General features: G+C 48.2%; 50 protein-coding genes. 9 read left to right on the top strand and 41 right to left on the bottom strand.

Annotated features, from left to right (window positions below; translation table 11 throughout):
• Positions 1 to 129: 129 nt before the first annotated feature.
• The 22 genes from QZT18_RS12620 to QZT18_RS12520 form a co-directional block, all read right to left on the bottom strand.
• Entirely contained in the window at positions 130 to 1,818 is a 1,689-nt protein-coding gene (locus QZT18_RS12620; RefSeq protein ID WP_366925871.1) for a peptide ABC transporter substrate-binding protein, read from the bottom strand.
• A 164-nt stretch (positions 1,819 to 1,982) separates the two neighbouring features.
• Positions 1,983 to 3,044: an oligopeptide/dipeptide ABC transporter ATP-binding protein gene (locus QZT18_RS12615; protein ID WP_366925870.1), complete on the bottom strand. Its 1,062-nt coding sequence runs from the start codon at positions 3,042 to 3,044 to the stop codon at positions 1,983 to 1,985.
• Positions 3,041 to 4,045 carry an ABC transporter ATP-binding protein gene (locus QZT18_RS12610; RefSeq protein WP_125142530.1) on the bottom strand — a complete coding sequence of 335 codons (1,005 nt, stop codon included), beginning with the start codon at positions 4,043 to 4,045 and terminating at the stop codon, positions 3,041 to 3,043. The genes QZT18_RS12615 and QZT18_RS12610 overlap by 4 nt, the downstream gene beginning before the upstream one ends.
• A 13-nt stretch (positions 4,046 to 4,058) precedes the next feature.
• Positions 4,059 to 5,099, bottom strand: a complete 1,041-nt coding sequence (locus QZT18_RS12605) for an ABC transporter permease (protein WP_294148356.1) — start codon at positions 5,097 to 5,099, stop codon at positions 4,059 to 4,061.
• 13 nt (positions 5,100 to 5,112) lie between these two features.
• Complete coding sequence (locus QZT18_RS12600) at positions 5,113 to 6,030, bottom strand: ABC transporter permease (RefSeq protein ID WP_125142528.1); 918 nt, start codon at positions 6,028 to 6,030, stop codon at positions 5,113 to 5,115.
• A gap of 174 nt (positions 6,031 to 6,204) precedes the next feature.
• Positions 6,205 to 7,140 carry a translation elongation factor Ts gene (tsf, locus tag QZT18_RS12595; protein ID WP_294148355.1) on the bottom strand — a complete coding sequence of 312 codons (936 nt, stop codon included), beginning with the start codon at positions 7,138 to 7,140 and terminating at the stop codon, positions 6,205 to 6,207.
• 75 nt (positions 7,141 to 7,215) lie between these two features.
• Positions 7,216 to 7,953, bottom strand: a complete 738-nt coding sequence (rpsB, locus tag QZT18_RS12590) for a 30S ribosomal protein S2 (protein WP_294148360.1) — start codon at positions 7,951 to 7,953, stop codon at positions 7,216 to 7,218.
• A gap of 271 nt (positions 7,954 to 8,224) precedes the next feature.
• A complete protein-coding gene (locus QZT18_RS12585; protein ID WP_294148354.1) occupies positions 8,225 to 9,106 on the bottom strand; it encodes a ComEC/Rec2 family competence protein in 882 nt (293 codons plus the stop codon).
• A 334-nt stretch (positions 9,107 to 9,440) separates the two neighbouring features.
• Entirely contained in the window at positions 9,441 to 10,223 is a 783-nt protein-coding gene (locus tag QZT18_RS12580) for a protein-ADP-ribose hydrolase (protein ID WP_294148353.1), read from the bottom strand.
• A gap of 33 nt (positions 10,224 to 10,256) precedes the next feature.
• Positions 10,257 to 11,120, bottom strand: coding sequence for a Sir2 family NAD-dependent protein deacetylase (locus QZT18_RS12575; RefSeq protein ID WP_294148352.1), 864 nt, complete (start codon positions 11,118 to 11,120; stop codon positions 10,257 to 10,259).
• Between the two features lies 1 nt (position 11,121).
• The gene (locus QZT18_RS23550) at positions 11,122 to 11,313 is read right to left on the bottom strand and encodes a 4Fe-4S binding protein (protein ID WP_366925869.1); all 192 of its coding nucleotides are present in this window, start codon (positions 11,311 to 11,313) and stop codon (positions 11,122 to 11,124) included.
• A complete protein-coding gene (locus QZT18_RS12570; protein WP_366925872.1) occupies positions 11,225 to 11,497 on the bottom strand; it encodes a hypothetical protein in 273 nt (90 codons plus the stop codon). Before QZT18_RS12570 ends, QZT18_RS23550 begins: the two co-directional genes overlap by 89 nt.
• A gap of 16 nt (positions 11,498 to 11,513) precedes the next feature.
• Positions 11,514 to 11,909 carry a pyridoxamine 5'-phosphate oxidase family protein gene (locus QZT18_RS12565; protein WP_294148351.1) on the bottom strand — a complete coding sequence of 132 codons (396 nt, stop codon included), beginning with the start codon at positions 11,907 to 11,909 and terminating at the stop codon, positions 11,514 to 11,516.
• A gap of 257 nt (positions 11,910 to 12,166) precedes the next feature.
• Positions 12,167 to 13,663, bottom strand: coding sequence for an ATP-binding cassette domain-containing protein (locus QZT18_RS12560; protein ID WP_294148350.1), 1,497 nt, complete (start codon positions 13,661 to 13,663; stop codon positions 12,167 to 12,169).
• On the bottom strand, positions 13,663 to 14,712 hold the full coding sequence (locus QZT18_RS12555; RefSeq protein WP_294148349.1) for a sensor histidine kinase: 1,050 nt from the start codon (positions 14,710 to 14,712) through the stop codon (positions 13,663 to 13,665). The genes QZT18_RS12560 and QZT18_RS12555 overlap by 1 nt, the downstream gene beginning before the upstream one ends.
• 64 nt (positions 14,713 to 14,776) lie before the next feature.
• On the bottom strand, positions 14,777 to 16,366 hold the full coding sequence (locus QZT18_RS12550) for a response regulator (protein WP_294148348.1): 1,590 nt from the start codon (positions 16,364 to 16,366) through the stop codon (positions 14,777 to 14,779).
• A 19-nt stretch (positions 16,367 to 16,385) separates the two neighbouring features.
• On the bottom strand, positions 16,386 to 17,336 hold the full coding sequence (locus QZT18_RS12545; protein ID WP_294148347.1) for a carbohydrate kinase: 951 nt from the start codon (positions 17,334 to 17,336) through the stop codon (positions 16,386 to 16,388).
• A 5-nt stretch (positions 17,337 to 17,341) separates the two neighbouring features.
• Positions 17,342 to 18,403: an aldose 1-epimerase family protein gene (locus QZT18_RS12540; protein ID WP_294148345.1), complete on the bottom strand. Its 1,062-nt coding sequence runs from the start codon at positions 18,401 to 18,403 to the stop codon at positions 17,342 to 17,344.
• Positions 18,403 to 19,089: a D-lyxose/D-mannose family sugar isomerase gene (locus tag QZT18_RS12535; RefSeq protein WP_294148344.1), complete on the bottom strand. Its 687-nt coding sequence runs from the start codon at positions 19,087 to 19,089 to the stop codon at positions 18,403 to 18,405. Before QZT18_RS12535 ends, QZT18_RS12540 begins: the two co-directional genes overlap by 1 nt.
• 154 nt (positions 19,090 to 19,243) lie before the next feature.
• Positions 19,244 to 21,070, bottom strand: coding sequence for a substrate-binding domain-containing protein (locus QZT18_RS12530; RefSeq protein WP_294148343.1), 1,827 nt, complete (start codon positions 21,068 to 21,070; stop codon positions 19,244 to 19,246).
• A gap of 126 nt (positions 21,071 to 21,196) precedes the next feature.
• Entirely contained in the window at positions 21,197 to 22,213 is a 1,017-nt protein-coding gene (locus QZT18_RS12525) for an ABC transporter permease (RefSeq protein ID WP_294148342.1), read from the bottom strand.
• 15 nt (positions 22,214 to 22,228) lie between these two features.
• The gene (locus QZT18_RS12520) at positions 22,229 to 23,740 is read right to left on the bottom strand and encodes a sugar ABC transporter ATP-binding protein (RefSeq protein ID WP_294148341.1); all 1,512 of its coding nucleotides are present in this window, start codon (positions 23,738 to 23,740) and stop codon (positions 22,229 to 22,231) included.
• A gap of 358 nt (positions 23,741 to 24,098) precedes the next feature.
• Here QZT18_RS12520 and QZT18_RS12515 point away from each other — a divergent pair, with 358 nt between their 5' ends.
• Together QZT18_RS12515 and QZT18_RS12510 are read left to right on the top strand one after the other, a co-directional pair.
• Complete coding sequence (locus QZT18_RS12515; RefSeq protein ID WP_294148340.1) at positions 24,099 to 24,473, top strand: nuclear transport factor 2 family protein; 375 nt, start codon at positions 24,099 to 24,101, stop codon at positions 24,471 to 24,473.
• 26 nt (positions 24,474 to 24,499) lie between these two features.
• A complete protein-coding gene (locus tag QZT18_RS12510; RefSeq protein WP_227029051.1) occupies positions 24,500 to 24,913 on the top strand; it encodes a hypothetical protein in 414 nt (137 codons plus the stop codon).
• A gap of 160 nt (positions 24,914 to 25,073) precedes the next feature.
• Here QZT18_RS12510 and QZT18_RS12505 read toward each other — a convergent pair whose 3' ends face one another.
• The 10 genes from QZT18_RS12505 to QZT18_RS12460 form a co-directional block, all read right to left on the bottom strand.
• The gene (locus QZT18_RS12505) at positions 25,074 to 26,993 is read right to left on the bottom strand and encodes an EAL domain-containing protein (RefSeq protein WP_294148339.1); all 1,920 of its coding nucleotides are present in this window, start codon (positions 26,991 to 26,993) and stop codon (positions 25,074 to 25,076) included.
• Positions 26,983 to 28,410, bottom strand: a complete 1,428-nt coding sequence (locus QZT18_RS12500) for a glycosyltransferase (RefSeq protein WP_294148338.1) — start codon at positions 28,408 to 28,410, stop codon at positions 26,983 to 26,985. Before QZT18_RS12500 ends, QZT18_RS12505 begins: the two co-directional genes overlap by 11 nt.
• Before the next feature lies 1 nt (position 28,411).
• The gene (locus QZT18_RS12495; protein ID WP_294148337.1) at positions 28,412 to 29,569 is read right to left on the bottom strand and encodes a HEAT repeat domain-containing protein; all 1,158 of its coding nucleotides are present in this window, start codon (positions 29,567 to 29,569) and stop codon (positions 28,412 to 28,414) included.
• Between the two features lie 9 nt (positions 29,570 to 29,578).
• The gene (locus tag QZT18_RS12490; RefSeq protein WP_294148336.1) at positions 29,579 to 31,762 is read right to left on the bottom strand and encodes a hypothetical protein; all 2,184 of its coding nucleotides are present in this window, start codon (positions 31,760 to 31,762) and stop codon (positions 29,579 to 29,581) included.
• 17 nt (positions 31,763 to 31,779) lie between these two features.
• Positions 31,780 to 33,228, bottom strand: a complete 1,449-nt coding sequence (locus QZT18_RS12485; protein WP_294148335.1) for a CotH kinase family protein — start codon at positions 33,226 to 33,228, stop codon at positions 31,780 to 31,782.
• Positions 33,229 to 33,247: 19 nt separating this feature from the next.
• Positions 33,248 to 33,925, bottom strand: a complete 678-nt coding sequence (locus QZT18_RS12480) for a DUF4956 domain-containing protein (RefSeq protein ID WP_294148334.1) — start codon at positions 33,923 to 33,925, stop codon at positions 33,248 to 33,250.
• Between the two features lie 63 nt (positions 33,926 to 33,988).
• Positions 33,989 to 34,684 carry a polyphosphate polymerase domain-containing protein gene (locus QZT18_RS12475; protein ID WP_294148333.1) on the bottom strand — a complete coding sequence of 232 codons (696 nt, stop codon included), beginning with the start codon at positions 34,682 to 34,684 and terminating at the stop codon, positions 33,989 to 33,991.
• A 45-nt stretch (positions 34,685 to 34,729) separates the two neighbouring features.
• Entirely contained in the window at positions 34,730 to 35,629 is a 900-nt protein-coding gene (locus QZT18_RS12470; RefSeq protein WP_294148332.1) for a hypothetical protein, read from the bottom strand.
• A 202-nt stretch (positions 35,630 to 35,831) separates the two neighbouring features.
• Positions 35,832 to 37,172, bottom strand: coding sequence for a DUF4454 domain-containing protein (locus QZT18_RS12465; RefSeq protein WP_294148331.1), 1,341 nt, complete (start codon positions 37,170 to 37,172; stop codon positions 35,832 to 35,834).
• A gap of 133 nt (positions 37,173 to 37,305) precedes the next feature.
• Entirely contained in the window at positions 37,306 to 37,527 is a 222-nt protein-coding gene (locus QZT18_RS12460; RefSeq protein ID WP_294148330.1) for a hypothetical protein, read from the bottom strand.
• A gap of 366 nt (positions 37,528 to 37,893) precedes the next feature.
• Here QZT18_RS12460 and QZT18_RS12455 point away from each other — a divergent pair, with 366 nt between their 5' ends.
• The 3 genes from QZT18_RS12455 to QZT18_RS12445 all read left to right on the top strand — a co-directional run bounded on the left by QZT18_RS12455 (position 37,894) and on the right by QZT18_RS12445 (position 39,980).
• Complete coding sequence (locus tag QZT18_RS12455; RefSeq protein ID WP_294148329.1) at positions 37,894 to 38,709, top strand: enoyl-CoA hydratase/isomerase family protein; 816 nt, start codon at positions 37,894 to 37,896, stop codon at positions 38,707 to 38,709.
• Positions 38,710 to 39,026: 317 nt separating this feature from the next.
• Positions 39,027 to 39,455, top strand: a complete 429-nt coding sequence (locus QZT18_RS12450) for a pyridoxamine 5'-phosphate oxidase family protein (protein ID WP_294148328.1) — start codon at positions 39,027 to 39,029, stop codon at positions 39,453 to 39,455.
• A 3-nt stretch (positions 39,456 to 39,458) separates the two neighbouring features.
• Complete coding sequence (locus QZT18_RS12445) at positions 39,459 to 39,980, top strand: GNAT family N-acetyltransferase (RefSeq protein ID WP_294148327.1); 522 nt, start codon at positions 39,459 to 39,461, stop codon at positions 39,978 to 39,980.
• Between the two features lie 43 nt (positions 39,981 to 40,023).
• Here QZT18_RS12445 and QZT18_RS12440 read toward each other — a convergent pair whose 3' ends face one another.
• From QZT18_RS12440 to QZT18_RS12425, 4 genes are all read right to left on the bottom strand, one after another.
• Positions 40,024 to 40,680: a hypothetical protein gene (locus QZT18_RS12440; RefSeq protein ID WP_294148326.1), complete on the bottom strand. Its 657-nt coding sequence runs from the start codon at positions 40,678 to 40,680 to the stop codon at positions 40,024 to 40,026.
• 303 nt (positions 40,681 to 40,983) lie between these two features.
• Complete coding sequence (locus QZT18_RS12435) at positions 40,984 to 42,444, bottom strand: sodium/proline symporter (RefSeq protein ID WP_294148325.1); 1,461 nt, start codon at positions 42,442 to 42,444, stop codon at positions 40,984 to 40,986.
• 9 nt (positions 42,445 to 42,453) lie between these two features.
• Entirely contained in the window at positions 42,454 to 42,576 is a 123-nt protein-coding gene (locus tag QZT18_RS12430; RefSeq protein WP_294148324.1) for a hypothetical protein, read from the bottom strand.
• Between the two features lie 9 nt (positions 42,577 to 42,585).
• Positions 42,586 to 43,326, bottom strand: a complete 741-nt coding sequence (locus QZT18_RS12425) for an MBL fold metallo-hydrolase (RefSeq protein ID WP_294148323.1) — start codon at positions 43,324 to 43,326, stop codon at positions 42,586 to 42,588.
• A 319-nt stretch (positions 43,327 to 43,645) separates the two neighbouring features.
• On the opposite strand from QZT18_RS12425, the gene QZT18_RS12420 reads away from it, so the two are divergent.
• From QZT18_RS12420 to QZT18_RS12405, 4 genes are all read left to right on the top strand, one after another.
• Entirely contained in the window at positions 43,646 to 45,130 is a 1,485-nt protein-coding gene (locus tag QZT18_RS12420) for an NAD(P)/FAD-dependent oxidoreductase (RefSeq protein ID WP_294148322.1), read from the top strand.
• Positions 45,127 to 46,368 (top strand): FAD-dependent oxidoreductase, encoded by a 1,242-nt coding sequence (locus QZT18_RS12415; RefSeq protein ID WP_366925868.1) that lies wholly within the window; start codon positions 45,127 to 45,129, stop codon positions 46,366 to 46,368. Before QZT18_RS12420 ends, QZT18_RS12415 begins: the two co-directional genes overlap by 4 nt.
• Positions 46,361 to 46,738 carry a DUF1667 domain-containing protein gene (locus tag QZT18_RS12410; RefSeq protein WP_294148321.1) on the top strand — a complete coding sequence of 126 codons (378 nt, stop codon included), beginning with the start codon at positions 46,361 to 46,363 and terminating at the stop codon, positions 46,736 to 46,738. The genes QZT18_RS12415 and QZT18_RS12410 overlap by 8 nt, the downstream gene beginning before the upstream one ends.
• Before the next feature lie 138 nt (positions 46,739 to 46,876).
• Complete coding sequence (locus tag QZT18_RS12405) at positions 46,877 to 47,620, top strand: FadR/GntR family transcriptional regulator (protein ID WP_294148320.1); 744 nt, start codon at positions 46,877 to 46,879, stop codon at positions 47,618 to 47,620.
• Positions 47,621 to 47,815: 195 nt separating this feature from the next.
• Here QZT18_RS12405 and QZT18_RS12400 read toward each other — a convergent pair whose 3' ends face one another.
• The 5 genes from QZT18_RS12400 to QZT18_RS12380 all read right to left on the bottom strand — a co-directional run bounded on the left by QZT18_RS12400 (position 47,816) and on the right by QZT18_RS12380 (position 52,956).
• Positions 47,816 to 48,949: a sugar diacid recognition domain-containing protein gene (locus QZT18_RS12400; protein WP_294148319.1), complete on the bottom strand. Its 1,134-nt coding sequence runs from the start codon at positions 48,947 to 48,949 to the stop codon at positions 47,816 to 47,818.
• On the bottom strand, positions 48,946 to 50,250 hold the full coding sequence (gene larA, locus QZT18_RS12395) for a nickel-dependent lactate racemase (protein ID WP_294148318.1): 1,305 nt from the start codon (positions 50,248 to 50,250) through the stop codon (positions 48,946 to 48,948). The genes QZT18_RS12400 and larA overlap by 4 nt, the downstream gene beginning before the upstream one ends.
• 331 nt (positions 50,251 to 50,581) lie before the next feature.
• Positions 50,582 to 51,157: a hypothetical protein gene (locus QZT18_RS12390; RefSeq protein ID WP_294148317.1), complete on the bottom strand. Its 576-nt coding sequence runs from the start codon at positions 51,155 to 51,157 to the stop codon at positions 50,582 to 50,584.
• A gap of 111 nt (positions 51,158 to 51,268) precedes the next feature.
• Entirely contained in the window at positions 51,269 to 51,649 is a 381-nt protein-coding gene (locus QZT18_RS12385) for a hypothetical protein (RefSeq protein ID WP_294148316.1), read from the bottom strand.
• A gap of 11 nt (positions 51,650 to 51,660) precedes the next feature.
• Positions 51,661 to 52,956 (bottom strand): SPFH domain-containing protein, encoded by a 1,296-nt coding sequence (locus QZT18_RS12380; protein ID WP_294148315.1) that lies wholly within the window; start codon positions 52,954 to 52,956, stop codon positions 51,661 to 51,663.
• Positions 52,957 to 53,332 lie beyond the last annotated feature (376 nt).

Genomic DNA, 53,332 nt, shown 5'->3' with positions numbered 1-53,332 from the left:
CATCCCGAACCCCGACCGTCCCGGCGGCGTTCTCATTCCTCAATTAAATCCCCATGGACTCAACCGGCTAAAGCGCAAAAAAACTCCCCCGGGACTGCACATCATGCAGACCGGGGGAGTCTCATTCATTTATTCTTCAACTGTAGCGTACATAAAGTACCAGTATCCGTAAGGAGAATGCCATGTACCCTTTAATTTCGGGCTCTGTACCCAGAAGTCATTCTCGTATGCAACAGGCGCCATAGCGCTGTCTTTTAACGCCAGGTTCTCTGCTTCGTGAAGCAGTTTGTAATGCTCTTCCTTATCGGCTGTTTCACGTGCTTTCGTAACAAGGGCATCAAACTCAGGATTGCTGTACTTGCCGTCGTTGTTACCGTTGTTTGTCTCTAACAGGTTAATCATGTTGGATGGATCATCGTAGTCATATACCCAGCCGTTACGTGCGATCTCGAAGTCACCGTTACGACGGGTTGGTGTGAAGGTAGACCACTCAACGATCTTGATATCTGTGTTAACTCCAAGCTCTTTCCATGCGCTCTGTAAGTACTCGGCGATTGGTTTGTGGTATTTAGCGTCGTTTGTCATGTACTCGATGGTTGGGAATCCCTGTCCATCCGGGTAACCTGCCTCTGCGAGAAGCTGTTTTGCCTTCTCAAGGTCGGCCTCGTAGTTGTCTACGTTAAAGAAGTCGCCGCCGTTGTTTGCTCTTGTAACTTCCTCGAAGGAGGAACCTGGCGTGGCATCAGAGATACCAGGGCCTACGAAGTTAGTAGCCGGGGAATAAGTTCCCTGTGTTACTGTCTCAGCAATGTATTTACGATCAATTGCAAGGCTTAATGCTTCACGCACTTTTGCATTGTCGAACGGCGCTTTCTGAATATTGAAGGAAACGTAGTAAGTTCCCATGATTGGAGCAATATGGAAATCTTCTGTTCCTACCAGGCTTGGAACTTCCTCGGAAGGAATATCTTTTGCCATAATAATCTCGCCTGTCTTATATGCACTGTAGGATGCGTTGGCATCTTCCATTAAGATGAATTTTACCGTATTAACAGTAACTCTTTCTGCATCCCAGTAGTATGGGTTTTTCTCATAAAGAATATAGGATCCTGGAACCCATTCTTTCATTCTGAGTGCACCGTTTCCAACATATGTCTCAGGATTAATTGCCCACTGATCACCATTAGCCTCAATGATGTCTTTCTTTACAGGGCTAAGTACGGCAAATGCGGAAATCTTGTCATAATATACACATGGGCTTGCAAGCTCAACAACAAATGTCTTCGCATCAGGTGCGGATACACCAAGTCCGTCTACTGCAGCCAATGTCTCTTCTTCTGTTGCGTCTTCGCCTAAAGCCATGACTGCGTCATAACCTTTTACCACATTCAGCATGTCGTAAGCGTATGGCGCTGCTGTCAGCGGGTTTGCAAGACGTTTGTAGGAATAAACAAAGTCTTCTGCCGTCAGATCGGAACCGTCGCTCCATTTTAAACCGTCGCGCAGATGGAATGTGTAGGTTAATCCGTCATCGGATACGTCAAATGATTCTGCCTGACCAGGAACAATGTTGTTGTCCTCGTCAAAGGTAAGCAGAGTCTCGAAGCCATGAATAATCATGTTTGCTCCGTCAATTGCGGAGTTTAACGCCGGATCAAGAGTCTCCGGATCAGGTCCGATCTGGACTGCGATGTCCACCCCGCCTGTTGATTCACCTGTTGCTGCTGTTCCCTGTTCACTTCCCTGCTCGCTTCCCTTCGACGCATCGGTTCCTTTGGAACCGCCGCCGCAGCCCGCAAGAACTGTGGTGGAAAGCATAGCTGCTGCTACCAGTAATGCTACTTTTTTCTTCATATTATCCTCCCTTGGATTTATATTTTAACCGGCTGCCCGCCGAAAGACGACGGGCTGTCGGTTAATTGCATAAAATAGACTCCCTTTAGCGGCATAATTCCTCTCCGCCGTTTCTTGGCAGCCGCTTACTAATTCACCCGATCCAGGTGGTGGCAGGCCGCATAGTGGCCCTTGGACACTTCCTGCCAAACGGGTTCCTGAGCCGCACACTGCTCATCCGCATAAGGGCATCTCGTTCTGAACCGACATCCGGACGGCGGGTTTACCGGGCTTGGAACGTCGCCGCTCAGCACGATACGTTTCGATTCCCTGCTGGTTCTCGGATCCGCGATCGGAATTGCGGAAATCAGGCTCCTTGTATATGGATGGACGCTGTGGAACGTCAGCTCATAGCTGTCGGCCAGCTCCACCAGGTTGCCCAGGTACATAACACCGATTCGGTTGGAAATGTGCTTAACAATCGAAAGATCATGGGCAATGAACAGGTAGGTCAGGCCCATCTCTTCCTGGAGTTCCTCAAACATGTTGACAACCTGGGCCTGGATGGATACATCCAGAGCGGATACAGGCTCATCGCAGACGATGAATTCCGGGTTCACGGCCAGTGCACGGGCAATGCCGACACGCTGTCTCTGTCCGCCGGAGAACTCATGAGGATAACGGTTTGCATGCTCGGAGTTAAGGCCGACGCGGCGCAGCATTTCGATAATGCGCTCCTGTCTGTCCTTCTTTCCGGATGCCAGTTTATGAATATCAATGGCCTCTCCTACAATGTCGGCCACGGTCATACGCGGATCCAGACTTGCATAGGGGTCCTGGAATACAATCTGCATTTTCCGGCGGTAAGGCAGCATGTTGACCGCCGTCTTTTTGCCGTATACCGGTTTTCCGTCCGCCGTCTGAGGCTTTCCGTCTTCCCCGTACACCGGCACGTCGCCGCTGTCGAAAATCGTCTCTCCGTCATAGAGAATACGGCCGCTGGTCGGCTCATGAAGGCGCAGAAGCGTACGTCCTGTCGTCGTCTTACCGCAGCCGGACTCTCCTACCAGTCCCAGAGTCTCTCCTTTATTAAGGTAGAAAGAGACATTATCCACGGCCTTTACCACTTTTTTCTCAAACATCTTACTGCTGGCAACAGGGAAATACTGTTTCAGGTTCTGGACCTCAACTAATCTCTTATCTTCCATCACTTATTACCTCCCTGTGCTTTTTCAAATTCTGCCTTCTGAAGCAGCCAGCAGGCGCTGTAATGAATATCCGAAAGATCGGTATATTCCGGCATCTGGCGCAGGCAGATCTTCATACAGGAATCACACCTCGGTGCGAAAGGACATCCTGCCGGAGGATTCAGCATATCGACCGGGCTTCCCTCGATCGGGACAAGGCGGCTGTGCTCTTTTTCGTTGAGCTTTGGAATGCTCCGTAACAGTCCCTTCGTGTATTCGTGGGACGGACTATAGAAGATATCGTCCGTTGTACCATATTCTACCACTTTTCCGGCATACATGACAGCAATTTTATCACACATGCTGGCCACAACGCCGAGGTCGTGGGTGATCATGATGATAGCCATGCCCAGCTTCTCCTTCAGTCCCATCATCAGCTCCAGAATCTGGGCCTGAATGGTAACGTCCAGAGCCGTCGTCGGCTCATCGGCAATCAGAAGCTTCGGCTCGCAGGCCAGTGCAATGGCAATCATGACACGCTGGCGCATACCGCCCGAGAGTTCGTGGGGATACTGTTTCAGCCTCTTCTCCGGTTCGTTGATTCCAACCAGTGTCAGAAGCTCTTTTGCCCTCTCCCGCGCCTCCTGTTTCGACTTCTTTGTATGTAGAAGAACCATCTCGCAGATCTGATTTCCTATCGTATATACGGGATTTAAGCTGGTCATCGGATCCTGGAAGATGATGGAAATCTCTTCTCCTCGGATTTTTCTCATCTGTTTCTCGCTCATCTCATCGATCCGGTGTCCGTTGAATTCCAGGGTGCCGCCGATCAGTTTTCCCGGATATGCGGTCAGTCCCATCAGGCTGTACGCGGTAACGGATTTACCGGAACCGGACTCGCCTACGATTCCCAGGACCTCGCCCTCCTTCAGATGGATGGAGACGTCGTTTAATGCCTTTACCTCACCGGCCGGGGTGAAGAAAGAAAGGCGTTCGTTCTTTATATCTACTAAATACTCGCTCATTCTTCGTTCCTCCCTAGTTCTTCATCTTCGGGTCAAATGCATCGCGCAGACCGTCACCCAACAGGTTAAAGCTCAGGATAATGACGGAAATCATAAAAGCCGGAGCAAACAGGCGGTGCGGATAGCTCTGAAGACCGTTAATAGCGGCACTTGCAAGGCTGCCCAGGGACGGCATCGGCGCATTCACGCCAAGTCCCAGGAAGCTTAAGAAGCTCTCCGTAAAGATGGAGGACGGAATCTGAAGCGTTGTCGTAACAATCAGAGTACCGATACAGTTGGTTAACAAATGCTTTCTGATAATACGGCCGCTGGAAGCTCCCAGCGCCCTGGCTGCCGTCACATATTCCTGCTCTTTCAGAATCATGATCTGGCTTCGCACGATACGCGCCATGCCGACCCAGTAGAGGAGGGCAAACACGATAAAAATACTGATCAGGTTAACGCCGATGACGCCGATCCATTCAAATCCCGGCTTCTGCGCCAAATCCTTTAAGGGATAATTGAGCACCGCCGCCAGAAGAATAATAATCAGTACATCGGGGACCGTGTAAATAATATCTACAATACGCATCATCACCATGTCGACCCATCCTCCGAAGAATCCGGAAATGGAACCGTACAGGGAACCAATCAGAAGAATGATTGCCGATGCCACAAGTCCTACCAGCAGGGAAACACGGCTTCCCATCATAACGCGGACCGCATAGTCACGTCCCAGGTTATCGGTGCCGAGAATGTGCGGGAATACTTTCTCACCTGCGTCGATCTGCGCCTGCTCCGCCTCGGAATACTGCATTGGGGCCAGGTTGACGCTTGTCTTAATCTGCTGCTCATATTTATAAGGATAAACCGTTGGTACGATAAATGAAAGCACGAAGATAACCAGTACAACAATCAGGCTGACCATGGCGATCTTATTCTTCTTTAAACGGCGCATTCCGTCCTGCCAGAAGCCGACGCTCTCTCTCATCACGACAAGGCTTTGTTTTTCACTTTCATCTGCCGGGAGGAAGTCGCTTACATCCATCTGAAATGATAATTTATTATTGTCCATCACATGTGCCTCCCTATTTCAGTTTTATACGCGGGTCGATAACGGTATATAAGATATCAACGACCACGTTCATTGTAATAATCAATGTAGCAAGGAAAATTGTAGTACCCATAATCAGAGGGTAGTCACGGCCTGTGATGGCGCCGATGAACTCGGAACCAAGACCCGGGATCGTGAAGATCTTCTCTACAATAAAGCTTCCTGTAACCGTATAGGCAAGCAGGGGACCCAGATATGTAACAACCGGCAGTACGGCATTTCTGAGCGCATGCTTAAACACGCTGAAAAACCAGGTGACTCCCTTCGCCCTGGCGGTTCTCATGTAGTCCTGTCCCAGGACATCCAGCATGGAAGAACGCATCAGACGTGAGATATAGGAAGCCGGGTATAAAGCCAGCGCCGTTACGGGCATAATATAATGTTTCCACGATGTCAGTCCATATGTAGGCAGCCATTCCAATTGAAACGACAGTACGTACATGAGCAGGGTGGAGATAACAAAACTCGGCACCGCGATTCCGCAGGTACTGAAAATAATGATAATGTTATCCGTCATCTTGCCTCTCTTAAATGCTGCGATACTCCCGAGCGGAATACCGACCAGTACGGCAATCAGAATGGAGATTCCTCCCAATTTTGCCGAAACCGGAAATTTTGTTTCAATAATCGAATTCACGGTACGGCCTCTCTGCTTTACGCTGGGACCTAAATCTCCGTGAAGTACTTTTCCCATATAAATTGTGTATTGCTCCGGAAGTGGTTTATCCAATCCGTATTTTTCCATCATCGCCTGCTGGGCCTGGGGTGTAAGGGCTTTCTCAGCCATAAATGGGCCGCCTGGTACCAGGTTCATCAGGAAAAATGTAAGAGTGGCGACAAGCCAGCATGTAACAACGGCCAGGCCAATACGCTTTGCAATATATTTTGCCATGATATCTCTCCTTTCCTGTGGTCGGGGTGGCAAAAAATGGACATTAGAAATACATTTGTCACCCGTGTGCGGACATTGTCTGCTAAAAAATAAAATCCCATGGTTATCCGCCATGGGATTTTATTGAATGGCAATGAAAAGTTCGTCGTTCCTACTTTTCGTTGTTATCTAGCATTACATTCCCATCTGTTTAGCTACTTCTTCTGCGAAGTTCTCTTCCTTCTTTTCAAGGCCTTCACCTGTCTCAAAGCGTACAAACTTCTTAACTGCCACTTTCGCGCCGTTAGCCTTAGCAACTTCTGCCACGTACTGGGATACGGTCTGTTTTCCGTCTTCAGCTTTTACATAAACCTGATCAAGTAAGCAGATCTCTTTTAATTCTTTGTTGATACGTCCTCTTACCATTCCCTCAATGATCTTGTCATTGGCGTCCGGTTTCTCATTCTTCGCTGCTGCCGTGAGAATCTCTGTCTCTTTCTCGATATAATCGGCATCAACTTCATCTCTGTTTGTGTATAATGGTTTTAATGCAGCTGCCTGCATTGCAACGTTCTTTGCCATCTCTTTGAGAGCATCGTTTACTACGTCTGTCTCAACATCAACTAAAACGCCGATCTTTCCGCCTGCATGGATGTAGGAAGCAACAAAGCCGTTAGCCTCTTCGATCTGTGCAAATCTTCTGATCTTCATGTTCTCGCCGATAATGGAAATCTGGGAAGAAAGAGCTTCTGCAACTGTTAATGCAGGTTCCTTATCCCACTTCTCATTTAAGAAAGCGTCGATGTCTGCTGCTGTAGTATTGAGAGCCTGTGCCGCAACGTCTGCAACGTAGGTCTGGAACTTCTCGTTCTTTGCTACGAAATCAGTCTCTGCGTTAACCTCTACAACTACTGCCTTCTTCTCATCAGCGGATAATGTAGTAGCTACGATACCCTCTGCTGCGATACGTCCGGCTTTCTTTGCTGCGCCTGCAAGTCCTTTTTCTCTTAAGAACTCAACTGCTTTATCCATATCACCGTCTGTAGCTGCAAGAGCTTTCTTGCAATCCATCATGCCGGCGCCTGTCGTCTCACGTAATTCTTTTACCATTGCTGCTGTTACTGCTGCCATTTTTAATTCCCTCCGTATATTTTTTCATTTCCAATTTCAGTGGTGTTCTGCCTGTCCTGAAACATTCAGCGGTAATTATGCCTCTGCTGCTTCAGCAACATCCTCGCCCTCGAATGCAGGAGCTTCTGCTTCGCCCTGTCTTGCTTCGATAACGGCGTCTGCCATTCTGGAAACGATTAATTTTACGGCTCTGATAGCGTCGTCGTTACCCGGGATTACATAGTCAAGCTCTTCCGGATCACAGTTGGTATCGATAATGCCGATTAACGGAATTCCCAGTGTGTGTGCTTCCTGTACGCAGATTCTTTCTTTCTTAGGATCTACTACGAAGATAGCGTCCGGAACTCTCTTCATCTCTTTGATACCGCCAAGGTTCTTCTCGAGCTTCTCCCACTCTTTCTTAAGAGCGATAACTTCTTTCTTAGGAAGAACATCAAATGTTCCGTCTTCAGACATGGTCTCGATCTGTTTTAATCTTCCGATACGGCTCTGGATGGTCTTAAAGTTTGTAAGCATACCGCCTAACCATCTCTCGTTTACAAAGAACATTCCACATCTCTCAGCTTCTGTCTTGATAGCGTCCTGAGCCTGTTTCTTTGTTCCTACGAACAGGATTGTGCCGCCGTCTGCTGCGATGTCTGCTACTGCCTTGTAAGCTTCATCCACTAAACCTACGGATTTCTGTAAGTCGATGATGTGGATACCGTTTCTCTCTGTGTAGATGTACGGAGCCATCTTAGGGTTCCATCTTCTTGTCTGGTGACCAAAATGTACACCAGCTTCCAGTAACTGCTTCATTGAAATAACGCTCATGTTTCTTTCCTCCATTTGGTTTTCTTCTTCCGCCGTCTTCTTTGCTTCCTCGGGGACTCCTGGCAGAACAAAAAGGCCTGTTACAGCCGTTTTCCATCCTGTTTCATCGGAGCACCGTCCTTAAGAATCCGTCCGGCGTGATTTTTTAGCCTTTATACTATATCACAGGTAAATTTTTTCTGCAAGTGGTTTATACGCGAAAATACCGCTAAATTGTTGATTTCTGCGTTACTATTCTCCCGGATACGTTCCGCGGAGCGTTTTCACGTGATTATCGTGAAAATTCCGGGTTATACGGCGCAGAACGGCGTTTTTCCGTTTCAGGTGAAATCTTTTTTCCGTCACTCACAAAACGGATATCCTGTGTAACCGTGGTGAGGACTTTTGTTCCGATCACCCGAAACGCCTCCCTGATTTCGTCCCCCGGCTCCTGCGCCGTCACCACCGCATATTCCGGTTTCAATTCTTCAATCAGTTTTACGCCTCTTTTAGAATTTCTCCCATGGTGGGCCGTCTTGTATACATTGACCTGGGGTAAATCCAGTTTCAGCAGTTCCCCCAGACGCTCCTTCTCGGCATCTCCTGCAAAAAACAGCGTCACGTCCCCGTGTTTCACCAGCGCCGCCAGGGAATAGTCGTTCGATTTCTCATAATGGAAATCCTCCGGCGGGAAAATGCGGATATCCAGAGCGCCAAAGGTAAAAAGGCGGTCGCGGGACAGCGCCTCCGTGGGGATATGCTCCGTCTCAAGCCGCTCCATCAAATCCTTGTAAAGAGGTTTTTCGCCCTCGTAACAGGGTGTGATGACCTCTTCCACCGGAACATGATCCAAAAGATAAAATGCACCGCCGATATGATCCTTATCCGGATGGGTCAGAATCAGGCAGTCGATTTTATCCACCTGATTTTCCTGAAGGACCTCCAGGATATGGACGGCGTCCTTATCTTCTCCCGTGTCGATTACAACACAGGCCTCCCCGCTCAGAAGGACAGAACAGTCCGCATCCTCCTGCGTCCCCACAAAAATGACCTGCGCCTCCTGCTTTACGCCCCGGTTCTCCAACAAATATACGCAGCCGAGCATGACGGTGCACAGGGCGCATACTCCAAAGATACGAAGGAATACTACTGCAATTTTACGGGCTGCTTCCATTAAAACCTCCTGCAAACACAACCGGAATAAACCTCATTGATCATCCTGTCCGAATTTCGCCTTACCTAAACGCGGAATTATTCTTTACCCGTCAAGATTTTACAAATATGTCTTACCTGTTCTTCAATTTCCTCCATTGCCCTCCGGTTTCCTCCCTCCGGCTGCAGCAGAGCGCATATCAAAATTTATTATGCACATCTATATTGTACTGAAATGCTCTGAAAAAGCAATAAATTATGACAATAAATTATAGAGGCTTCTCTTTTTTTCCGTCCGAAAAAAGTATACTGTTCATATTTTCACTTTTTGTCTACACGCTGCTCCCGAACATACCTTATTCAGAAAGAAGTTCTCTGTATATCTCCAAATCCTTCTCCTTAAACACATTAAATATCACGCTCCCCAGTTTCTTATCGGCCCTCAGGAAATCCTTCACCGTGCCGACGGCAATTTCGGCGGCCCGTCTGTTGGGAAAACGGAATTCTCCGGTGGAAATACAGCAGAATGCAATACATTTGCAGCCGTTTTCCACGGCCAGCTCAAGACAGGAGCGGTAACAGGAAGCCAATTGCCTGCAGTCTTCTTCCGTCACCCGGCCATAAATCACAGGGCCGACGGTATGAAGAATATATCTTGCAGGCAGATTAAAGCCCGGGGTAATTTTAGCTCCCCCGGTTATCTCCTCATGGCCCTGCTTTTTCATTATATCGCTGCAGAACAGCCGAAGCTGAATTCCGCTTTTGGAATGGATGATATTGTCAATGCAGGAATGAAGCGGATGGAAACACCCCAGTAATGCGCTGTTGGCGGCGTTTACGATGGCATCCGCTTTCAGTGTCGTTATGTCGCCCTGCCATAGGATGATTCTCGGTTCCGCGTGAACGGCCGGAAGCAGATTTGCATCGGTCAAATCCTCCATGTCCCGTTCCACAGACAGATATTCATCCTGAACGTTCAAAAACTCCCGGCTGACCGGCCTTGGAGGACGGACATTCATCAGACTGCGCAGAAGATCTTTCTGCCCCTGTACATCCTCCGGTATTTTAATTTCCCGATACCGCAGTTCCTCCGCCAGCAATTCCCTGATCAGATACATTCTTTGTTCTTCGTGCCGCATCCCGTCCGCCTCCATTCCCTCTGTCTCTTCGTCCTATATCCACTTCCCATTCTCCGCTTTCTGCGCGTCCTGTTTTCTCATTTCCGCCAGAACCGCAGCGATATCTCCCCGTATACAGACGGAACGCTCCTCAATCTCACCTGGCGCCCGGTTCTCATCCAGATTGATACAGGCATAGCGCGCATCCGGATTCTGATATGTCATCTGCCAAAACGGATATTTAATGATAACCGGAGTATTCATCCCCACTCCCAGTTCCAGGAACAGAAGATTCCCCCGCAGATTCGACGACAGAAAGCGTTTATATCTTTTGGCCGCCAGATGCCATGCCTCATCCTCCACAAAATAGCCGTCGCAGCGCAGGTTCACTTCCATTTCTCCGCCGCACACCGGACATTTCGGCACCAGATGCGCGGGAATGCGGCAGTTCGTCTGTTCCCTGACCATGGCCCGGACCTGTTCTTCATTGTCATACAGCTTATTGTGGCAGGCCTTCCGGCACTGAAACTTGCCGTAATCTCCCTGGGTGGCAAAAATACGGTCCGGTTCAAACCCGGCCAGCCAGAACTGGTGATCCACGTTGGTGGTCAGCACAAAATAATTTTTCTTCTTCACAAGCTCAAACAAATCCAGATATGCCCCGCCCGCCGGCTGATCGTACCGGTTGCAGAATATATGCCTGCTCCAATAGGCCCATTTCTCCTCCTGGGTGGCAAAAGGATAGAACCCTGCTGAATACATATCTTTCATATGATACCGCTCTATAAAGTCGCTGAAACAACGTATAAACCTCTCCCCCGAATAGGACAGTCCCGCCGCCGTGGACAGCCCGGCGCCCGCGCCTATTACAACTGCATCCGCCTCATCAATCCACCTTAACAGTTCCTTCTCTTTCATCTCACACCCGCCTTTTTACAACCGCCTCAAAGGGACAGATTTCATAACAGTTCCCACAGTGCAGGCAGTGCTCCTGCAAAATTACGCAGGGGGACGCCTCGGTATCAATGCATTTCTGAGGGCATTTGGAATAACAGAGCCGGCAGCCGCGGCACCGTTCCGTGATCAAATAACCTCCCGCTGACCGCAACATATCCCGTATCCATCAGCTGACGGTAAAACTCCTTCCCCTTAGCCGTAATGAAATAAAGACTGTCCCGATCCACAAGCATAATGTCAATCACCCTCGTTACCGGCAATCCTTTCCCGTCGGTCGTGGCAAATACGGCGGAGTGGATTTCCTCCTTTAAGATTCTGAGATAGTCCTCCGTTTTCATTGGCGCTCACCCCCTGTTAGAATTCATACGGCGGGTTTCCCGAAAAATCCGCAATCACGCCATGGGGATTTTCCAGATAAAACACTTCAAAAATCGGGTTCGACGCCGTTTCATACTGTCCCTTCACAATCGGGTTTGCCATGCATGCTTCTTTGATTGCCATATGATTCTCAAACACCGCCCTGCCGTGCAGCCTGAGCCAGGCAAAGCTGGAATCGGAAACACTGATTTCAATTTCAGGGTTTGCCTGCATGTCTTTGTACACGTCCTTCTGATTATTGGTACAGAACCATAATCTTCCCTCTTTTTCAAAACAGAACATAAACGGACGGCACTTGGCCTTTCCATCTCTTCCAACGGTCGCCAGATACTGAACCGGGTTTGCCTGTAAAAATTCTACTGTCTTATTCATAATAGATTACTTCCTTTCCTTCCCTCAAAGCTGTTTTTACATCACAGTTGTTCTAAATCTTTCAAACAACAAAAAGAACGCTTCGCGGACTTTTCATTGCCAATCAATAAAAGCGGCCGCTTCTTATGATTCCATAATAAAGCAGCTGGCTTCGTTTGCAAAGAACGCACTTTAAAGTGGGATAGGTACCCAAAAGTAAGACAGTTACCGCGGGGTTCCATAGTATCCAAAAGATACTATAAAGGAACATCCGGTTCTCATTCCTGTTTTTCCCTGCCCTGATAGAGATACAGCCACGGCGCGTCGACCGGAAGGTTTCCGAAGTCCTCCCTGCCGTACTCCTCCATCATCCGCCCCCGGCCCACACGGATCAGACGGTCGGCGAGAGCCAGTGAATCGGCCAGGTTGACCGCCAGTATTACCACGCCGATTCCCTTATCCAGGAAACGTTCGAGAAGCTCCCAGACATGGATTCGGATGGCGACCTCCGCCCTCTTAAACGGCTGGACGCAGAAAACCACCTTCGGATTCTGGACCAGGATTCTCATATATATCAAATCATATTTCTGCTTATGGGACAATTCCTCCACCCTCAGGTCAAAAACCTCCTCCCCCAGCAGACCGGCATACTCCTGTCTCAGGCTCTTCTTGATTTTATTTCTGAGCCAGACGTCGTGAAACCGGTGATCCAGGGTAAAACAGAGATTATCCAGGTAACTTAAGTTGGGAAACAGCATCGTCTGCACCGGAACCTCCTGTATCACGGCGATCCGGCGATCCGGTTTCTGTTTAAACTCCTCGTTGCAAATCCACATTTTTCCCCGGTCCGCCCTTTTTTCCCCGGACAGCACGGCCAGGAGATCCGGCAGAATCCGGTTGTCGAGATCCTGTAATACCAGGCATTCCCCCGGCGCCACGGCAAAACTTAAGTCCTTTACCTCGCCGTAACAGAGATTCTCCGCCCGAAAGGCCGGCTCCTCCGTATCGGGATGTACCGTTTTCTTTGAAATCTGTTCGCTGACGCGCCTGTCAAACCCTTTCGTCCACCGGTACATATAGGTATCCGGAATATGCTCCGAGAACATGAAATATTTGATAATCTGGCCGTTCTGCATCACGGCCGTGCGGTCGCAGATCTGCTTTACTTCCTCATAATGGGGGGCGACATAGAGAAACGACATCCCCTGATCGGCATAATGGCGGATAATCCGGTGCAGTTTCTGAAGCTCCACGTCACTGATAAAAGAGCTGATATCATCCAGGACCACAAGATAATTCCCTGCCACAACCGCTTTTAAAAGCTCCACGACAAACCGCTTAAAGGGAGACAGTTCCTCGATATAGGCATCCGCGTCGATGTCCATATCGATGTCCTCCAGAAACGGCTGGAGCTGCTGCCTCAATACCTTCGGCTGCATCAGCCGCTTTCTGAACCCGGGACGCAGCACAAAAATATTGTCTGCCACCGTGAGGCCCTCGGCCAGACAACTCTTATTCTGGATTACGCTTAACCGGTTTGTCCCCGAGTCTAAAAAGCGCCAGTGGTTCACCAGTTTCTCATGATAATAAACATATCCGTAGTGAAGCGGAAGGTTCTGCCTGAGAAGCTTGATGAGCGCAGAAATCCCATGGCGGTTCACGGGCATGAGTCCAAGAATCTCCCCCGCCCGGATCGACATGCTGAAATTTTCCAACTGGGTCACGCCGTTTTCCCGGTATGTGACCCGCTCCATTCTCAGTGTTTCTTCCCTCATTATTTCAATGCCTCTTTGTTCTTGATTTCCCTGTCACTCGTGATGGCAGGAAGTGATATCTCCACATCCGTCCCCACCCCGGGCATAGAAAATACGTGGAGTCCGTATTCCTCGCCAAACAGCAGATGGATCCTGTTATTTACATTGACAAGGGCAATTCCTCCCTTGGTCTCCGTATTCTGTGATGCAAATGCCCGGCCGCTCTTCTCAAGGCGCTCGTTCATTCTTGCCAGGGACGCCTCGTCCATCCCGACTCCGTCGTCGGAAATCCGGATCAGCAGACGTTTTCCGCTGCGTTCCAGATGGATGGTCAGATGACCGCTCCCGATTTTGCACTCCGTCCCATGGATAATACTGTTTTCCAGGATCGGCTGCATCGTAAGCTTCGGCAGACGGCAGCAGTAAATCTCTTCCCGATCGTCGGGATCACACTCCACCGACAGGCTCAGGCGCGTGCCGAACCGGTACTGCTGGATCCTGAAATACGTCTCACAGTTCTGAAGCTCCTCCTCCACGGACACCAGGTTTTCCACCTTACTGATGGTATAGCGGAAAAATGTGGCGAGCGCTTCCGTCATCTCCGCCACACTGTCCAGCCCTGCGATGAGCGCCTCACTCCGGATGCTCTCCAGCGTATTGTATAGGAAATGGGGATTAATCTGGTTCTGCAGAGCCAGGTACTGGGCCTGCCTCTTATTCAGCTTCAAAAGCTCCGACGAATCCATCATATCCGTCATCCGCTCCAGCAGGCGGTATCCGGCCGGAGTAGGCGCGACGTCGTACAAATCGCCTATCTCCATTGTCGTATACCCATCCGTAAAAAGCCTCATTGTCTTCTCAAACCTCAGATACGGTTTGACCACATAGTAAAAAGACGCGCCAATCAGGCAGAGGAACACGGCCAGCGCCAGAAAGAACGGCCACAAAGGCGCCTCCTCAAAAATAATCATTTTCAGGCACATGAGCAGCAGAAAGAGGATCAGAAGCGCACCCGATACGGCCAGCGCCGATACTCTGTACGACAGAAATTTTGTCTTCTTTCTATCCATTTAAGTATTCTCCTTCCCTTCCTGTCACCAAAGAATCCGTTTATCATATCTTCATTTCAGTTACTCAGCCGTACAGTTTCCTGTATTCCGCGGGATTCAGCCCCGCAACCTTGTGGAAGGTATGGGTAAAATGTTTCCTGTCGCTGTATCCCACCCTCTCACAAATCTCCGCCACCGGCATATTCGTCTCCCGCAGAAGCCGCTTTGCCTCGTCCATCCTGACCCTGGTCAGGTATTTGGCAAAACCTTCTCCGGTTTCCTTTTTAAACAGGACGCTGAAATAGCTGACGCTGAACCCGGCCGCCTCACAGACATCCTCCAGCGTAATCGGCTCATGAAAATGCTGCATCACGTACTGTTTGGCCATTCTGACGGGCCGGCCCGCCTCACTCTTACGAAGCTCACCTGTTTCCGCAATCAGTACTTCCTGTATCTCTTCCAACTGTTTAAACAGCTCCTCCCCCCTGCAACATTGGCGGCAGCGGTACTCAAAATCCTGTTTCATTCCCTCCACATTGCTGACGGCGCAGCGCGCCACAAAGAGGTGTCCGGCCGAAAGAACCAGTTCGAAGAGCTCACGGCCGCATATTTTATGGGTTTCTATGGCGGACTGCCATAATGTTTTACAGGCGGACGAGGCCTCCTCCACACTGAAGACCTCAATTGCATGCTCCGTTGCCTTGACATACTTATCCAGAAGATTCTGCTTTTCAATTCCCGAGCCGTCCGGAATTCCCTCTAAAAGGCGGCCGGGACCTTCCACAAGACGCTCCATTAATGCGCCTCCCGCATCCTCCAAAGAGTCTGCCAGTCTGCCGCAGTCGTCCACCGCAGTACCCAGGGAAAGGGAAAATTCCACCTCCCCGTAAAGACTCTTCTTCGCATCCAGAAGGTTCAGGCACTCCCTCAGGCTCCGCCTGACTTCCGCCCTTTTTTCCAAATCATAATTCAAAATCCCATATCCCGTATAATCCTGGAAATACAGATGGTATTCCGGGCAGATACCGGAAAGGCCGTTTTCAAATACTTCACGCGCCTTTTCCTGCAGTATCTCATATGGGGAACCTCCCATTTTCCTGATATCACAGTCGATTTTCAGCATGAAAATCTGGTAGGTATTGCCCTGCGTCTGAAAATGGTAGGTATCGCGCAGCGTTTCTTCCGTCAGATGAGGCGGATTCGGCGAGAGCAGATCCTTCACCAGGCTGCTCCGGAGGCGCCTCAAATCCTTCTGGCTGTTCTGATGATGTTTTGCCGCTCCCTCCTCCCTCTGAAAACGCGCCTCACACCGTTCTCCCATCTTCCGCAGGGTTTCCATCAGTTCATCCTTTTTAATCGGTTTCAAAAGATAATTACCGACGCCGTACTGGATTGCACTCTGCGCATACTCAAAATGAGCATAGCCGCTGATAATCACGACTTCCAGCTGCGGCCTGAGCTCTTTTGCACGCCTGATCAGCTCCAGGCCGTCGCACCCGGGCATTCTGATATCCGTGATCAGGATATCAGGCTCCAGAGATTCTACCAGTTCCAGGGCCTCCAATCCGTTTTCGGCAGTTCCCGCCACTTCCATTCCCAGCGCATCCCAGTCGGCCAGGGCCTGCACAAGGCGGCAGATCAGCTTTTCATCATCCGCTATAATCACTCTTATCATACGCCCTCCCCCATAACAATTATAAAACAGCGAGAACTTCCGCCTCCGCCGGGATGCTCGGAATCCCTCCCGTCTTCTGGGTGGAAAGACTGGCCGCGGCCGATGCAAATCCCGCGATTGCCGCCAGTTCCTCTACTTCAAGACAGTCCGGCTCCTTCCCAATCTTTAAGAGACGCGAAACGGCGCTGCCGCCGAAGATATCTCCCGCTCCCGTCGTATCGATCGGTTTTACGGCCGGGCATACCGCCGATGCTCCGCCGTTCTTATTCGCCAGATACGCTCCCTTCGGCCCCAGCGTTATCATCGCAAGCTTAACTCCGTATTCATCCAGCAGTTTGGCCGCCGCTTGCTTCTCATCGGTAATACCCCACAGGAATTCCACTTCCTCATCGCTGATCTTGACGACGTCCGCGTTCAAAAGCCCCCACAGGATCTGCTCTCTCGCTTCTTCCATGGAACTCCACAGCGGAGGACGCAGGTTCGGATCAAAGGTGATAATTTTCCCCTTTTCCTTTGCATAGGCCACCGCCTTCTGCGTCGTCGTACGGACCGGCTCATCCGTCAGGCTCAAAGTTCCGAAATGGAACACCTTTGCCTCGTCAATCAGCGCCAGATTAAGTTCTTCAAAGAGAAGCCTTGTATCGGCTCCCGGCTTTCTGGCAAAGCTGAAGGAACGGTCCCCATCCGGGCTGAATGTGACAAAGGCAAGGGTGGTAAATACCGTACCGTCCGTCACAATGCCCCTTGTCTCGATTCCCGCATCGGCCATGGTCTTCCGAAGAAGTTTTCCGAAGGCATCATCACCGACCTTTCCCAGAAATGCGGTTTTTGCCCCATAGGCGCTCAGCGCCGCCAGGAAATTCCCCGGCGCCCCGCCCGGGTTGGCTTTCATCGTCGGGTATCCCGCCTCATCCGTGGAAAGCGCCGCAAAATCGATTAATAATTCTCCAATTGCCGTTACATCATACATGATTCTCACCCCGTCTGCCTTTTCTTAATATCCATCAAAGCCCTGCATTCTTCTTCCAGATCCGCTATCTGCGCACGCCCGTCGGCAATGCAGAAGCGGATCTCATTACAGTGTTTCTCAAAAGGCGCCAGCATCCCTGTCTGTCCGGCCCTTCCGTCAAAGCCGCAGTTCGTCGGCTCCATGGCCATCGCATAGTCTCCCGATGCGCTGCTCTTCCACTGGGTCATAAACGGAATCTGCTTTACATTCCACCTGATGCAGAGCGCCAGTTCCAGACCGTCGTTTACAAACGCCCCGAAGGTATTCCCATCCCGATCCGACGCCAGCGTATGCTGGAACACCTGCTCCGGCTCCCCGTCCACGGCCCGGCCCATAGTAAGCCGGTCCGCCATCCCCAGTGCCGCCGCTTCATCCCGTGGAACGCAGGAAGCTTCCGGCAGAATCAGACGGCTGCCCGGCGCCAGAAGGGGATATCCGGCGTTGCAGTGGTATAGGAAACAAAGGGGTTCCGGTTTAAAACCCTGGTTTTCTATTTCATCGTGAAACAGGATCTCCTTAGAACCGTACACCGTTTCCACCGTTCTGCGAAGAACCATGTTCTCGCCGAAAATCCTTGCCTGACGCATCTCTCCCGTCACGCGCACCGTGTACCTGTCCCCGTCGAAAAAGGCATCCATCCCGACCTTTTCAGCCGGTGTCGTCCTCATTCTGCCGTGGGTCGGATATTCCGTTCCGTCTATCATTCTGCACCCGTGGACATGGTCGAGGCCGCAGGTGAACATGGCTCCGCCCATGATGGAGCGCACCGCCTCCTCCCCGGCCGTGTCGTAGGAATTTCTTCCCTGCAGACCCGGTTTGGCAAGGAAGCTTAAGTTGGTTCCACGGTAACGGAGCCAGGCGGGATCCAGGCATTTATCAAGCATCAGCGGAAATTCCAGGGTTCCGTTTTGAACCAGGGCGCACCTGAGTCCGGAGGCCCGTCCGTCCTCATAGGTCATCCGCCTCACGCCGGCTGCCTGCTCCATGCTGCCGCAATAACGAAATAGCGCTTCTTTTCCCCCGTCCATCACTCCGCCGCCGGATACTCGTTGCAGAGCAGGCGGTATGGAGCCTCGTCCTCCTCGATCTTCGGGAAACGTCCCATCTCCTCGTAAAAGCGGTTATCGGTATTGTCGTCGTTGCACTGGCTCACCTCGCCGAGAAGCACGGCGCCGGTTCCTTTCTCCACCTCAAAATCATGATACATATAAGGATAGATCGTAATACTCTCTCCCGGCGTCAGGCGCACCTGGGTTCCTGCCGGTACGACAATCTCCCTGCCGTCGATATGGACATGGACGTCGTTTACCTTATCTAAATCCTCTTCCGGGGTGGAATTGTAAACACGGATCAGGACATTGCCGCCTCCACGGTTAATAATGTCCTCCATCTTGGACCAGTGGAAATGCATCGGGGAATACTGTCCGTCCTTGATATACAGAAGCTTTTCCGCATAAGATTTTGTGTATTTGTCGCGCATCTTCAGATTGCCGTTTCTGATTGTAATCAGGGAAAATCCGGTCTTATCAAAATTTCCAAGGCCGTAATCCGTGATATCCCAGCCCAGCATATTGTCGCGGATCTCGTCGTAGTCATGCCCCTTCTCCCGCCATTCCTCCGGTGTAAAATTGCAGAAGGGGGGAACCGCAAAACGGTACTCCTTCACCATCGTTTCCATCTCTTTTAAGGCTGCATTGATCTCGCTTCGTTTCATACAAAAAACCTCCTTAATCTCTCTTTTAATCATACCATGGCTGATATTACAATTCAACAAAAACGCCGAGCCTCCGGTTCGGCGTTTTTGCCTGTTCACTCTCCGTCCCCTTTAGGGGAATCCGGGAAATGATAGTTATAAAACGGTTAAATCATTACTTTTTAAGTACGGAAACGCCAGTATCTTTTACAACTCCGCCAAGGGAATTGCCTTCCAGAGCCTGTACGCATGCCTCAACACCCATGGAACCCATTACGTCTGGATTCTGAGCCATTGTGCAGAGTAAGTATCCGTCGTCGATTAAGCCGAGGATTGCATCCGACTTATCGAAACCTACGCCGATAATGCCATCTTTGCCTGCTGCCTTGATTGCGTTTCCTGCGCCTGTTGTGGAACCTTCGTTACAGCCGAAGATGCCGACTACGCCCTGAGTGATATAGTTCTCTGCGATACTCTGGGATTTGGCTGCATCGCCCTCGCCGTACTGTGTTTCAAGAATTGTATAGTCTGTTCCCTCAAATGCGGAACGGAATCCCTCTTCACGCATAACACAGGAATCGGTTGCTGCGTTTACATTGATAACGCCGATGGAACCGGTTGTTACGCCTGCATCTTTGAGAGCTTTTAACATTTCTTCTCCGGCTGTCTTTCCTGCCGCCTTGTTGTCGGTTGAGAAGGTTGCTTCTGCCTCTACGTTGGCCGGTGAGTCGACATAGACAATTTTTACGCCTGCCGATGCCGCCTCTTTCAGTGCGGAAGAGATGGCGTCCGGACCGTTGGCCGCTACCATGATTGCATTGTAGCCGCCTGCCACTGCATTATTGACACACTCGATCTGCTGTGCATCGTCTTTTGTGTTCGGGGACATAAATGTTACGGACACGCCCAGTTCTGCTGCCTTTTTCTGTGCGCCTTCATTTAATGTTACCCAGTGCTGGTCGATAGAGTCCATGGTAATAAGGGCAACTTTCCATTCTTTGCTGGCTTTTGCCGGAGCTGCTGCCGCGCCTGCCGCTGCACCTGCTGTTAATACGGAAACGCCTGTATCCGTCACTTTTCCGCCCAGGCTCTCTCCGCCGATAGCCGCTACTGCTGCCTTTACGCCCTCTGAACCCATTACGTCCGGATTCTGAGCCATTGTGCAGAGTAAGTATCCGTCATCGATTAAGCCGAGGATTGCATCCGACTTGTCAAAACCAACGCCGATGATTCCGTCTTTGCCGGAAGCTTTGATGGCATTGCCCGCGCCTGTTGTGGAACCTTCGTTACAGCCGAAGATGCCGACTACGCCCTGAGTAATGTAGTTCTCTGCGATACTCTGGGATTTGGCTGCATCGCCCTCGCCGTACTGTGTTTCAAGAATTGTATAGTCTGTTCCCTCAAATGCGGAGCGGAATCCCTCTTCACGCATAACACAGGAATCGGTTGCTGCGTTTACGTTGATAACGCCGATGGAACCGGTTGTTACGCCTGCTGCCTTAAGAGCCTTTAACATCTCGTCGCCGGCCGTCTTTCCTGCCGCCTTATTGTCGGTTGAGAAGGTTGCTTCTGCCTCTACGTTGGCCGGTGAGTCAACATAGACAATTTTTACGCCTGCCGATGCAGCCTCTTTCAGTGCGGAAGAGATGGCGTCCGGACCGTTGGCAGCTACGATAATTGCTTTCGCACCGGCTGATACCGCGTTGTTTACACACTCGATCTGCTGTGCGTCGTCTTTTGTATTCGGAGCCATGAACTGAACGGTTACGCCCAGTGCCTTTGCTTCCTTCTGAGCTCCCTCATTCAGGGTTACCCAGTGCTGGTCGATAGAATCCATTGTGATAAGGGCAATCAGATCTCCTGAGCCCTCCGCAGCCTTCTCCGTTACGGCGCTGCCTGTTTCCGCCGTCTGTGAAGTTTCCTTTTTGCCGCAGCCTGCAAGCGCTGTGACAACCATACAGGATGCACAGAAAAGAGCAGCGAGCTTCTTCATTTTCTTCATGTAACTTCCTCCTTTTTTTGCAGTCCGCCACGTTGATCCGACAGATCAGCCGCGGGCCGCATTCTCTTTTTCATTCTATAATTAGCGCTGCTTCACAGCGTCTAATTCCAGGTTACTCCGGCAAAACTAATTGGCGCGTTTTTTCTTAAACAGGCCTTTTCTGAATACAACATCCAGAAGTACGGCAAATACTACAATAATACCGATTACGAGACGCTGGATACCTACCTGTACGCCGATCATATTAAGACCGTTTTCCAGTGTCTGCCATACCGAGGCTCCTGCCAGTGTTCCGAGAAGGATACCCGTACCGCCGAGCGGTGAGATACCGCCGATAACGCCTGCCGCAACCGCATACATCTCATACATGTTGCCTGCCTCCATGTTACCCATGTTAGCCTGGCCGCAGAGGATTAAACCTACTACGAAGGAACAGAATGCACTGACGATGTATGTCTTTGTGATCGTCCCCACTACGCTGACGCCGGAGAGCTTCGCAGCCTCCACGTTGGAACCTACCGCGTAGATGTGGCGTCCCGTTCTCGTCTTGGAGAGCAGGAAGAAAAATACGAGGAACAGGGCAATTGCAATCCAGAATGTATTGTACACGCCCGCAGTCTTCCCATAGTAGAAGAAGTTCTGGAATTTATCTGCGGCTTCCTTGCCGATACCGGAGCTGATGGCGTCCGTATTGCGGTTTCCGTTTACCATGTATGCCACGCCTCTGGCTACGAACATGGTTCCCAGTGTTGCAATGAAGGGAGGAAGCTGGAACTTTCCTACCAGGATACCGTTAATCACGCCGATTACGAGACAGCATGCCAGGGTAATCAGAAGCGCCACCGCCGGCGTCACTCCATGGGTCATAAGCGTTGCTGAAATCATTGCGCTCATGCCTACCACGGAACCGATGGAAAGGTCGATGTTTCCGGTAATCAATATGTAGCTCTGGCCGATACCGATAATCAGGTATTTGGACATGGAACGCAGAAGGTTCATCACGTTCTGGCCTGAAAATACGGTCGGGTTGATGATGCCGAATGCGATATAAATTACAATCAGTCCGGCGAACGCCGTCAGCGCCCCGCGCATTCCACGGACATTAAGAATTCTCTTAATCGGATTTTGTTTTGTCTGGTTCATTTTTTCTCCCCCTTATCACTCACCGCTGGCAATCTTTTTCTCAAACTGTGTTGCCAGTGTCAATATCTGATTCTGCGTTGCTTCTTCCGACTTCAGTTCTCCGGTAATGCGGCCGTCACACATAACGATAATCCGGTCCGCAATTCCCATAACCTCCGGCATCTCAGATGAAACAAACATAACTGCGATTCCCTGCTGCTTTAACTCATTCATCAGGTTATAGATTTCCACCTTGGCGGCCACATCGATTCCCCTGGTCGGTTCATCAAATATGACAACCCTTGAGTTTCTCGCCAGCCATTTGCCTACAACGACCTTCTGCTGGTTTCCGCCCGATAAGTTTCCCGCCTCCACTTCCACGGTCGGCGTCTTAACCTTTAAGTTTTCCACAACGCGGTCACACATCTCATGTTCTTTTGCACTGCTGACAACGCCCAGCTTGTTGCAGAGGAGATCCAGGTTCGGAAGCGCTATGTTGTGACGGATGCTTAACTTCGTGCACAGGCCGTCTTTCTTCCTGTCCTCCGGCGCCAGTACGATGCCCGCCTTGATCGCATCCTCCGGCTTATGTATTACAACTTCCTTTCCGTCAAGGACAATCTCGCCGCTCTCTTTCGGGTCAACACCGAAAATCGCCCTCGTCGTCTCGGTCCGTCCGGCTCCCATCAGCCCGGCAAAACCGACTATCTCACCCTCATAGAGGGAAAACTCCACATTTCTGACCAGACGCCCTGCGTTTAAATTTTTAACCTCCAGGACCAGCTTTCCCTTCTCACACTCTACCCTTGGGAACTTTTCCTTAATCTCGCGGCCTACCATGTTGGCGATGATTTCATCCATCGTCGCATCCTTAAAATTCATGGATGTGATGTACTGGCCGTCACGCATGATTGTTACTCTGTCCACAATGTGCTGAAGCTCTTCCAGGCGGTGGGAAATATATACAATTCCGCAGCCCCTCTCCTTCAGTTCCCGGATGATTCTGAATAAGTCCTCAATCTCCCTGGCTGTCAGGGCCGATGTCGGCTCATCCATGATCAGGATTTTGGCATTGGTGGAAAGCGCTTTGGCAATCTCTACCATCTGCTGCATGGATACCGGCAGCTCTCCAACTACCTGCTGCGGCCTTAAATCAATTTTTAAATCATCGAGAATCTTCTGTGCCTCGGCTTCCATCTCCGAATTCGAGAGCATAATGCCTTTTCTCTTCTCTCTTCCGAGGAACATATTTTCCGCTACCGAGAGATGGCGGCACATGTTTAATTCCTGATGGATGATTGCCACTCCGACTTCCTGGGCCTGCTTCGGGTTTAAATCCCCGTATTCCCGGCCGAAGATTGTCATGCTGCCCTCGTCCCTTGTGTAAACACCGCTCAGGATTTTCATCAGTGTGCTTTTTCCTGCTCCGTTTTCCCCCAGAAGCGCCATAACTTCGCCTGAACGAAGCTCAAAATGGACGTGATCGAGCGCTTTAACTCCCGGAAAGCTCTTGCTGATATTTTCCATAGAAACGATTGTCTCATTCATTTTCTGACACCTGTCTTTCCCTTTTTCTTCCCTGCTTGTTTTTCGTATCATCGTTATGGTTCTATTATATCAGAGGGTTTTTGTACAAATAAGGGGGTAAAGATTGTTCTTATAGGGGGTTTTTTATGCACTTTAACCGAGCCGGTGGGTGGTTTTTTTGTTTTTTATTGACGAATTGGTGAAATGGGCGGACTGTGGGGATTTTTCTGTTGGGAAGATTTGCAGAAATGAGCGGCGGAGCCTGCCGGTAAGAGCACGGCATAACCTGCGGTTACCGTTTGGCGGAATCTCAATATGCCGGTACAATACCTGCACGTATTATGGTAAAATAACCGTATCAGTGTTGAAAGGAGAAGTTATGGACCTATATCATTTCTGGCATGCGGTGCTGAAACAGGACGCCGGAGCCATCCGAACCTTTTTCCATCCGGAAGCTCACGTAAGGTGGCATAATACAAATGAGGATTTTACAGTGGAGGAATTTATACGGGCCAACTGTGAATATCCCGGAGTATGGGACGGAAAAATAGAAAGAATTGAAACAAACGGCAGCTTAACCGTCACCGCCACCCATGTGCATTCCGTTGACCATACGTTGTCCTTCCATGTTGTTTCCTTTATCCGGATTGAGGACGGTAAGATTGTCTCGGTCGATGAGTACTGGGGTGATGACGGCCCCGCACCGCAGTGGCGTCTCGATAAACACATTGGAAAAGCCATTATAAAACATTAAAACATTATTTGTCAGGAGGTATCACTATGCCGGAGAAACCGGAAGAAATGAAACAATTTATGGAACGGCTGGAGCGCTCCAACGCAGGCCAGGAAAAGTATGCAAAGCTCCAGTACAGAATGAGCCAGATCACGGCGGCCGCCAGTATCCTCATTCTCTGTATCGTCCTCTACACGGCCGCCACCGTCATTCCAAAGGTCACCACCCTGTTTGACGACATCCAGGTATCCGTGTCCAATATTCAAAAAATATCCCAGGACCTGTCCGACGCCGACCTGCCACAGATGATCGACAACATGGACAGCCTAGTCACCACCAGCGAATCCAGCATCCGGGACGCGGTAGATAAACTGAATTCCATTGATTTCGATTCGCTGAACAGCGCGATACGGGATCTGGCGAATATTGTGCGGCCGCTTGGAAGATTGTTTGGGGGATGATACGGCATCCGTCATTCCAGTCAAATATTTTTACTTCAACAACGAAAAGCACGCTTCGCGAACTTTTCATTGCCACTCAACCAAAAACTGCCGGCAGGATTCACCTGCCGGCAGTTTTTGTTGAAGACGGTAACATGCCTGCGGAGCATGCGGATTACCATTACTCTGTTCTCTGTCCCGGTTTCTTCTCCAGAAGCTCGGAGAATACATCGGTGCTTACCGGATAATGATAATAAAATCCGCTTCCGATATTGCATCCCTGCTCCTTTAAAAACTGCTCCTCCTCTTTGTTCTCAATTCCGATACTGAACACTTCCAGGTTTAAATCCCTGCACAGATGGATTACCCCTTCCACCACCTTTTTTCCTTCCGGCGTTTTAAGACGGCGGATCAAATCGTGGCGCAGCTTGATCCCATTAATCCCGCACTCCAGATAATCGAAAAATACCCGGTCAAGTTCCAGACCCGCCATGCATATATCAAATCCCAGACTCCGCAATTTCCGGATTGTTTCCATAAAGCGTTCCGAACGGCTCATCTCCACCATCTGATTGAGCTGTATAATAATCTGGCTTCGATCAATCTCATACTGATCGGCAATTGCCTCCAGATGGGTAACAAACTGTTCATCCCCGACATTCTCCACCGTAAAGTTAAACATCAGGCGAAGCCGGTTTCCTTTCTTCGCCGCCTCGTAAAGAAAGCGGCAGCCCTGGCGGTAAATTTCCATATTCATTTTTCCGGTCAGCCTTTTTTTCTTAATTACTTTCATAAAACTTTCCGGTCTCAGCAGGCCTCGATGAGGATTCTGCCAGCGGACCAGCGCCTCCGCACCGCAGATGGTTCCATCCTCCAGCTTCACGAGCGGCTGAAGATACATTAGGAATTCTTCATTCATCAGTCCATAAATAGCCTCATGCTCCATCGCATAGCCGCGGATTGTCTCCTGCTCCACAAATTCATCATATACGGCGCAGTATATATAATTATTACGTGCATACTCCATGGCGATCGCACTAAACTGAAGAGTCTCATATTCCTCATGCGGCGAGGTTCCAAGGCGGTAAATACCCGTGTGAAGCTCCAGAAAATATTTCTTTTTTTCCTCTTTCATCCGTGCTTCCACTTCCTGGTGGAACTTCAGTACGCGTTCTTTAATATTCGCTACGCTGGTGTACTGCAGAAAGAATACAAAATAAAAATCATTAAACCTTGCAAAGGACTCTGCATCATTGTCAACCAGAGGAGCAATTGCATCGCTGATCAATTTCAAGGTTTTTTGTGTTTCTCCATACCCGTAAATATGGCTGATCTCTTCCAGGCCCGCGTTCATGTAAAGTACGGAGTAATGTTCTCTGTTTCCATCGGTAATGCGATCGGCGAATTTCTGTTTCCAGACTGCAAAATTATCTCTTCCCGTTATATCGTCGCGGTATGCCAGTTTCTCAATCTGCCTTTTCCTCCGGATCAGCTTCACCGGCATGACAAGAAGCGCAGTCAATGCCACTCCCAAAAATGCAAGTGAAAGATATTTTACCACGGCTGAAATGCGAAGTTCCTCCCGTTCACTTCTTGCATACTGAATTAATCGGCCGTCAAACTCCTCCCGGTCGGTTTCAGCCAGTGCTTTTTCCAGCTTTTCCTGGATCCCGGCGGGCATACTTCCGGTATAAGCAAGGGAAACCGTATTCCGTTCCCCCTGCTCTTCATATGCGAATTGGATTTTTCCAGCCTTCAACCCTGCCTCGTCCAATTCCTTTTCACTCAGTCCTAGCGTCCAAACTGCATCTACCTGTACATTTTTCGCCAGGTTCAGCCGTTCGTCCGTCTCGCCCGGATTGACGTACTGGATGGAAATCCCGGTTTGTTCTGAGGCCATTTTCAGCATATCCGTCAGAACGCCGTCATAGCCCTCCGAACTTTTATCATAATACTCAAGCGGCCATGAGTCCGGAATCCCGGCCACATAAATTTCATCGGCCGCAAAGCAGGTGCCCGCCATGCCCCCCAGACTGCAGGCGGCAAAAAGTATTCCTGCGGCGAGAATTCTGCGGATAAACTTTCTATTTCTATTTTGCATTCTCTTCTTTCCCCTCAGTTTCTGCGTTCAGTTTTATTTTCTGCCTCTGAATCTGTCCCCAGACATTCTTCTTTTTCTTATATCCAATAAAGGCAGTCATTCTGGTGAAAGCCTGAATAAAACGGAAAAAGATACCTTCCAGAATGCAGAGAAATACCGCCTTCACCGCATCCAGAAATGAAAGCCTGATATTCTGCGTATAAATTCTGGCGAAAAATGCAGTAATGGTAAGCAACGCCCCATATACGGCATAAATCAGGAAAAACAAAATCATAAACGGAACATTAATCAAGTTTACCATATATGCCAGCAGAATCGTTAATAACCCAAAAAGTTCTATAAAAGGAGAAAACAGCTCATAGAGAAGATAGTACAGATAAGACAGGTATCCTATCACTCCAAATTCCGGAGCGAAAAACATTCTGCGATGCTTTTTCAAGCACTGGAATAAACCGATATACCATCTTCTCCTCTGCTTCTTCAGATCGTGGATGCTGGACGGGCACTGGCTCCAGCAGATCGCATCCGGAGCATATCGTATTCCGTATGGGATCTGGTTGATTCTACAGAACGCATGAAGCTTGACGACCAGTTCCATATCTTCTCCCATCGTGCTGGCATCGTATCCGCCTACACTCGTCACCACATCCTTTTTAAACAGGCCGAAGGCTCCGGAAATAATTAAGTTGCCATTAAATTTATCCATCAAAATTCTAGAGGCCATGAAGGAACGGTCATATTCCAAAATCTGCATGCCGACAATCGGATTCCACGGCATATGATATTCCACCAGTTTTCCCTCATCCAGCACTGCGCAGTTGGAGATACGAATCAGTCCTCCTACGGCAATCACATTGCCCTCTTCCAGTACGGGACGCACAATTTTCTGCAGGGAATCCTTCTGTAAAACGCTGTCTGCATCCATACAGATAAAATAAGGAAAGCGGGCGGCATTAATTCCCATGTTGAGGGCATCTGCTTTTCCTCCGTTTTCTTTCTGGATTAGAGTTACAGTAATTCCATTTATAACCGCTTCATATACATTCTGTTCCCTTTTACAGCCGATCTGCCTGTTAATGGGACGTTTTACCTTCTTTAGGGAAAAAGCTTCAACCAGCTTCTGTGATGTCGCATCTTTCGAACCGTCATCCACAACAATAATTTCATAAAGTTTATAATCCATCATTAAGAGGGAACGGACCGTATCGGCAACCGTTATCTCTTCATTGTATGCAGGCACAATGATGGAAACCGGAATATAAAAATCATGCTGCAGTTCATTATGATATCTGCGTTTTTTACTCTCTCTGTACAAATCAAGCGCACCCGAAATCACGGAAACCAGCAGGAACGTGGAATATCCCATCAGGTAGAGTACAAAAAACACGCCTACAACCGTATAAAATGCCTTAACCATATCAAACATTTCTTTTATTCAACTCCATTTCCTGCATCTGAATCTCCGACTTTTCCGTCACGTAATCCAGGATCTCTCGCGCATACCGGTCACTGCCGTTATAGACATCATAAAGCTGCCATTTGGGAAGTTTCATGCCATGTATCAGAGCCTCGGCGCAGTTCAGACGCACATACCAGTTAGCCGCTCCCAGCCCCTCTTTTAAACAGGCCACCGTATCCGTTCCGGGATACATTGTTAAAGCAGACGCCGCCATGGCCGCGTATTCCCAGTCGATATACTCCTGATAGAGAAGAAATTTCTGAAGCTCCTCTCTGGCCCTTTTATCCGGATATCTTCTCAAATACCGGATTGCCTCCAGACGAAGTTCCTTATCTTCCGTTTCCTTTTTCATCACTTCCAGAAACTCTCCGCAAAAATTCCCGGAAAAGAATCTGATAAACTGCATCACCGGCAGAACCAGCATAACATCAAATTCCTCGCGCCTTGACCACAAATGCCTCGCAAGTTCCTCCCGATTGCCGTTGAAACTTAACAGACCGTCGGCCAGAAGCTTCTGGTTATGATAAATCTTATTTGCCTCCATCCTCTCCCAGGCGGTCAGCACCGCCTCCTCATTTCCAATGGAGTACAGCGCTTTCAGTGCATTCTCCCTGACATAGACATCTTCTTTTATTACCATCTTGTCTAAGAAATCCATAATGCCGTCATAAGAAGAATGCCCCTTATCAATTTCAAATTTTTTAATCAGACTCGAAAAATAGGCCTGTTCAATCTTGTCTCTTTTTTCATACCAGCCGGCAAGTTCTATAAAGACGGTGCGCAGACCCTGCAGGTAACGAACCACATTTTCCGGAGATACAGAATCATGTTCTTTTGTCATGACCTCCTCCATTGAATGTTCAAAGGCACGCATTTTCTCCAGTTTTTTCATGGAACGCACAAGAAAGCCGAGATGTTTCTCCTCCACCCTGCCTCCCATTGCCAGATTCTCAATCTGTGTTTCGATCTGCCCCACCATCTCCAGACTGCGTCGTTCGATTTTTTTACCTTTGTATCGATCAATAAAAATATACATGATATTAAATACCAGTACCGCAACGCAGTTTACCATGTAAAAATATAAGATATATTCGGGCTTAAATGAAAGTATATGCATAGCCTTCTGTCATTCTTCCTTTCCCGCAGAATCACGGCCGGTTGTCCATGCCTCCTGGACCATGTAATAGGATCGCTTCAGCCTCTCATGAAATGTTGGTGAATCTTCCCATCCCTTAAGGCTCTTCCGGTCCAGCCTGATTCTGTTTTCTTTATTATCACCGCTGCCGACGCCTGCATAAATCTCTTTGATTCCCAGATTTTCAATTCCGTTGCATTCAAAATAATCATCATGAATCTGCATTTCGGACGGATTGGAAAAATTAAGCAGCTGCCATGGAATCCGAAGTTCTATCTCATTGCCTTCAACAATAAAATCCGATACGGAATTATAGTCTTGTGCCTTTGGGTTTCCATTTCCGTAAGTCAGTTTACCCGTTTCCATCTTCAGATTTTCCCGTCGGCCCGTCAGCATATCTTCAATATCTCCCATCTGAAGAGCCATAAAGATTTGCTCAAATACCGGAGAATCCTTGTCGGGTGGATCAAAGTAGGGATTTGCCATCCGGTAATCTTCACTGTATACGACCTTGAAAGCATTATATCTTTCCTGTACCAGTACCCTGCTGTTCTCTTTTCCATCCAGAATAATCAGAAAATCCACCGGCCGGTCAAATTTCAGTTTTTCTTCTTCCATATAATAGCTTCCGCTTTGGGGAGTAATATCAAGAGGCAGATAAATCTTCTCCTCTCCAAAATTCAAACCATCCTTATGAATCCGGAAATAAATATATTTCTCATCATATTTCATATAAAGTTTGAAATTCTCCTGCTTCTGCACCAAATCGTTTTCCATCCATTCGTCCACGCTGCCGTCCGTATAACATACACTTTTTTCCTTACCCGGATCAAAGGCCAGAAGGCCGAAAAACTGTTCATTGGTCTGAGCATCACTCCAATAGGCGGTTTTCATCAAGTCCACATTCGCCATGGTATTCCAGGTACGTTTAAACCACTCATCCTGCCAGGCAAAAATCACGCTGCCTGCACATCCGGCTTCCTTTATATCCTGATAGCTTGCCACCAGGGCCTCTCCCTGCTCCTGTTCGGTCATAAATCCCTGAGATCTGCCTCCGTGGTAATCAACCTGCGCCATTCCCCGCGAGGAAGGAACACCGAATTCCGATATAACAACCGGCATCTGATGATGGTTATTTATCATGGAAAGATAGATTTTGTAGGTATTATATGTCCCGTCCTCCATCCGGTATTTTCCCGCCGGTTTCAAATCATATTTCCAGCTTTCATAATAATTCAGATATTCCGGATAGTAGGGATAAATGTGGTATGAAGCAAACTGGCCGGATAAAAAATCATCCGTTGAGCGGATATGTTCCACATCTACCTTGGCACACTTCTGAAAAATCTTGTTTACCTCCTCCGGATAATCCATCGGATCGGTCGACGGCCAGTTTGAAAATGCCAAAAGCCGCTGCTGCTTATATTTGTCCGTCTCATAGCGAATGAGATTGTCCCCCGCTTCCGCGAGCATGGCCTCGAATGGGGTTGCATCCTCCGAGGTATACAGATAGGTTCCCTGATACTGATTTCTTTCACTCTGCATGTGGTCCGTATAGGCAACCGTTACGTCCTCCCACTCCACTCCCAGTATATAGCCCAGCACCCATGGAGATATATCTTTTGTATAGATACCCGTGGCGCTTGTGGTGCCGTATCCAAGATTGACCTTTTTTCTGCCATGGATAATATCCACCAGAGTTCTGGAATCCTCTTTAAGCTGATTAAAAAAAGAACGGTCGTAAGCATCCAGCCGGGAATTCTGTACATAGTCGTCTACCCAGACGCCATGTATAATATACAGTGGGTTTGGATTACCGGTATTGTATTCATAGACCGCATTATAAAAATCGTCGGACAGGATTGTGTAAACCCTGACCGTGTTGGCCCCCATATCCTGAATCATGCGGAACCATCTCAGATAAGTTTCTTTATCCACTGCATATTCGGTGGCAAAGGCGCCGGGATATCCCGCTCCCATGTCAACGCCTTTAATTTCAAATGGCTGAAGCCCATGCCCCGTATCCACCAGAATCTCTTTTCCCTCCGTCGTTGTAAAGGCGGCCGCATTCTGTCCTGAGTGTAAATCGATATAGAATCCCCACTGATAATATGCGGTATGCAGTAAAAAAAACAGCAAAATCACAGAACACGCTGCCATCAAAAATTTTTTCACTCGTCAGGACCTCCATTTTAATGATTAAATTTCTTATTTCTTGACTCGTGGCTGTAGGAGCGAAGAGCTTCAATATGTTTATCCATCCACCCCATTCTGCTGATCAGTCTGCCCTGGTATTGTTCCACTGCCGCTTCGTAGGAACCAATTTTACGGAATTCTTCATCCATCAAATCTTCATCCGCATCGAAACTGTATCCCCAGACTTCAAAATTCCTGTCGATTGCAGGTCCGAGATAATTTTGTACATCCTGTATATACGCCTTTACCGCATCGTCGCTTAAAATCCCCTTCCGCAGCTCACGGTAACGGGAAATAATCAATTCCACAAACTCCTCATCCCGGCAAAGCATAAAAAACCAGGGACGCCCCTGCATGTAAAATCCGGCCATCGGCTGCTGCTCTTCCATAAAGTTATCACAGCAGTTATTAAAATCCCAGACACACATTTTAATTTTTCCCGCCACATCTTTATAAAAATATGTGGAATAAATTCCTGCGTCCGTATTTTGTGTAATCTCGTTGATTATAAAATAATCTACAAAGTTCTGCACATCAATGAAGTTCTGATAACCGAACCGTTTGGAATCATAATCAAAGGAATACAATGTTTTTTCAAATTCAGAAAAATCTCTGCTGATTTCTTCTGTCAATTCAGGTGTTAACTTTTTACTGCCCGGATACTTAATTTCCATCCGGCTTGAAGAACGCCTTGCATACCAGCTGAAATTGTCCAGATACTCCACATCATTGATACTGGCCCTGTCCGCACAGAGCACATAGCTTGACACCGGCGCTCTTCCATCGTATTTTGTCGCATTGATGCGTCCCGGCGCCACACTGATCTGTTCGGTCATCACATAAACTCCCTGATATGTCCCATTTAAAAACAGCTCGCAGTATCTCACATCCGGCGCCCATTCCATTATCTGGCCCGAAAGGTTATACCACATGTAATTGCGCATCAGGGTTTTATCCAGAAATGGACCGTGCAGAACCCAGGTGCTGTTCTTCTCCATTCCCAAAACCGGTTCTTCCTGTTCAATTCCGTCTTTATCTGTAAATTTAAAAAGATACCCCACCTTATCAAATCGTCTGGAGGAATTTCCCCTGACGCGGATTTGGACTTTGGAATCGATTGCCGCTTCTGTTTTCAGTGTGTTCAGTTCTTCCTTCTGATCCATAATCTGCATGGACGCGGATATGTAAGTATTTTCAATCTCGCTTACCCTCTGGTTAAGTTCCGGCTTTCCGGGAATCGTCTGACCGTTGGTCTCAATATTCACAACAGGCAGATGGGATGAAAAGCTGTCGGCATCGATCGAAAGACTGGTATCTTCCACGCCCTGGCTTATCTCAAGATGCTGCTGAACTCTCAGTTTTTTCGGATGAGTGTATCCCGAAATCAAAAACACGGCCGCCAACAGGGCTGCGCCAACTGTGACATACAATATTTTTCTGCTCATTTTCTATTATCCTGTCACTTTACCCGCTGATTTCGTCATTTTGAGTTACAATATTCACATACTCAATGGATTCCAATTCATATAACATTTCCACCACGCTCTTTTCTTTCTTGTTGGAAATCAGGTACGCTTTTTTTGGCATTTCGAATATAATCTCAATTGAATCCCTGCTGGTGTTTTTAACCCGGAGCATGGCCTTTGCCTCAAAATAGTCGAATACAATGGCCTCGATTCTCCTCTCCATATTTCTGGCTCCCCTTATAATCAGAAGAATCCGGTTATCATTTTTCACACGGCCCAGTATCAGAAGTAATATAAACACAACGGCGCTTCCCACTCCGGCCACAAGATAATCTCCGACGCCGCAGCAAATACCAACAATAATGGTCCAGAATATGTAGGTTGTATCACGGGAATCTTTGATGGCGGTACGGAATCTTACGATAGATAAAGCACCCACCATACCAAGAGACAATGCAATATTATTTCCGATTACGGTCATAACGGTTGCTGTAAGAACGGTCAGCATAATTAATGATACATTAAATTTCTTGGAGTATACACCTCCGGCATGGCTGAAATAATAGGATAAATAAATCACCATTCCCAGCACGACGGCCACTAAAATATGAAGGATTATTTCCTCCGTTGAGAGCGTCCCCGCTCCTTCGAACATAGAATAAAAATATTTTTTCACTGCGCTAACCTCCCGGCAGACCGGCTGATATGCCTTTTGTCTGCGTTTTTTATAAAAATCATATCAAAACAGATAATGGAGCCCTGCGCTCCGCGATAAGCAGTACTTACTTACCGAAACAGGGCTTTTTCCTTCCAGACTGACCATCTCTTTTATATAACTGAGTAAAAATCCATTATATTTTACTTCCATCACAACGAGATACGGATCAAAAACCGGATTTTGATTCAAATCAGGTGCAAAAACCCTGAAATCACTCTCCGTTGCTTTAATTGCAAAATCAAAGGTGATTCTGGTCTGATTTTCCTTTGCAATATAAGCTTTCCTTTGATATTCCACGATGGACTTGGGACGGTAGCACATCATGTTCATAATTCCATAACATTCCTTTGCAAAAGGATCTTCATATTTCAGAAGACTGGAATAATACCCCCTGCAAAGTTCTTCCGCATCCCGCCGCTCCATTTTAAGAGACCGTTTTTTCTGATTATCTCCCTGCTTTTGCTTCATCTCAAGCATGGCGAAATCCGAGTTGGGATCATAGGTTCTTAAACGTATTTTTCTTCGTATTTCCAGGCCATCCTCTTTCTCGTAAAAATCTCGTTCCTGCAATGTGTCAAAATAAAGGCTTCTGACCGCATATCCGCTGATTCCATTATGGGGATCGGGATGTAAAACCTGTAGAAACTGATGGTCCAGACAGCGAAACTGATCATAAGACAGTAAATACTTCTTTTCCTGACGCAATACTTCTCTCAATACCCTGACCTCGCTTATCATTATAATATTCACAAAAAAATCTGTTTATCCTGAATCTTCCGCCTCCATAAGCTCCAACAGCGGCCTTACATAATGCCATGAAAATCCCAGCTCCGGATAGTTGAAAGTCTCCCTGATTATTGCCCAGCTTTCCTCCGCGGCATCAATCCCATCATTATAATACGTGTTGTCATCTGTAAGTTCATGGTATCCCGGTCTTTGCATCTCCGTAATATTAATGACCGCTTTCTGATGTCTGCGCGCAAGTTCCACTTCCGTGGCAATCTGGCCTGTTTCATCTCTCTTAAGATAATTCATTACCGCGATTCCATCGCAGCCATTCATCACTAATTGTTCCAACTCCTCTTCAAAACCGGAGCTGTCATAAAAATTGGGAATGCAGACAATCACCGCCAACTGGTTTTCACTGGCCTTTTTATATGCTGCTTCACAGTTTTTGACGAACTGCTTTATGCAAAGTTCCGGCTCTTCTTTCCATTCTTTCAGAAGATAGGGCTCCACATCCCATACGATACCATAAAAGCCTCCCTTTTTCGGTGCTTTCCGGTTCCATTCCTTTACCTTTTTGACCTCTTCCAGCATTGAAACTGCTCCCGCTTCGCTCCCCCATCCGGGAGAACCGGCGAGATAATAAACATCCTGCCCCAATACGGCACGGCGGTTCAGATAGGAAAGAACCGTCTCTTCATCCGCATCGTTTTCTATTTGTTGATAAACGGCCTCACACCCCAGACGTTTCATAAGACCCGAAAGCTGAGGTTCATACTCCTCCAGCATATATTCCGCTTCCCAGGAAAAAATACTGGTATGGCAGATCCGCTCTCCAATATCAGGTTTTTCCCGCCGTGTGGCGGCAATCGCGAATACTGCTGCTGCCAGAGTCAGGACCGAACCGGCAATCCGCCAATTTTTTAATTTACTCATCTTATCCCCCGACTGTTTTTCGGCATAATGTCTCCATATTTTTATGGTCACATACCGTTTAATTATACCACTTCTGGTTTTATAAACAACTGCCGCCCCCAACATTTTACTGGAATTGAATAGAAAAAAACTGATATACGGCAAATTTGTATATCAGTTTCTTCCATCTGTTTTCAATTCTTCCATTTTCTAATTAAATTTGTCAATCTCCCCAGAAATAAAGCGCCTTCACATACCCTTTTGCATCTCTGACCAGAACATTCCCCGAGTACTCCTGAGGCCCATACGGACCCTGTTCATCAAAATCCATCACCCTGTAATTCCCGGCCGACTCTTTCAGTTCTTCCCGCTTCATATTAAAATATCCGTAATACTCTTCACAGGCTCCCTTCAAAACATAGACGTCTCCCTGATACACTTTCTTAAACCTTGTATCGGCGCTATCCGCCCATAGACTGTAAAGTCCCGTTGCTGAATTATAGGAGCTCATGACATAATCGCCTTCCGCCTCATCTCCAAATACAAATTCTCCGTATTCCTGTTCCTTTGCTTTCTTCAGCGTTTTCTGCTCTCCCGTAAGCTCATCGGTGGAGACCGCAAGTTCCTCCCCATCCAAAAGCTCCCGGTACTGCTCCTGTGTCAGTGTAATAGGAACTGAAATTGTACCTTCCGCCCTATAATAAATGCCTTTATCTTCCGCATGCTCCCTGTCCGAGGCCAGCGTTACCAGGATCTCACCACTCTCCGGCAGCAGTGACAGATAGGGTGCCGGAGAAAGCGCATCGTACTCCCTCTTCTGCTCTTCCGCCTTATTTGCATCATATTCATTCTCGGCTTCCTGTAAAAAGGAAATATTTCTTTTTATCAGGTTTCCCAGCAGCCTGTCATCAAACTGATCCGGCTCCGTTGTGCCCTGATACCAGGGTTTTGCCCCAAAGTATGCATTCAGCTCTTCATTCTGGAACTTTCTCCCGTAGACCGCATAATACTGGTTTCTGATGATTCTCATCCGTTCCTTGTCAAGCCCAATCAAATCGGTGCCGTTTAACGGTCTGTAAAAGGCCTCCGGCAGTTCCAGGTTTTCCTTGCATGTATAATATACCCCTGCTGCCTCGCCGTTTCCGTTCAGGGAGACGGTTCCGTCCCGGTTCACACTCAGTTCCATAGCGGCCGCGGTATTACCGGCCGCTCCGTACATCTCATTTGTGAGGCTGTAGGATGAGGTCTTGCTGCTGTAAGGCAGACGGTACACGCCCAGTCCCAGGGCGGCATTCGAACGCTCCCAATCCTGAGGCTCCGTGCTCCTCTTATTGACCGTGACACTTAATGTATTTCTCTCCCCCGGTCCGCCCGGAAGGATCTCCATGGTGTACCGAAAGTCCCCTGCCTTAAAATAAGAACTGCATAGCGCCGAAGCACCTGCCGAGAATTCGTTATCTGCTAAATCCTGCGTAGTTCCCCCGGGTTCGGACTCCGTTCCCTGGCCGGAGACGCCGCCGTTCTTATCCGGCTCCGCTCCGTTTTCTCCCGCTGTACGTTCCATACGCTCCTGGTTTTCACTCCCGCTTTCACTTACCGGTGTTTCGCTTTTGCCACACGCAGAACAGGCACTAAGCAGTAATGCAGAAATCGTTAATATAATAAATTTGTTCATTTTTTTCATATTGCTTTCCCCTCTATTCCTTTTCTCCCCTGAAAAACTCCGCTATCTTCCGGAACAGCGTTTTCTGTTCCCGGCCCTTTGACTTCAGATATTCGCGCTCGGCTTCCCTCATGGCCTTGTCGGGATTGTAATGCGGCGCAGGCGTCGGAGAAGCTTCTCTTCCATGTGCCGATTCAAAATTAACCAGGTTCACATTTGCGTTGTTTTTTGCCTTTTGTTCCCATCTTCCATCCATATCCGCATCTCCTTTTGTCCCGGTGCTCTCTATTTACTTATTTTACCATAGGTAAACTGTCCATTCCATCCGATCGGCCTGTCGAAATCATTGCTTTTTTCTTACGATTGAACGGCCCGAACTTCTCCCGTACCCTGTCATTTTCATATGACGGCCGTCATACATGGTGGAATAATTCAGGGACGGATCGGGTATGTTGTTAAGAGATTGTTACAGGATAGATGCAACATTGACAGTAACGGATACGCTCACTATAATGGTAGGGAATCAACGTTCGGCAGGATTTTTCCTTTTTCAGGTTTCTTTCCTGCTGAATAGAAAACGCAGGAAAACTGCGGCTGATTGACACAAGGAGAGAATAAGACTATGCCGGATTTAATTTATGAAGTAAAAGACCACTTGGCCCGCATTACGATGAACCGCCCGGAGCACCTCAACTGCTTCAGTGAAGAAATGATACAGCTCTGGACAGCGGCGTTGGAGGATATAAGAGACAGAGATGATGTCTACGCCGTCCTGCTTTCAGGCAATGGAAAGGCATTCTGTGCCGGAGGCGATGTGAAGGCCATGGCAGCCGGTGATGGTTTTTTTGAAAGCCACGACGATATCACATCCACCGCTCTTGCCAGGAAGAACTCCCTGTGGACGGGGATTCAGAGGATACCGCTCATTCTGGAAGAGATCGACAAGCCCGTAATTGCCAAAATCCACGGAGCCGCTGTGGGCGCAGGACTGGATATGGCCCTGATGTGTGACGTTCGAATCGCCTCGGAAAGTGCAACTCTGTCGGAGAGTTATTTTAACGCCGGTATCGTACCGGGAGACGGCGGCGCCTATTTCCTGCCGCGTCTGGTTGGACGCGACAAAGCGCTTGATATGTTCTGGACCGCCAGGGTATTAAAAGGAGAAGAGGCGGAACGGATTGGACTGGTAACGCGCACGGTTCCCCCTGAGGAACTTGATGAATACGTAGAAAATTACATGCAGAAACTTCTGGAAGCACCCCAGCAGGCCATGCGCCTGACGAAAAGAGCTATCTACCAGAGTGAGCAGAGTACGCTCCGCTCCTCGCTGGATATGGTTTCCTCCTTTATGGGTATTGTAACCGAGCTGGACGATTACCGCACACGCACTGCTGCGCTGGTGGAACGCCTGAATAAAAAGTCGGATAAAAAGCGATAAAACAACGAAAAGCACGCTTCGCGAACTTTTCATTGCCACTCAAGAAAAGCCGTGAGAACTGTTGGCATAATGCCTCTTGTTTTCACGGCCTTTTCTTACAATAAAGAATCCCGCTCGCGGGATTCTCGCGCCGAGCGCGGCCGCATAGCGGCATATTACATCTTCGCGCGAGTGCGCATCCTGCCCGGAGGGCTTTTTATATCATAGGAGGGCTTTCCTATGATATAAAAAATATATTATGACAACCAGTTGTCATGTTTTATCTGCTATACTGTAACTGACAAAAAGATAGACAACATCATAACGGAGGATAAAAAATGAATGTAAATTTAAGTGAATTACAAAAAACACTGGCCGAAACCGAAGTAATCTCACTCGCTACCAGCGCAGACGATCTGGTCACCGTCCGTCAGGTCAGTCCCCTGTCCATCGGCCTGCTGCTCTATGTGAGGACCTCTCTTTCTTCCAGAAAAGCAATGCAGATGCTGGAAAACCCGAATGTTGCCGTTTGTGTGGGTAATTTTTATTTTACCGGCCGTTCGGAACTGCTCGGAAAAGTGACGCTTCCGGAAAATGAGGAAATTAAAAAAGCATACAGGGAGCGGTATCCCGAATCATTCTCTGAGGATGATGAATTCATCCAGGACGACGAAGTTTTCTTTCTCATCCGGATACGGAAAATCTCACAGTGGGTCTATGAAAATAATATTCCTGTCGGACTGGCAGAGCTTAAACTGGAGGAATAAATTATGCACTTTGAACGTTTGACAGCCGTTGACAATGAAATGTACTTAAGAGCCATGGATCTCTACAAAATCAGCTTTCCTTATCATGAGCAGAGAACCGCCTCCTCCCAGACGGAAATTATGGAAAACAGGGAGTATCAGTTCAACCTGATTTATGATGAAGAGGATTTTATAGGAATTCTTTTATGCTGGGAAACGGAATGTTTTATTTACATCGAACATTTCTGTATTGACCCTGATAAACGCAACAGGCAGTGTGGCCAAAGAGCCCTCGCACTTCTGGGACAGCGGGGAAAGACTGTAATTCTGGAAATCGACCCTCCCGTTGATGATATTTCCATCCATCGGAAAGGGTTTTATGAAAGAGCCGGATTCAGGGTAAACAGCTTCGATCACGTTCACCCACCGTACCATGAGTCCCACCAGGGACACCGTCTGGTTGTGATGTCCTGCCCGGAGCCGCTTAAAGAAACAGAATACGGCTCATTTAACCTCTATTTAAAAAACACGGTAATGGGATGCTGAACTTATCTTACTTACCAAAGCCCGATCGAATCAGCTCTTATGCTTATCTGTCCGCCGTCTGTCTGCCGGACAGATAAGCATCGTCATCTATGATTACCCCATTATTTCCAATTCTGGTAAGCCGTTTTCCCGACAGATAATCTTTGCCGAATCTTACAGCAATATCCTCCGGAATAATCGCAAAGGGGTGGGCCATCAGCTTTTCACCGCCCAGAACTTTATCAATACTGTAGTAACCGCCGTCCAATTCGAAATTGGTCTGAATCACATCTGCCAGTCCCCGGTTCCACAAGGCCGCGCCGATTGCCCGTATCGGTGACACCCTGTCTTCTGAAACCGTACAGCATTCCGTATGCTCTTTGTCGTGACTCATGATATCATACTCGGGAATAATCAGGTCAAATGCAACTTCTTTTTTACCGTACATCCAGAACCCACGCATTTCCCTAAAGGCAGGCGCATGAAAGAGAATCTGCATATAGTCGTTTTGTACATGTTCCGTAAAGCCGAGCCGGAATCCCTGTGCCAGTTTTTTCCGGTTCCATGCAACAATTTCATCATAACCGGCATCCTCGTGAAACCAGTATCCGCTTTTAAACGGAAATCCCGATTCAATCACTGCCGAATAAATCTGTTCTACATAATCATCCGTCACTTTGTCTGTTCTTCTTTGCACCGTCATTGAGAAATACGCCGGCATATGCTTCCTCCTTTTATCTTGATTATTATACCCTGATCGATTAATACGCTTCAAAGATATTGTACTCCCATTTCATGCCGTTTGCAAAACCTCATGCCGGACAATCGCAATCATACCGAAGCATTATTCACAGCGCAATGCGGTGTGAACAGTAACAATCATTTTCCACGGCAACCTCTCAAATCAGCAGACAGTACCGTTTTATCCACGTAAAAAGGGATATTGGCAGAATCCAATACCCCTTTTTCAGGAATACCTTCTATAAATAAAGGCTCCCTGCTGCCGCATCTGTTTTCTCCATTTTTATCTGCTCAGCTCTTCCGCCCAGTTTTCTTCCTGTTTCACATTTTGTGTCAGCAGGCTGACGATAATCACTGCCAGAATCGGCACCACTACGCTGACTGCTTCATGGATTCCGGTGGACGACTTAAACAGGTAATACCAGACACAGGTTGCCGGAATTCCCGTCAAGACCCCGGCCAGAATTCCCTGACTGGTACACTTTTTCCAGTAAAGTCCAAGGTACAGGGACGGTCCGACCGATGTCATCAGACCGGTCCATGCGAAAATAATCATATTAAAGACGCCGCCTGACCCAAACAGGGAAATCAGCAGGCCGATGATACCTATCACAATTGTAAGGATTTTACAGATGATACCGTATGTTTTCTGCGAAACCTCCTTCTTAATCAGAATTCCCTTCTCCAGGAAATTTCGGCTCAGCTCGCTGGTGGACTGCAAAAGCAGGGATTCCGTCGTGGACATAACGGCGGCAAAAATCCCCGCCATCAGGATTCCGCCCATGATATTGGGTATGTAATCGACAATAATCCTCGGGATACAGGTCTCCGGATCCGTAATCGAGGGATAAATCAGCCGGCAGCTCATGCCGATCAGGACAGGACCCAACTGGCGGATAATATTGAAGATACAGGAAAGTACACAGCTCTTCCTAATCTGTCTGTCATTTTTAATCGTCAGGTACTTTTGGATTGCCTGTGGCTGAGCCAGGAATCCGGCTGCGCTGCCCAGCCAGTAGTTTGCAATATAAAAGGCCGCATTGCCGGTGCTCCTCCCGTTATTCCACTGGATCAGGGATGGCTCGGCTGTGGAAAGTGAGGCGAATAAACCTCCCATTCCGCCTACCTTGGAAAGAGCCACCGCCACAAGAACGCCAAAGCTCAGAATCATGACAAGCCCCTGGATGGCGTTCGTCCACATGGCCGCATTGACGCCGCCCAGAAAGATATACACGATTGTGAGCGCCGCGATTCCAATCGCTACCGTGGTCGGATTCAGCCCCATTGTATTAGCCGCCTTAGACGCTGCGGTAAACTGGCCTGCAAGATAAAATGTGATAAATAGGCCAATCATTAATCCTCCGAAAATCTTAATCAGGTTGTGAGGATCCCCATGCAGCTTTGACATCGCTTCAATCGGAGTTAAGACCTCCGTCTTTTCACTCATTGCCCTCAGCTTATGGGCAAGGAAAAACCAGCAGATAAATTCAAGGATTGTCCCCCAGATGCACTGCCAGGTTGCCACTAACCCGAGGGTATACCCCATACCCACCAGACCGATAAAAGCAAACCCGCTGGCCAGTGTTGTTCCCATTGCAAGCGCCGTCACTACGGAACCGAAGTTCCGTTCACCTACAATAAATCCGGCCGAAGATTTACTCCGCCCTTTTCTGCCCGTATAAATGCTGACCCCAAAGGTCGCCGCCAGATACACAATAAGCCCAATATAAATACCAGTCATCATTCCACCCCCTTATTTTTCTCCTGCATCCTCTTTCCTGTGTCTGAAATACCAGACGAGCGACATGGCAAGTCCTATAAATGGAAGTATAAAAATGTTGATAATTTCCCCAATTCCTATGTACTCGAACATCATGCATCCCCCTTAATCCATATGCAAAATAACCTCGGTTTCTCCTCCGTTCACTGTGATCCCCTGGGCAAACAAAAGATGAATGTCGTTGCCTCCTTCCGCCGTAATCTCTCCGCCTTCTCCTGACCTCACCCATGAATCGTGGCCCGGCAGGATCCTGCTGCCCGCTTCCTTTATTTTCTTCAGGCTGTTCTGTGACTGCTCCTGATTCATGGATATCTGCACCGTTCCGGTCGAAAGTTCCCCTCTGTTCTTGGCCGCATCTCCGGCCAAAACCCACTTCTCTCCATTTTCCTGATGAAGGACATAGGAGCAGCAGCCCGGCGTATGGCCCGGCGTCAGAATGGCGGATAGTCCGGGCAAAATCTCCTGTCCGTCCTCCTCAATCAGAATTTTTTCCGCTTTCTCAAGAACCGGAATTGCCGAGCGCTCCACAAGCAGGTCGCCGCATTCCGGATCCCGTGCAAACTCCCACTCGGCTTTAGAAAGGACGAATACGGCATTCGGCAGCAGATCCACATTACAGGCATGATCAAAATGCAGATGCGTTAAAAGGACATAATCGATATCCCCGCATTTCACTCCCTTTTCCTCCAGAAGACGGCTGAAATCTTTTCTGAATCCCACATACCCCGTATCCAGCAGAATATTGTGCCTGCCGTCCTGAATCAGGGCCCATGTTCCCCATCCATGATAACAGTTGGGAAGTTTACCCGAAAAACCTCCAAATAAAATCTCTACATTAAATTTCATATTCCCTCCTTTTGTAAAATAATGAAATGGTACCTCAAATTTCTTTTACACTAATCAAGTATATTCAGTTAACTAATTAATACAGTTTCAGTATAATCTATCGCCTTTTATTGTCAAGATATAACAGTTACTTCCGCCTTATGTACTGTTATTTTTGTTACGCGTAACAAAATTCACTGAACATTACTTCTGTTCTTCTAAATATAAGCAAAAATTGGTTTCTTGACATATTATTTAATTCCGATATAATTGAGCTAACTAAATCAAGTAAAATTCAGTCATGCAAGTTAAATTTTATCGCAAGAAAGGAGTTAACTAATTGAACCAAATATATGATGTTACAATAATAGGAGCAGGCGTTATCGGCTGCGCTGTGGCCCGTGAGCTTTCACGATACAAGCTGAAAACTGCGGTTGTGGAAAAAGCGCCCGACGTGTGCTGTGAAACCAGCTCCCACAACTCGGCAGTGCTCCACTCCGGATATAATAATAAACCGGGTTCCCTGATGGCAAAATTTTGTGTGGAGGGTAACGCCTGTTTTGATCAGATTGCCGGAGAACTTGATATTCCGTATAAAAGAACCGGAAAGCTGATCGTCGGTTTTTCCAGAGAGGACCGGGAAAAGCTTTGGGAAATGAAGGAAACCGGAGAGAAAAACGGGATCCGGGGACTGGAAATTGTAGAGAAAGATTTTATCCGCGCGAAGGCGCCCTGTATCGACGGTGAGTTTGCCATGTGGTCTCCCACCACCGCCATTTTAAGCCCGTTTGAATTTACCTTTGGGCTGGCTGAAAATGCTGCGGATAACGGGGTGGAATTCTTCTTTAACCGCGAAGTCACTGATATTACCCGCGAAACGGAACATTCAGAACAGGGAAACTTTCATTACCGTGTCTGTACGAAAAACGGTTTCTTGATGACCCGCTGGGTCATCAACTGCGCCGGTTTATACTCCGATAAAATATCGGCCATGCTGGGAATCGATGAATATACTATTTATCCCTGCAGGGGAGAATATTTTATTTTAGACAAAAAGCTGGGGGATAAACTTCCCCTGCCCGCCTATCCGGTGCCCGACTACAGTACCGGAGGACTGGGAATTCATCTGACGCCAACGGTGGACGGCAACATCATGATCGGTCCCAGCACCGAGTACATCGATGAACGCGACAATTACGCCGCTACCAAAGACATCATGGATATGCTGATAAAAGACGGGGGACGTATTTTCCCATACATAAAAAGAGACAGTTTTATCCGTAACTTTGCCGGGATAAGGCCCAAACTTACGCCCAAGGGCGTCGGCGGTTATCACGACTTTGTCATAGAGCGCCGCGATGAACTCGCTCCCCGCACCGTCAATCTCGTTGGTATCGAATCGCCAGGACTTACAAGCTCCGTTCCGATATCGCGTGAGGTGGTGCGGCTGATTAAGGAAGTCGAGACGCTAAGTCCGAATCAGAATTTCAATCCGGTCCGAAAGCGTTTCGTCTCTTTCCGTGGCCGTACGCCGGAGGAACAGGAACAGTTGATCCGCCGTAACCCGGATTACGGCGAAATTATCTGCCGCTGTGAAACAATCACAAAAGCAGAAGTTTTAGATGCGATCCGGCGTCCACTGGGCGCCAATACCGTAACCGGCGTAAAGTACCGCTGCCGGGCCATGATGGGCCGCTGCCAGGGAGGCTACTGCCAGACCAGAATTACGGAACTTCTGATGCAGGAGAAACAGATACCACTTAGAGAACTTACATACAGCCGGAATGGCTCATCCATATTTACGGGGGCGGTGAGAGACGAATGAATAAAATCCATAAAGATGTGATTATCATTGGCGGCGGCCCAGGAGGCCTGGCTGCCGCAATTAAATTAAGAGAAAACGGCGTCCAAGATATCCTGATTGTGGAGCGGGAACATCATCTGGGCGGAATTCTCCGCCAGTGTATCCACGACGGATTTGGGCTGACACGCTTTAAAACAAGTCTGTCCGGACCGGAATATGCTCAGTATTTTATTGACCGTGTAAAGGAACTGGGCATCGAATTTGTCACAGACACCACGGTAATCGGCCTTACTCCCAATAGGAGGGTTATCGCCGCTTCCTCCGGCGGACTGTCGTGTTACCAGGCGGACGCCGTCATCCTGACCATGGGATGCCGGGAGCGCACCCGCGGCGCGCTGTCTATCCCCGGTGAACGGCCGTCCGGTGTCTTTACGGCCGGAGTGGCACAGACGTATATTAATTTAAAAAATAAAATGATCGGAAAACGCGTTGTCATCCTGGGCTCCGGCGATATCGGAATGATTATGGCCAGAAGACTGACCCTGGAAGGCGCCTCGGTAGAAGCCGTATTTGAGATACAGCCCTATCCCAGCGGCCTCCCCCGCAACATTGAACAGTGCTTAAACGATTATCAGATTCCCCTCTATCTAAGCCACACCGTGACGGAAATCAAGGGCCATAACCGCCTGGAATCCGTCGTCGTCAGCAAGGTGGATGAAGAGATGAATCCAATACCGGGTACGGAAAAGGAATACCCCTGCGATACCCTTATCCTCTCCGTCGGCCTGATACCGGAGAATGAACTGACCTCCATGGCGGATGTGGAGCTGGATCCCAGAACCAAGGGCGCTGTGGTGGACGAATTTTACCACACCAGCACGCCCGGCATATTTGCCGCCGGCAATGTTCTCCATGTACACGATCTGGTGGACTTTGTTTCCCTGGAAGCGGAACGCCTGGCCGATTCCGTAACGCGCTATCTGTCCGGCAGTCTTCCCGCCCCGTCCATTACTTTGGAAACAGACGGCTCCATCGGATACACCGTGCCTCAGAAGATCACTGGGACATGCGATACGCTGCTCTCCTTCCGTCCCCGCAAGCCGGTCAAAAACTGCTGCGTCCGTTTAGAACAGGATGGAAAAATCATTTCCTCCACGCATTTTGACAGGATGATACCCGCGGAAATGGAACAGATTGCCCTCCCTAAGAGCGCTCTTCTCTCAAATCATACAATAAAGGTGGTGATGAGCAATGACTAAAACATTTACCTGTATCCTCTGCCCGGGCGGCTGTCAAATTGAGGCGGCGTATGACGGTATCGAAGTCCTCTCTTTAAAAGGAAATAAATGCCCCAGGGGAGCCGCTTACGTCGAGCAGGAACTGACCCATCCGGTACGCACCATTTCCACCTCGGTTCTGGTCAGGGGAGGGGAACTCCCACTATGCAGCGTGCGCCTGACAAACCCGGTACCCAGAGAGAAAATTTTCGACGTCATGGGGGAAATCAGGAAACTCAGCCTTGATGCCCCGGTGCAGATCGGGCAGATCCTGATTCACGATGTGCTTGGACTGGGCAGTGATGTTATTGCGACACGGCCAATTGAGAGAGTGAATTTAATTGAGGAATGAGAACGCGGCGGAACGGACGGGAGTGAGTCTCCGCTGTCTTTCAGAGGCGGCCCTGCATCTAAACTGCCGTATCTTGACAGAGGGAGGATTTTTCTCTATTATGGTAACTAGGCCTTAATACAGAAAGGAAGGAATATAATGGACTTACCTGAAATCCCTTCGGTCAAGAATAAAAAGACATATCTGCAGATTGTAGATACCATCCTGGATCTGATCGCCCGGGGTAAATTGGAATATGGGAAAAAACTATATAATGAACAGGAACTGGTGGAACTCATGGGGGTAAGCCGGCCGACGCTCAGAGAGGCGCTGCGGGTTTTGGAATTTCTCGGGATTGTGACGGTTGCGCCGCGAAGCGGCATCTATATCTCCCGCCCCTCCGGTACTTCCAGCTATCTCCCCCTTTTATACAGCCTGGTCTTTGACGGCATAAGCGAACGCGATCTCTTCGAGCTTCGCCAGTCCCTGCAGATTGAGATGGTGGAACATGCTGCCCAGAGACGAACGCCGGAGGATTTGGCCGCTCTGCACTCCCTTCTTTCACAGACGGAGGAGAATCTCTTTACCGACTCGGAAACATTTGCCCAACTGGACTATGATTTCCATATGCAGATTATTCACTGTTCCGGTAATTTTGTCGCTTCCAAACTGATGAACACCTTCGGGATTCTGATGAAAAAGCAGCTCTCCCGCATTATCAGGGAGATGCCGGTTGATCAGAGAAAGAACACGCTCCGTTACCACACGGAAATTACGGAGCAGATTGAGAACCAGAACAGTTTCCGCGCAAGAGAACTGATGTATGAGCATTTGAGCCGTTCCCGTTCCCAGAGCCTCGGCAACCAGGCAGTTCAGTTCGGTTTCACTGCCGATTTATCATAACATACAGTGGATCTTGAATCTGTTAACAAAAAGATACCGGAACCCCAGCCTCCGACATGCAGCGGAGCAAAGTACATTCTGCAAATTTTCACTTTGCCGGTCAATCATAAACAGCCGCAAAACAAGCTCGGTAATTTCTCACCAGCGCCTGTTTTGCGACTGTTTTTAATTACTTGGATATATTAAACCATTCGTCTATTTCTCTATAAAAGCAATTGCCAGATAAAACAGAGAAGCCCCCTCTATTGTCCGGGGATCAAGGCCTGTTTTCTGGCGGAGTTTGTTTAATTTATACTGGATTGTATTTTTATGAAGAAAGAGCTTTTCTCCCGTCCGGCCAATCGAACCATTGCAATCTGCATAGACTTTCAGAAGATGCCTGTATTCTTCCCTTTCCTCCTGTGAGCAGTTATTAAATATTCTGTCTACAAATGCCTGTCTCGCCTCCTTTGAAATTTCCGGAAGAAACAGTTCCAGCATCAGCTCACGGCAGGCTACCGGCGTCCTCCCTCCGGCCCGCAGACTCACATACAGCGCCTTCTCCGCCCTCTTAAAGGCAGGATATATCTGACTGCCTGTGAGCGGCGTATCATCATAACCGGCTCCGAGTTTTACGCGGCATTCCTCTTCCGCCCTTTTCTTCATTTCATAGGCAAATTCACGCAGACGGGAACCCGCGCTCTCCGGCAGGAGACAGATACAGCGTGTTCCAATGCATGTGAAAACCGCGTCGGGAAAACGCCCCGTACCGGCCTCCAGACATTTTTCTATCCGTTCCATCACTCTCTGCCGTGTCACGCTGTCTATATTTTTCAGGTCACCCGGAGAAAATATAAGTAAATTTCTTCTTTTTTCTATATCAATTCCAAGTATCCTGCCCTGCCGGACAAACAGCGGATCATTTAAGCTGTCCTTATTCATAATCCATTCATTGATAAATCGGTTCATGGCGCCGGAAGAAAAACTTTTTTGCCCGCTACTTCCGGTATCCATCAGAAGAATTTCCGCCATCTGTTTTATAATTTTACCGTATTTTTCGATGTCCTGATACCAGCCGGTAATTCCTACGACGCCAACTATCTTCCCATCTATCTCTATCGGAACATTGACCCCGGGCATACTTCCAGCATACTCATCTTCTCCTGTAATGATCAGTTCTTTCAGATGCCTTTTTATAATCTCACGGCTTCCCCCATGAAAGGTACCAATTCTTTTCCGATCCGTACTCGCAATGATTACACTGTTTTCATCCATCAGATTAATATTTTCACTTATAATCTCACTGAGTTCAGTGACAATCCGCCGGGCTGCCGTTTTTCCAATCCTCAAGTCTTTCCTCCTGGTTCTAGATCCGGATAGTCAGGTTTTACTATGCTGGAAACACCCTCTGTGATTACTATGATAGTGCCGGGATGCCCCAGTATCCGGTCTGCCATATCGACTGCCTCTTCCAGGCTCCCGGCCGGAATCATATGCATTTCCTTCACAAGACGCCTGTCCGCTTTACTGATTAGGATAACCATTCGTTTCTCCAATATGCGGGCAAAGATTTGACTCTGCCACTGATCCTCTTCCGTCCGGGAAGCAGGTACTTTTTCGATCTTTCTCAAAATTTCGCCTGCATTTCTATTTTCCCGGAAAGTTTGGTAGAATCCGGCACCGCCTGCTCCATCCTCACAGGCCGCCGCCATAATAATCACACCACCTTCCCTGCAGACGGGTTCTGCCGCCGCCATTCCCTTCACGGCCTGATATATATTTTGATCGAGGGGGTAGCCATTATTTGTTGTAACTACGATTTCTGCCGGTTGTACCTTCACCTTACAGAATGTTTCTAAAAATTTCACTCCCGCCTGATGCGCCGCCTCCGGCTCACCGGCAAATGCCGCCAATATCTTCTTTTCGGAATCCAGCACCACGTTAACAATAAAACGGAGTCCCGCCGCCCCGGCTGCAAAAGCCATATCTCTGTGAATCGGATTCTGCTCCAAATTTCCGCACCTGGCATTCGGATCTGAGATAAAGGCTGAACAGTGATTCGCATATACGGTCTCTCTCGAAGCGATTCCCGGTAAAACGCTCTTTCTGCCTCCCGAAAACCCGGCAAAAAAGTGAGGCTCGATGAAACCCTCACTGAGCAAAAGATCTGCCTCTGCCACAATCCTGTTGATCATCAGCCTCCCGCCTCCGGGAAGTGTCCCCAAATCAACCATGTTTTTCCTGTCGTCACAATCGTGAAAGATAATTTTTTCTTTCTTAACAAACTCCTCCCCAAACTTCTCGATTAATTCCTCTTTTGTCATTTTTCTGTGACAGCCCAATGCAATCAAAAATGTTATCTCAGAATCGGGGCTGCCATTCCTCAGGCGCTCAAGTAAAACCGGCGCAATCACCCTGCTTGGCACCGGCCGTGTATGATCACTGGCCAGAATCACAATCCTTCTTTTTCCTCTCGCAAGCTCGGTGAGCGGACTGCTTCCAATCGGATGATCAACCGCCTCCTGAACCAGCTCTGTTTCTGTCATTCCCCTGTTCTCTTCATTATTCTGGTTTCTTACTACGGCAAGGATCCTTCCGTCTTCTATTTCCCCCTCTAATTTGCCGCGTCCATAGGGCAGGTTAATGTGCATGTATTATCCCCTCCTTACTTTGTTGATTAATCCGCTCTTTTTTAACACATTTATTTTAGTCTAGCACATGAAAACGGCAGTTTGTATGTTACACAAGACAAATCCGCGTCAAATGAAGTCGATTTTAGACTTTTCCTTCACTTTTTTTCACAAAAAAAGAAGCCCCGAAACCGGGGCTCTCAGTTACGATGCCATTAGTAAATTTGACTCTAAATCACGCGTCTTTACTAACCACCTTTTATTTTTACTTGCCTTTTATTCTACCTGAATTTTATTTTACTTTCCTTTAATTTCATATGTTTTTTATTCTATTCCCATTACAACCTACAACCTATTCGCCCTTTATCATAGAACCGCAGTATTCACATTCCGTTACGGCTCCCCTCGCCACCTTGTTCAAGCCTCCGCATCCTTTGCAGTTCACCGTCATATATTCTATCTTCTGCTGGACCGGCGCCTGGTTTATGACCGGCGGAACCGGCCGTGACTGTGCGGCGGCCTGACTCTTTCCGCCAATTACCAGACGGTTGGAATTTGCATCGATGTAAGCATTGGCAAATAAATTCTTTTTGATCATTTTCTCGATATTAGACTTGACAATATCCGGGGAAGTATTGAGCGCTGCCGCCAGATAATCGATGTTTCCCGTCTCATTACCCGACAAAGCCGTTACATATTTTTTAAAGTCCACGGTCAGCTTACGTCTTTTTCTGCTGAAGATAATCAGAACCAGCCCTATCACGTCACAGACAAGACAAAACTGTAAAAAACCACCGGCCCCCAGTTCGTGATCGTAAAGCGACATAATCGTACACAAACCGAAGAGCAGCAAGATAATAATTCCTGCCACCAACTGAACTTTTTCGATAATCTGGTTTATTACCAGGGCTGTTTTGGAACTGTTCACCTCATATACCTCCACGCTGTAATTATTCTGTTATACTGCAAAACTCCGATTTAATATTCACTTCAATCCTGCTGCTGAAATGGCCGCAGCCTGTGTTTAAAAAGGCACAGTTCATCGTTTCATTGCCTTTGAAACGGTATAAAATATGATTCCGGCCATGATTCCCACTATTGCCAGTACCGCTTCCACTGCAATAAACCCCTTTACCGCCTCCTTCAGCACCGTCATAAAGAGCAGGGAACTTATAAATGTTAAAAAAGAATATGTAATGATTACCGTACCGATACCCACTCTCGCTATAATCTGGGATGTCTTATCCGCTATTGCGTCAAGGAATATTAATCCGCCAAACAGAACCCCTTCCGACAAAACCATGAAGAACAGCGCCACAGCCGTTAAACCATGCCAGTCCCTTATAAACAATCCGCACAGGATCAGGGTCAGAATAATTGTTAACGCCGCCAATATACCATATGTTTTTCTATATTTCATATGCGTCTCCTTTAAAGCTTTTCTCCACATTCCAGACAGAATTTAGGACTGCCTTCAAATGCCGTGCCGCATTTTGGACATCTCTTTACCAAAGCTTCTCCGCACTCCGGGCAAAATTTCATCTCTGAGGTAATTGCGGCTCCGCAACCGGGGCATGCCTTTTTCGGTTCGTACCCGCAGGCGGAGCATTGAACGGCTCCCTCAGCCAAATCGTTGCCGCATTCCGGACAGTGATTTATCTTTCTGCCGCATTGCGGGCAAAATTTAACAGCTTTTGTAATTTTGCATCCGCAGGCCGAACATTTCGCCTCCGCCGGTTCTTCTTTCGGCTCCTGATCGGTATCAAAGCCGCACATACCGCAGAATCTTTGATTACCCGTCATGACCGCGTGACACTTGGGGCATTCTCTCGTTCCGCCATCGTCCGTCTTCAATCCCTGTGTCATCTCGGTAAAAGCTCCGCCTACGCCATGCCCCATTCCGAGGCCCATTCCCAGTCCCATGCCTGCCCCCATGAGCGGAGCGGCTGTCGAACCTGTGTTTTTCGCAGCTCCCTCCAGGGTATCAAAGGAACGTTCCTGCTGGTAATTATATCCGATGATATTCATCTCCGCTCTCTTTGCGAGAGCCGCCTTCAGCTGTTTAACGGCCGGATCCTCTTCGGGGACGCTTATATCATTGACATAAAACGTTGCCAGCTTGATTCCGTACTCCTCCAAAACCGGCTCCATCCGGGTTTTCATGAATTCAGACAGTTCATCCAGATACGCATTGATTTCCAGGATACTGATCTGCTTATGTATTAGATAGGTGGAAATGGAATCCTTTACCTTCGTTATGTACAGACCTCTGAAATATTTGATAATATCCATCTTTCCAAACGCCGGAAGGGTTCCCACCAGTTTTACCAGAAACTTTTTGGAATCCTCAATCTGGATTCCAAATGCACCATTCGACCGGACCGGTACAAAGATCCCGTACTTTGCATCCTGCACCTGGATCGGTGTCGGTGTTCCCCACTTTACATCAAGATTATATGCCTTATTGACAAACCATACCTCTGCGGTGAAGGGGGAACGGTTACCAAAGGGCAGATTGATAATTTTGTTCAGAAACGGAATATTGGCCGTATCTAAAGTGTGACGCCCACTTTCGAAAACATCCAGCGCCCGGCCGCCTTTAAATAGAATCGCTTCCTGGGATTCATTCACAATAAGCTGTGTCCAGGTTCCCAGCTCCTCGCTCGGATATTTCCATGCAAAGGTATCCGGGTTCCCATTATATTTTATCACATCAACAATAGCCATTCTTACTACCTCCTTGGCTGTTTTGGTTCATTTTTCACCATAAAAATAGTCGAATTCTGTAATAGAAAGCACATTATTGACGACTCATTTTATTGTATACATAAGAAAGGATACCACAGAATCAGAAATATTACAATTGGGATGACGGGATTTAGAATGATTTGAAAAAAAGAAAAGAGATTATATGAGACAAATATTCGCATTTTGTATAACAAAATTGCATTTATTATAACAAAGAAAAGCACGCTCCGCGAACTTTTCATTGCCAATCAACAAAAAAACCAGAATTCCTCTTATGTTAAGATAATTCTGGTAATAAAAAGAGCGCGAGACGGGATTCGAACCCGCGACCCTCGCCTTGGCAAGGCGATACTCC

Origin of the sequence: uncultured Clostridium sp., assembly GCF_900547735.1 — a bacterium.
GTDB lineage: Bacteria > Bacillota > Clostridia > Lachnospirales > Lachnospiraceae > Otoolea.
Note: the sequence above shows the minus strand (reverse complement) of the source record. Positions and strands in the feature narration are given on the sequence as shown.

Coding starts and splice junctions, on each gene's coding strand:
- QZT18_RS12620 (WP_366925871.1), bottom strand. CDS start 1,818: ATGCTTTCCACCACAGTTCTTGCGGGCTGCGGCGGCGGTTCCAAAGGA.
- QZT18_RS12610 (WP_125142530.1), bottom strand. CDS start 4,045: ATGAGCGAGTATTTAGTAGATATAAAGAACGAACGCCTTTCTTTCTTC.
- QZT18_RS12605 (WP_294148356.1), bottom strand. CDS start 5,099: ATGGACAATAATAAATTATCATTTCAGATGGATGTAAGCGACTTCCTC.
- QZT18_RS12600 (WP_125142528.1), bottom strand. CDS start 6,030: ATGGCAAAATATATTGCAAAGCGTATTGGCCTGGCCGTTGTTACATGC.
- tsf (WP_294148355.1), bottom strand. CDS start 7,140: ATGGCAGCAGTAACAGCAGCAATGGTAAAAGAATTACGTGAGACGACA.
- rpsB (WP_294148360.1), bottom strand. CDS start 7,953: ATGAGCGTTATTTCAATGAAGCAGTTACTGGAAGCTGGTGTACATTTT.
- QZT18_RS12585 (WP_294148354.1), bottom strand. CDS start 9,106: ATGGAAGCAGCCCGTAAAATTGCAGTAGTATTCCTTCGTATCTTTGGA.
- QZT18_RS12580 (WP_294148353.1), bottom strand. CDS start 10,223: ATGCGGCACGAAGAACAAAGAATGTATCTGATCAGGGAATTGCTGGCG.
- QZT18_RS12575 (WP_294148352.1), bottom strand. CDS start 11,120: ATGAAAGAGAAGGAACTGTTAAGGTGGATTGATGAGGCGGATGCAGTT.
- QZT18_RS23550 (WP_366925869.1), bottom strand. CDS start 11,313: ATGTTGCGGTCAGCGGGAGGTTATTTGATCACGGAACGGTGCCGCGGC.
- QZT18_RS12570 (WP_366925872.1), bottom strand. CDS start 11,497: ATGAAAACGGAGGACTATCTCAGAATCTTAAAGGAGGAAATCCACTCC.
- QZT18_RS12565 (WP_294148351.1), bottom strand. CDS start 11,909: ATGAATAAGACAGTAGAATTTTTACAGGCAAACCCGGTTCAGTATCTG.
- QZT18_RS12560 (WP_294148350.1), bottom strand. CDS start 13,663: ATGAGGGAAGAAACACTGAGAATGGAGCGGGTCACATACCGGGAAAAC.
- QZT18_RS12555 (WP_294148349.1), bottom strand. CDS start 14,712: ATGGATAGAAAGAAGACAAAATTTCTGTCGTACAGAGTATCGGCGCTG.
- QZT18_RS12550 (WP_294148348.1), bottom strand. CDS start 16,366: ATGATAAGAGTGATTATAGCGGATGATGAAAAGCTGATCTGCCGCCTT.
- QZT18_RS12545 (WP_294148347.1), bottom strand. CDS start 17,336: ATGTATGATGTAACGGCAATTGGAGAATTATTAATCGATTTTGCGGCG.
- QZT18_RS12540 (WP_294148345.1), bottom strand. CDS start 18,403: ATGGACGGGGGAAAAGAAGCGCTATTTCGTTATTGCGGCAGCATGGAG.
- QZT18_RS12535 (WP_294148344.1), bottom strand. CDS start 19,089: ATGAAACGAAGCGAGATCAATGCAGCCTTAAAAGAGATGGAAACGATG.
- QZT18_RS12530 (WP_294148343.1), bottom strand. CDS start 21,070: ATGAAGAAAATGAAGAAGCTCGCTGCTCTTTTCTGTGCATCCTGTATG.
- QZT18_RS12525 (WP_294148342.1), bottom strand. CDS start 22,213: ATGAACCAGACAAAACAAAATCCGATTAAGAGAATTCTTAATGTCCGT.
- QZT18_RS12520 (WP_294148341.1), bottom strand. CDS start 23,740: ATGAATGAGACAATCGTTTCTATGGAAAATATCAGCAAGAGCTTTCCG.
- QZT18_RS12515 (WP_294148340.1), top strand. CDS start 24,099: ATGGACCTATATCATTTCTGGCATGCGGTGCTGAAACAGGACGCCGGA.
- QZT18_RS12510 (WP_227029051.1), top strand. CDS start 24,500: ATGCCGGAGAAACCGGAAGAAATGAAACAATTTATGGAACGGCTGGAG.
- QZT18_RS12505 (WP_294148339.1), bottom strand. CDS start 26,993: ATGCAAAATAGAAATAGAAAGTTTATCCGCAGAATTCTCGCCGCAGGA.
- QZT18_RS12500 (WP_294148338.1), bottom strand. CDS start 28,410: ATGGTTAAGGCATTTTATACGGTTGTAGGCGTGTTTTTTGTACTCTAC.
- QZT18_RS12495 (WP_294148337.1), bottom strand. CDS start 29,569: ATGCATATACTTTCATTTAAGCCCGAATATATCTTATATTTTTACATG.
- QZT18_RS12485 (WP_294148335.1), bottom strand. CDS start 33,228: ATGAGCAGAAAAATATTGTATGTCACAGTTGGCGCAGCCCTGTTGGCG.
- QZT18_RS12470 (WP_294148332.1), bottom strand. CDS start 35,629: ATGAGTAAATTAAAAAATTGGCGGATTGCCGGTTCGGTCCTGACTCTG.
- QZT18_RS12465 (WP_294148331.1), bottom strand. CDS start 37,172: ATGGAACGTACAGCGGGAGAAAACGGAGCGGAGCCGGATAAGAACGGC.
- QZT18_RS12460 (WP_294148330.1), bottom strand. CDS start 37,527: ATGGATGGAAGATGGGAACAAAAGGCAAAAAACAACGCAAATGTGAAC.
- QZT18_RS12455 (WP_294148329.1), top strand. CDS start 37,894: ATGCCGGATTTAATTTATGAAGTAAAAGACCACTTGGCCCGCATTACG.
- QZT18_RS12450 (WP_294148328.1), top strand. CDS start 39,027: ATGAATGTAAATTTAAGTGAATTACAAAAAACACTGGCCGAAACCGAA.
- QZT18_RS12445 (WP_294148327.1), top strand. CDS start 39,459: ATGCACTTTGAACGTTTGACAGCCGTTGACAATGAAATGTACTTAAGA.
- QZT18_RS12440 (WP_294148326.1), bottom strand. CDS start 40,680: ATGCCGGCGTATTTCTCAATGACGGTGCAAAGAAGAACAGACAAAGTG.
- QZT18_RS12435 (WP_294148325.1), bottom strand. CDS start 42,444: ATGATGACTGGTATTTATATTGGGCTTATTGTGTATCTGGCGGCGACC.
- QZT18_RS12430 (WP_294148324.1), bottom strand. CDS start 42,576: ATGATGTTCGAGTACATAGGAATTGGGGAAATTATCAACATTTTTATA.
- QZT18_RS12425 (WP_294148323.1), bottom strand. CDS start 43,326: ATGAAATTTAATGTAGAGATTTTATTTGGAGGTTTTTCGGGTAAACTT.
- QZT18_RS12415 (WP_366925868.1), top strand. CDS start 45,127: ATGAATAAAATCCATAAAGATGTGATTATCATTGGCGGCGGCCCAGGA.
- QZT18_RS12410 (WP_294148321.1), top strand. CDS start 46,361: ATGACTAAAACATTTACCTGTATCCTCTGCCCGGGCGGCTGTCAAATT.
- QZT18_RS12405 (WP_294148320.1), top strand. CDS start 46,877: ATGGACTTACCTGAAATCCCTTCGGTCAAGAATAAAAAGACATATCTG.
- larA (WP_294148318.1), bottom strand. CDS start 50,250: ATGCACATTAACCTGCCCTATGGACGCGGCAAATTAGAGGGGGAAATA.
- QZT18_RS12385 (WP_294148316.1), bottom strand. CDS start 51,649: ATGAAATATAGAAAAACATATGGTATATTGGCGGCGTTAACAATTATT.
- QZT18_RS12380 (WP_294148315.1), bottom strand. CDS start 52,956: ATGGCTATTGTTGATGTGATAAAATATAATGGGAACCCGGATACCTTT.